General features: G+C 72.9%; 50 protein-coding genes (2 of these 50 only partly in view). 14 read left to right on the forward strand and 36 right to left on the reverse strand.

The genetic code is table 11. From position 1 onward, the window contains the following. From fliP to IT293_09415, 8 genes are all read right to left on the reverse strand, one after another. A protein-coding gene (gene fliP / locus IT293_09380) for a flagellar type III secretion system pore protein FliP (protein ID MCC6764861.1) crosses the window boundary here: on the reverse strand, positions 1 to 464 show its 5' portion. It extends 280 nt beyond the left edge of the window; the window shows 464 of its 744 coding nt (coding positions 1-464); its start codon is at positions 462 to 464; its stop codon lies beyond the left edge, outside the window. Between the two features lie 11 nt (positions 465 to 475). Beyond that, on the reverse strand, positions 476 to 799 hold the full coding sequence (locus IT293_09385) for a flagellar biosynthetic protein FliO (protein MCC6764862.1): 324 nt from the start codon (positions 797 to 799) through the stop codon (positions 476 to 478). Then, positions 796 to 1,104, reverse strand: coding sequence for a flagellar motor switch protein FliN (fliN, locus tag IT293_09390; protein MCC6764863.1), 309 nt, complete (start codon positions 1,102 to 1,104; stop codon positions 796 to 798). Before fliN ends, IT293_09385 begins: the two co-directional genes overlap by 4 nt. Before the next feature lie 30 nt (positions 1,105 to 1,134). After that, a complete protein-coding gene (gene fliM, locus IT293_09395; protein MCC6764864.1) occupies positions 1,135 to 2,100 on the reverse strand; it encodes a flagellar motor switch protein FliM in 966 nt (321 codons plus the stop codon). Between the two features lie 31 nt (positions 2,101 to 2,131). Further along, positions 2,132 to 2,683 carry a flagellar basal body-associated FliL family protein gene (locus IT293_09400; protein MCC6764865.1) on the reverse strand — a complete coding sequence of 184 codons (552 nt, stop codon included), beginning with the start codon at positions 2,681 to 2,683 and terminating at the stop codon, positions 2,132 to 2,134. A 327-nt stretch (positions 2,684 to 3,010) separates the two neighbouring features. Continuing rightward, the gene (locus tag IT293_09405; GenBank protein MCC6764866.1) at positions 3,011 to 4,309 is read right to left on the reverse strand and encodes a flagellar hook protein FlgE; all 1,299 of its coding nucleotides are present in this window, start codon (positions 4,307 to 4,309) and stop codon (positions 3,011 to 3,013) included. Between the two features lie 13 nt (positions 4,310 to 4,322). Then, positions 4,323 to 5,120 (reverse strand): hypothetical protein, encoded by a 798-nt coding sequence (locus IT293_09410; GenBank protein MCC6764867.1) that lies wholly within the window; start codon positions 5,118 to 5,120, stop codon positions 4,323 to 4,325. A gap of 4 nt (positions 5,121 to 5,124) precedes the next feature. Then, positions 5,125 to 6,606 carry a flagellar hook-length control protein FliK gene (locus tag IT293_09415; protein ID MCC6764868.1) on the reverse strand — a complete coding sequence of 494 codons (1,482 nt, stop codon included), beginning with the start codon at positions 6,604 to 6,606 and terminating at the stop codon, positions 5,125 to 5,127. A gap of 164 nt (positions 6,607 to 6,770) precedes the next feature. Here IT293_09415 and IT293_09420 point away from each other — a divergent pair, with 164 nt between their 5' ends. The 4 genes from IT293_09420 (at position 6,771) to IT293_09435 (ending at position 9,061) form a co-directional block, all read left to right on the forward strand. Continuing rightward, positions 6,771 to 7,988 (forward strand): hypothetical protein, encoded by a 1,218-nt coding sequence (locus IT293_09420; protein MCC6764869.1) that lies wholly within the window; start codon positions 6,771 to 6,773, stop codon positions 7,986 to 7,988. Between the two features lie 420 nt (positions 7,989 to 8,408). Further along, positions 8,409 to 8,627, forward strand: coding sequence for a hypothetical protein (locus IT293_09425; protein ID MCC6764870.1), 219 nt, complete (start codon positions 8,409 to 8,411; stop codon positions 8,625 to 8,627). Further along, positions 8,609 to 8,836: a DUF2283 domain-containing protein gene (locus IT293_09430; protein MCC6764871.1), complete on the forward strand. Its 228-nt coding sequence runs from the start codon at positions 8,609 to 8,611 to the stop codon at positions 8,834 to 8,836. Before IT293_09425 ends, IT293_09430 begins: the two co-directional genes overlap by 19 nt. A gap of 45 nt (positions 8,837 to 8,881) precedes the next feature. Beyond that, the gene (locus tag IT293_09435) at positions 8,882 to 9,061 is read left to right on the forward strand and encodes a hypothetical protein (protein ID MCC6764872.1); all 180 of its coding nucleotides are present in this window, start codon (positions 8,882 to 8,884) and stop codon (positions 9,059 to 9,061) included. Between the two features lie 327 nt (positions 9,062 to 9,388). Here IT293_09435 and IT293_09440 read toward each other — a convergent pair whose 3' ends face one another. The 15 genes from IT293_09440 to IT293_09510 all read right to left on the reverse strand — a co-directional run bounded on the left by IT293_09440 (position 9,389) and on the right by IT293_09510 (position 25,946). After that, the gene (locus tag IT293_09440; protein MCC6764873.1) at positions 9,389 to 9,979 is read right to left on the reverse strand and encodes a hypothetical protein; all 591 of its coding nucleotides are present in this window, start codon (positions 9,977 to 9,979) and stop codon (positions 9,389 to 9,391) included. Next, the gene (locus tag IT293_09445) at positions 9,966 to 10,430 is read right to left on the reverse strand and encodes a hypothetical protein (GenBank protein MCC6764874.1); all 465 of its coding nucleotides are present in this window, start codon (positions 10,428 to 10,430) and stop codon (positions 9,966 to 9,968) included. Before IT293_09445 ends, IT293_09440 begins: the two co-directional genes overlap by 14 nt. Positions 10,431 to 10,450: 20 nt before the next feature. Next, the gene (locus tag IT293_09450) at positions 10,451 to 11,764 is read right to left on the reverse strand and encodes a FliI/YscN family ATPase (protein ID MCC6764875.1); all 1,314 of its coding nucleotides are present in this window, start codon (positions 11,762 to 11,764) and stop codon (positions 10,451 to 10,453) included. Between the two features lie 66 nt (positions 11,765 to 11,830). Next, positions 11,831 to 12,520: a hypothetical protein gene (locus tag IT293_09455; protein MCC6764876.1), complete on the reverse strand. Its 690-nt coding sequence runs from the start codon at positions 12,518 to 12,520 to the stop codon at positions 11,831 to 11,833. Beyond that, on the reverse strand, positions 12,507 to 13,541 hold the full coding sequence (gene fliG, locus IT293_09460; GenBank protein MCC6764877.1) for a flagellar motor switch protein FliG: 1,035 nt from the start codon (positions 13,539 to 13,541) through the stop codon (positions 12,507 to 12,509). Before fliG ends, IT293_09455 begins: the two co-directional genes overlap by 14 nt. A gap of 46 nt (positions 13,542 to 13,587) precedes the next feature. Continuing rightward, positions 13,588 to 15,132, reverse strand: coding sequence for a flagellar M-ring protein FliF (gene fliF, locus IT293_09465; protein MCC6764878.1), 1,545 nt, complete (start codon positions 15,130 to 15,132; stop codon positions 13,588 to 13,590). A gap of 22 nt (positions 15,133 to 15,154) precedes the next feature. Beyond that, complete coding sequence (gene fliE, locus IT293_09470; protein ID MCC6764879.1) at positions 15,155 to 15,466, reverse strand: flagellar hook-basal body complex protein FliE; 312 nt, start codon at positions 15,464 to 15,466, stop codon at positions 15,155 to 15,157. An 18-nt stretch (positions 15,467 to 15,484) separates the two neighbouring features. After that, on the reverse strand, positions 15,485 to 15,910 hold the full coding sequence (gene flgC, locus IT293_09475) for a flagellar basal body rod protein FlgC (GenBank protein MCC6764880.1): 426 nt from the start codon (positions 15,908 to 15,910) through the stop codon (positions 15,485 to 15,487). Beyond that, positions 15,910 to 16,299 carry a flagellar basal body rod protein FlgB gene (gene flgB, locus IT293_09480; protein MCC6764881.1) on the reverse strand — a complete coding sequence of 130 codons (390 nt, stop codon included), beginning with the start codon at positions 16,297 to 16,299 and terminating at the stop codon, positions 15,910 to 15,912. The genes flgC and flgB overlap by 1 nt, the downstream gene beginning before the upstream one ends. 190 nt (positions 16,300 to 16,489) lie before the next feature. After that, a complete protein-coding gene (locus IT293_09485; GenBank protein ID MCC6764882.1) occupies positions 16,490 to 17,842 on the reverse strand; it encodes a sigma-54-dependent Fis family transcriptional regulator in 1,353 nt (450 codons plus the stop codon). Continuing rightward, positions 17,839 to 18,750: a hypothetical protein gene (locus IT293_09490; GenBank protein ID MCC6764883.1), complete on the reverse strand. Its 912-nt coding sequence runs from the start codon at positions 18,748 to 18,750 to the stop codon at positions 17,839 to 17,841. Before IT293_09490 ends, IT293_09485 begins: the two co-directional genes overlap by 4 nt. Continuing rightward, on the reverse strand, positions 18,747 to 21,341 hold the full coding sequence (locus tag IT293_09495; GenBank protein ID MCC6764884.1) for a hypothetical protein: 2,595 nt from the start codon (positions 21,339 to 21,341) through the stop codon (positions 18,747 to 18,749). Before IT293_09495 ends, IT293_09490 begins: the two co-directional genes overlap by 4 nt. 567 nt (positions 21,342 to 21,908) lie before the next feature. Beyond that, entirely contained in the window at positions 21,909 to 22,487 is a 579-nt protein-coding gene (locus IT293_09500; GenBank protein ID MCC6764885.1) for a hypothetical protein, read from the reverse strand. Further along, positions 22,468 to 24,126, reverse strand: coding sequence for a glycosyltransferase family 9 protein (locus IT293_09505; protein ID MCC6764886.1), 1,659 nt, complete (start codon positions 24,124 to 24,126; stop codon positions 22,468 to 22,470). Before IT293_09505 ends, IT293_09500 begins: the two co-directional genes overlap by 20 nt. Then, on the reverse strand, positions 24,123 to 25,946 hold the full coding sequence (locus tag IT293_09510) for a glycosyltransferase (GenBank protein MCC6764887.1): 1,824 nt from the start codon (positions 25,944 to 25,946) through the stop codon (positions 24,123 to 24,125). The genes IT293_09505 and IT293_09510 overlap by 4 nt, the downstream gene beginning before the upstream one ends. Before the next feature lie 463 nt (positions 25,947 to 26,409). On the opposite strand from IT293_09510, the gene IT293_09515 reads away from it, so the two are divergent. Together IT293_09515 and IT293_09520 are read left to right on the forward strand one after the other, a co-directional pair. Next, positions 26,410 to 27,927, forward strand: a complete 1,518-nt coding sequence (locus IT293_09515) for a methyltransferase domain-containing protein (GenBank protein ID MCC6764888.1) — start codon at positions 26,410 to 26,412, stop codon at positions 27,925 to 27,927. A gap of 15 nt (positions 27,928 to 27,942) precedes the next feature. Beyond that, the gene (locus IT293_09520; protein ID MCC6764889.1) at positions 27,943 to 32,598 is read left to right on the forward strand and encodes a glycosyltransferase; all 4,656 of its coding nucleotides are present in this window, start codon (positions 27,943 to 27,945) and stop codon (positions 32,596 to 32,598) included. Between the two features lie 72 nt (positions 32,599 to 32,670). On the opposite strand, the gene IT293_09525 is transcribed toward IT293_09520, so the two are convergent. The 5 genes from IT293_09525 to IT293_09545 all read right to left on the reverse strand — a co-directional run bounded on the left by IT293_09525 (position 32,671) and on the right by IT293_09545 (position 36,080). Further along, positions 32,671 to 33,093 carry a hypothetical protein gene (locus IT293_09525; GenBank protein ID MCC6764890.1) on the reverse strand — a complete coding sequence of 141 codons (423 nt, stop codon included), beginning with the start codon at positions 33,091 to 33,093 and terminating at the stop codon, positions 32,671 to 32,673. Further along, on the reverse strand, positions 33,083 to 33,481 hold the full coding sequence (gene fliS / locus IT293_09530; GenBank protein ID MCC6764891.1) for a flagellar export chaperone FliS: 399 nt from the start codon (positions 33,479 to 33,481) through the stop codon (positions 33,083 to 33,085). The genes IT293_09525 and fliS overlap by 11 nt, the downstream gene beginning before the upstream one ends. Next, a complete protein-coding gene (gene fliD, locus IT293_09535; protein MCC6764892.1) occupies positions 33,478 to 34,857 on the reverse strand; it encodes a flagellar filament capping protein FliD in 1,380 nt (459 codons plus the stop codon). The genes fliS and fliD overlap by 4 nt, the downstream gene beginning before the upstream one ends. Before the next feature lie 3 nt (positions 34,858 to 34,860). Further along, entirely contained in the window at positions 34,861 to 35,154 is a 294-nt protein-coding gene (locus tag IT293_09540) for a flagellar protein FlaG (GenBank protein ID MCC6764893.1), read from the reverse strand. Positions 35,155 to 35,258: 104 nt separating this feature from the next. Continuing rightward, positions 35,259 to 36,080 carry a flagellin FliC gene (locus IT293_09545; protein MCC6764894.1) on the reverse strand — a complete coding sequence of 274 codons (822 nt, stop codon included), beginning with the start codon at positions 36,078 to 36,080 and terminating at the stop codon, positions 35,259 to 35,261. A gap of 343 nt (positions 36,081 to 36,423) precedes the next feature. On the opposite strand from IT293_09545, the gene IT293_09550 reads away from it, so the two are divergent. The 4 genes from IT293_09550 (at position 36,424) to queG (ending at position 45,847) form a co-directional block, all read left to right on the forward strand. Beyond that, on the forward strand, positions 36,424 to 37,095 hold the full coding sequence (locus IT293_09550) for an acetyltransferase (protein ID MCC6764895.1): 672 nt from the start codon (positions 36,424 to 36,426) through the stop codon (positions 37,093 to 37,095). Positions 37,096 to 37,340: 245 nt separating this feature from the next. Continuing rightward, positions 37,341 to 41,108, forward strand: a complete 3,768-nt coding sequence (locus IT293_09555; GenBank protein MCC6764896.1) for a hypothetical protein — start codon at positions 37,341 to 37,343, stop codon at positions 41,106 to 41,108. Between the two features lie 83 nt (positions 41,109 to 41,191). Next, positions 41,192 to 44,608 carry a hypothetical protein gene (locus IT293_09560; protein MCC6764897.1) on the forward strand — a complete coding sequence of 1,139 codons (3,417 nt, stop codon included), beginning with the start codon at positions 41,192 to 41,194 and terminating at the stop codon, positions 44,606 to 44,608. A gap of 81 nt (positions 44,609 to 44,689) precedes the next feature. After that, entirely contained in the window at positions 44,690 to 45,847 is a 1,158-nt protein-coding gene (gene queG, locus IT293_09565; GenBank protein MCC6764898.1) for a tRNA epoxyqueuosine(34) reductase QueG, read from the forward strand. Here the strand turns inward: queG and IT293_09570 are convergent. Next, positions 45,816 to 46,829 (reverse strand): DHH family phosphoesterase, encoded by a 1,014-nt coding sequence (locus tag IT293_09570; GenBank protein MCC6764899.1) that lies wholly within the window; start codon positions 46,827 to 46,829, stop codon positions 45,816 to 45,818. The genes queG and IT293_09570 overlap by 32 nt on opposite strands. Before the next feature lie 129 nt (positions 46,830 to 46,958). Between IT293_09570 and IT293_09575 the strand changes: the two genes are divergently transcribed. From IT293_09575 to IT293_09590, 4 genes are all read left to right on the forward strand, one after another. Further along, on the forward strand, positions 46,959 to 47,822 hold the full coding sequence (locus IT293_09575) for a tetratricopeptide repeat protein (GenBank protein ID MCC6764900.1): 864 nt from the start codon (positions 46,959 to 46,961) through the stop codon (positions 47,820 to 47,822). A gap of 61 nt (positions 47,823 to 47,883) precedes the next feature. Further along, positions 47,884 to 49,326: a metalloprotease TldD gene (tldD, locus tag IT293_09580; GenBank protein MCC6764901.1), complete on the forward strand. Its 1,443-nt coding sequence runs from the start codon at positions 47,884 to 47,886 to the stop codon at positions 49,324 to 49,326. A 23-nt stretch (positions 49,327 to 49,349) separates the two neighbouring features. Further along, a complete protein-coding gene (locus IT293_09585; protein ID MCC6764902.1) occupies positions 49,350 to 50,687 on the forward strand; it encodes a TldD/PmbA family protein in 1,338 nt (445 codons plus the stop codon). 15 nt (positions 50,688 to 50,702) lie between these two features. Beyond that, entirely contained in the window at positions 50,703 to 51,851 is a 1,149-nt protein-coding gene (locus IT293_09590; GenBank protein ID MCC6764903.1) for an AI-2E family transporter, read from the forward strand. Between the two features lie 61 nt (positions 51,852 to 51,912). Here IT293_09590 and IT293_09595 read toward each other — a convergent pair whose 3' ends face one another. The 7 genes from IT293_09595 to IT293_09625 all read right to left on the reverse strand — a co-directional run. Further along, a complete protein-coding gene (locus IT293_09595; protein ID MCC6764904.1) occupies positions 51,913 to 52,536 on the reverse strand; it encodes a glutathione S-transferase family protein in 624 nt (207 codons plus the stop codon). A 154-nt stretch (positions 52,537 to 52,690) separates the two neighbouring features. Then, positions 52,691 to 53,545 (reverse strand): lipoyl synthase, encoded by an 855-nt coding sequence (gene lipA / locus IT293_09600; GenBank protein MCC6764905.1) that lies wholly within the window; start codon positions 53,543 to 53,545, stop codon positions 52,691 to 52,693. Continuing rightward, a complete protein-coding gene (lipB, locus tag IT293_09605) occupies positions 53,542 to 54,213 on the reverse strand; it encodes a lipoyl(octanoyl) transferase LipB (protein MCC6764906.1) in 672 nt (223 codons plus the stop codon). The genes lipA and lipB overlap by 4 nt, the downstream gene beginning before the upstream one ends. 131 nt (positions 54,214 to 54,344) lie before the next feature. Next, positions 54,345 to 54,971, reverse strand: coding sequence for a ribonuclease HII (locus IT293_09610; GenBank protein ID MCC6764907.1), 627 nt, complete (start codon positions 54,969 to 54,971; stop codon positions 54,345 to 54,347). Between the two features lie 110 nt (positions 54,972 to 55,081). Beyond that, on the reverse strand, positions 55,082 to 56,116 hold the full coding sequence (locus tag IT293_09615) for a HupE/UreJ family protein (GenBank protein MCC6764908.1): 1,035 nt from the start codon (positions 56,114 to 56,116) through the stop codon (positions 55,082 to 55,084). A 23-nt stretch (positions 56,117 to 56,139) separates the two neighbouring features. After that, positions 56,140 to 57,390, reverse strand: a complete 1,251-nt coding sequence (locus IT293_09620) for a HEAT repeat domain-containing protein (GenBank protein MCC6764909.1) — start codon at positions 57,388 to 57,390, stop codon at positions 56,140 to 56,142. 60 nt (positions 57,391 to 57,450) lie between these two features. After that, positions 57,451 to 57,671: the 3' end of a hypothetical protein gene (locus tag IT293_09625; protein MCC6764910.1), read on the reverse strand. The gene runs 3,583 nt beyond the window's last position; 221 of the gene's 3,804 nt are visible here — the last part of the coding sequence; its start codon lies off the right edge, out of view; it ends in the stop codon at positions 57,451 to 57,453.

Consider the following 57,671-nt stretch of genomic DNA (forward strand, 5'->3'; position numbering starts at 1 on the left):
CCGAGGAAGAGCGCCAGGTCCTTCTCGCGCGTCTGCCGCAGCATGAAGGCGCGGAGCGGCTGGAAGCCGCGCTCGAGCGTGTCCATCGCCGCCGCGTCCTCCTTCAGGTACGGCTGCACGGCGTGCTCGTTCACCTCCCGGATGGTCGGCATCATCACGAAGAAGGTGAGGAAGAGCGCGAGCGCGACGATCACCTGATTGGGAGGCATCTGTTGCGTGCCGACCGCCTGGCGCATGAAGGCGAGCACGATCACGATGCGCACGAAGGCCGTCACGCCGATCATGATCGCCGGGGCGAACGAGAGCAGCGTGAAGAGCACCAGGAGCTGCAGGCTCGTGGAGAGCCCGTCCTGCGCGTTGCCGCCCACCTCGAGTGAGAGCGCGGGCGCCGCCAGCGCCGCGGCTGGCCACAGGGCGGCGCCGACGCCCAGGGCGACCCCCGCCAGCCGCCGATACGGCCCCATCTGCGACTCCGTCACCGTCGGGCTCCGGCGGGAAGCGCGACGACCGTACCGCTCGCGGGCGCCTTCGCTTCGCCCGGCAATTGGCTCAGCAGCGAAACTGCGTCGTCCGTCAGGCCCAAGAGGAAGCGTTGCGCTTCCACCTCCACCACCGCGACCGCCTTCTTGCCGCCGAGCGAGCGCATGGCGACGACGCGGATCGGGTTCGCGGCGGTCGGCAGGAGGCCGCGGCCCTTGAGCCACCAGTGTACGAGCGTCGCCGCGGCCGTCAGCAGGAGGACGGCGGCGATCACGGGCCAGGCGATCTCGGGCGATCCCGATGGCGTGAGGGGACTCATCGCATCCGCTCGACCCGCTCGCTCTGGCTCACGATCTCGGTGAGGCGGACGCCGAACTTGTCGTTCACCATGACGGCCTCGCCGCGCGCGACCGCCCGGCCGTTGATGAGCACGTCGAGCGGCTCGCCGGCGAGCTTCGCGAGCTCGATCACCGACCCGGCCGTCAGCGACAGCAGCTGCCGCACCGGCATCCGCACGCGGCCGAGCTCGACGCTCACCCCGAGCGGCACGTCGAGGATGAGCTCGAGATTGCCGTTCTCGACCTCCCCCGCCGCCTGCGCCACCACCTGTCCTTCGTCCGCCATCGCTCCGCTCCTTCTCTCCGCTCCGCCGCCTCAGGCCGCCTTCGCGACCACGCGGACGGCGTTGTTGCCCCGACTCACCCCCGGCACGCCGGTGAGCAATCGGATGCCTTCCACCGACACCGCGAGCGGGTCGTCGGCCCGGGTCTCGATCGTGACGAGGTCCCCCACCTTGAGGCGCAGGATCTCGCGCGCGGTGAGATCGGCGATGCCGAGCTCCACGCTCATCGTGACGTCGGTCGCCTCGATCACCGTCCGCAGCGCCGCGAGCCAGGTCGCGTCCGGCCCGCGCTCCGCCGCTTCCGGCTCGCCGAGCTTCGTGCGGATCGGCTCCAGCATCGCGAACGGAATCGCGAACGTGAGCGGCGTCGGCCCGCTGCCGAGATCGCAATGGAACGGCAGCAGGAGGATCTGGTCGGTCGGCGCGCAGATCGCGACCGAGATCGGGTTGGTCTCCGAGCGCGTGAACGCGCAGGCGATCGGATGGACCGAGGCCAGCGCGTCGGCGAAGTCCGCGAGCGCCAGCGCGACGACCCGCTGCACGGTCTGCATCTCGATCGCCGAGCACTCGCGGCGCGCCCCGCTCGTCGGCACGCGCCCGAGCCCGCCGAACACCTTGTCCACCAGGCCGTAGGCGAGGTTCGACGAGACGACGACCAGCGCCTGCCCGCGCAGCGGCGCCATCGTGAAGAGGTGGAGATTGGCGGGCGTCTCCAGTCGGTTCCGGAAGGTCGCGAACTTGATGAGCTCGAGCGGCTTCGCCTCCACCTCGGGCGGCGTGCCGAGCACCCCCGCGAGCGAGGGCTTCAGGCGGCGCACCAGGCGCTCGCGCACGAGGTCGAGCGCCTGGAAGCGGCGACCGACGATGCGCTCCTCGCCGAGGAGGTCGTAGTCCCGCGTCGTGCCGGGCTCGGGAACCGCCTCTTCGGCGGGCACGTCGCCGTCGGCGAGGCCGCGGAGCAACGCGCTCACTTCGTCCTGGGAGAGGGTCTCGCTCATGCCGGTCGTGGCTCCGTCGTCGGGCGCGCGCTCACTGGACGATGAACTCGGTGAAGTAGACGGCCTTCACCAGATCGCGGTCGAGCACCTGGTTCACCCGGGCGATGATCTCCTCGCGGAGCTGCTGCTTGCCCTCGGGCGTGCGGATATCGTCGAAGGTCTTGCTGGTGAAGAGCGTCAGCAGGAGGTCGCGAGTCTGCGGCAGACGGGCCTGCATCGCCGGCGGGATCTCGGCGTTGCCGAAGTCGATCTGAAAGGTGGCCTTCAGGTAGCGCCGCCCGCCGTCGTCGGCGAGGTTGGCGATGAACGGATCGAGCGAGAGGAGGCTGCCCTTCCCCGCTCCGGCGCCGCCATGGCCCGCCGCGGCCGGCTCGCCATGGCCGTCACCCCCGTGGCCCCCCTCCTCGACGGCCGCGGTCGCCTCGGCGTGCTTCGGCGCGCCGCCCGCGAACGGACCGATCCCGAGGTACCAGAGCGCGGCGACGGCGCCCGCGAGCACCACGACCCCGCTCCCGATCATCGGGACGAGCTTCGACTTCTTCTTCTCCGCTCCTTCGGCTGGCTTCTCGGCTTCTTCCGACATGGGCGCTCCTTGCGATGTGACGGTCCGCTTGCCGCCTCCGGGACAGACCCGGAGTCGCGGACCGAAATTGCAAGGCCCATGCCCCGCCCGTGCCGCCGCGGAGAACGCGGAACAGCACGCCGCATCGAGGGTTTTCGTGGAGCGCCGGCGCCCGCGGCTCCGGCGGGGTCAGATTTCTGGCGAGCGCCGTGTCGGGGAAGCCGTCATGGGGCGCGGCCGACCGGACGCCGACTGGCGGCGCGTACCGCCCCGTGGACGGACGAAAGCGGGGCGCGCACCGCGGGAGGGCTCCGGGCGGTCCGCGCCCCGGCCGAGCGTCCGGCGGGTTTACCGGACGATGTTGATGAGGTCGTTCAGGAGGGTGTCGCTCGACGTGATGACGCGGGCGTTCGCCTGGAAGCTCCGCTGGGTCGAGATGAGGTCGATGAACTCCTGCGCGATGGCGACGTTCGAGAGCTCGACGGCGCCCGCCACGATCGCGCCGAGTCCGCCGGATCCCGGGGTGCCGATCGCGGGCGAGCCCGAGTCGACGGACTCGCGATAGAGCCCGTTGCCGAGCGGCGTGAGCGCGTCGGGCGCGGTGAAGTTGGCGAGCGCCAGCTGGAAGAGCGGACGGGTCTGGCCGTTGTCGAAGACGCCGGTCACGATGCCCGCCTCGCTGAACTCGAGCGAGAGCAGCTGACCCGCGCCGTAGCCGTTCTGCGACTGGAAGCCGACGGCGGAAGGCCCGGCGAACTGGGTGATGCCGTCGATGCCCTGGCCGGGATTGGCGACCGGGTCGGTGTTCGGCGTCCCGAAATCGAGGTCGATCGTCTGCGCCGATGCGCCCGTGAACGTCACGCTGACGGTCGCCGGCGACGGCGCAGAGTTCAGCGAGCCGTCCGGGTTGAACACGAGCTGGCCGTTGCCGAGCGCGCTCAGCTCGCCCGCAGTACCGCCCGTGTCCCCGGCGTCGACCCCGACGTTGTAGTCCCAGGTGTTCGCGCCCGTCCGGGTGAAGAACAGGTTCAGCGTGTGCTTCGCGCCGAGCGAGTCGAACACGTTGATCGACGTCGTGAAGTTCGAGGTCGCGTAGGCGGTGTCGAAGGTCGTGCCGTCGAAGCCGCTCGGAATCAGCTCGACGTCGGCGCGCAGATTCGCCTTCATCTCGATCGCGGTGGTGGGCACCGGCTGGCTGCTGGAGCCGGTCACGGTGATGTTGGTCGGCGCCCCGACGGGCGCCTCGAGGGCGTTCAGCGCAAACCCCTGCACCGGCAGTCCCTGGCTGGTGACGAGGTTGCCGTCCGAGTCGAGCCGGAAGTTGCCGGCGCGCGTGAAGAGGTTGCCGTCGCGGGTGCCGACCACGAAGAAGCCGTTGCCCTCGATGGCGAGGTCGGTCGGCCGGCCGGTGCTCTCGATGTTGCCCTGCGTGAACGAGGCGCTGATGCGCCCGATGCGGGTGCCGAGGCCGATCTTGCCCGCGCTGCCGCCGCCGCCCTGCGCCGACAGCAGATCGGCGAAGTCGGTGCGACTGCCCTTGAAACCGATGGTGTTGACGTTCGCGATGTTGTTGCCGATCACGCTGAGCGCGGCGCCCGTCGCGACGAGACCGCTGCGTGCCGTACCGAGTGCTCCGAAAATGGCCATGACTTCTCCTTCCCTACTCCGTCGCTGCTTCCTGGATTTCCGTGACGTCCGCGAGCACGAGCCTGCGCTCCCCGAGGAGGAGCGTCGGCGCGCTGCCGGTGAGGTCGACGCCGGTGACCTTGCCGGTGACGAACGTGGCGATCTGCCGCGGCGCGCCGCCGGCCGGATCGGCCTGCGACAGCACCACCGCGTAGCTGCCGTCGTCGAGGCGCGGCGCGCCGCTCACCGCCGAGAGGTCGAACGTCTGCGTGCCCGCGCCAAGCCCCTGGAGGTCGACCGCCGCGACCTGCCGGCCGCTCGCGTCCACGATCTTCGCCTGCACGGTGCCGCCGCTCTGGAGCGTGAAGTCGAGCGTCGTCGCGACGCCGTCCTGCACCGCGATGCCCGCGCTCGGCCCCGTCACCTCGCGGCCGATGAAGCCGACCGCGTCGAACTTGCCGACCCTGTCGCCACCGAGCCCGGCGAGCTTGTCGTTGATCTGCGTCAGCTGCTCGAGGCTCGAGAACTGCGCGAGCTGCGCCGAGAAGTTGGCGCTGTCGAGGGGGTTCAGCGGGTCCTGGTTCTGCAGCTGCGCGATCAGGAGCTTCATGAACTCCGCCTGGTTCACGACGTCGTTCTCGCGTCCCCTGGACGCGCTCGCGCCGGACGTGCCGCTCGCACCGCTCGCGCCGCCCGTACCGCTCGCGCCGCCCGTGCCGCTCGCGCCGCTGCTCGCCGTGCTGCCGGTGTTGGCAGTCGCCTTCGACGCGATCGACGAGATGAGGCCGTACGCCGAGGTCGCGGCCGAGATCGCCAGGGAGGGAGGGATCATCGCCTCAGACCCTCACGCTCACGCGCCCGTTCGCGAGCGACGCGGCCGTGGCGTCGGCGTCCGCCGGCGCGGTGGTGGTGACGGTCGCCGACGGCGGCCCGCCCGGCGCGCCGCCGCCCCGACCCTGGTCCTCCGAGCGGGCGAAGCTCGCCGCCCCGCCGCCCGACCCGACATCGACCGAAAAGTCGGAGAGGCGGAGATCGCTCCGCTGCAGCGCCTCGTGCAGGACCTGCTGCTGGCTCGTGAGGAGCGCGCGCGTCGACTCGTGCTCGGCCACGATCACCGCTCGCACGCCGTCGCCCTGCACGTGCAGGCGGACGTCGATGTGACCGAGGCCTTCGGGCTCGAGTTGGAGGCGGATCTCGCCGCCGCCGCGAACGGCCGACAGCCGGACCGCGTCGGCGACACGCTCGCCCCAGCGCGGCTCGATCCCACCGGGATGGTGCGCGGCGTGCTCCGCGCGCGCGACGCCGGTGTCGTGACTGGTCGCCGGCGTCGAGCCGACCGCGGTGGTCGTCACCGTCGACGCGGATCCGCCGTCGGCCGGCTGGACGGAGAGCGTCGTCGCGACCTCGGGGACGGCCGGCGCCCCCGCCGACGATGCCGCTTGCGGCGTCGCTTTCTCGTGCACGACCGTCGCGCCGTGGCGATCCGACGAGCCGAGATCGAGTCCCTGGTGCTCGGGCGCGCCGCTCGCGAAGGACGACGCCTGCGCGTGCGCGATCCCCGCCCCGGCGCCGTGCTCGGCCGGCGCGCCGGCGGTCGGCTTTCCGGCGGGCGGCGCATCCCCGGCGCGCGAAAGCCGCGGCACGCCCGCGTGCGCCCGATCGGCGATCGCCGCCGAGGCCGGCGCCGTGTCGATCGCCGTCGTCGCCGAACCGTCGCCGAGCGGCGCAGCGTCCTTGTCCGCGTCCGCCTCTGCCGCCTCGACGGCCGTGGCCGCGACGGCCTCCACCTGCGGCGCGGAGTCCGCGGACATCGAGCCTGCCGCCGCGACGGTTACGGTCGCAGACCCGGCCGTCGCGAGCGTCGCGGCGATCGCGCCGCCGCTCGCCTGCCCGCCGGACGCGAGCACTGCCGCGGCGTCGCTCACCGCACCGGTCGCGCTCACCGCCGCGCCGTTCGCCGCGCCTCCGTCCGCCATCGCGCTCGCCGTGGCCACGGTCCCCGCCGGCGTCGCGCCGAGGGAGAGCGCCGCCGCCAGCGCGAGGTCGATCGTCCCCGTCGCGCCGCCGCCCGCGTCGGTCCCCCCGCCGTCCGCGTCGCCGGCGGCGAGCGGCTCCTCCCCGAGGTCGTCGCCGGCGAGCGCCGCTTCGAGCGTCGCCGGAAACGCGGACGCGGCCGTCGCGTTCCCTCCGAGCAGGAGCGCCAGGAGATCGGCGTCTCCACCGGTCGCCGCGGCCCCCGTCGTCTGCTCCGGTCCTCCGCCCCTGACGCGTGTGAGCTCCATGTCGAGGGAGCGCTTCAGCAATGGCGGTGCCAGCAACGAAGGGCCTCGGCTTTCGCGCACCGCGCAGGTCGCCGAGGAAGAATCCGCCCCGGGTCTCGGCAGAAACTGCCGCGGGCCGCCGGGTTCGCCCCGTCGGCGGAAGTACGCTCCGCCCCCGGCGCTCCGATGCGAGCTATCGCCGTCGCCGAGGATGCAGCTAGTTGTTCGGGGTGATGGAGGCGCGACGGCGACGATCGCTCCGCTCCGGCGGCCTCGCGCTCCTCCTTTTCCTCCTTGCCACTCCCGACGCTGTCCGCGCGCGCGACCTCGTCGTCGCGGCGACCGGCGAGGCCGCCCTGCAGCAACCGATGGTCGTGCTCGGCATCGGCGACCGCCCGACCGCATCGTCCCGGCCCTCGAAGAATCCGCTCGAAGATCTCGTCGTGGATCTTCCCGCCGTCGCGATCCTCGACACCGGCGCCAGCGGTCACGTCCTGTCCCACGCCAGCGCCACCCGCTTCGGCGTCGAGGCCGAGCCCGGCTCCCGCCACTTCGAGGCCGGCGTGAACGGCGACCATGCGATGGGGGTTTCGCGCGCCCTCACCCTCACCGCGACCGACCTCGAGCCCGACGACGACGACGACGACGCGCCCCGCGGGCGGCGTTCCCGCGCGAGCACGTACCGCCTCGCGTCGCAGCGCTTCCTCTTGAACGACGCGCCCACCGACCCGGGCGCGCTCCTGCTGTCGCCCGGGGCCATGGTCGACGTCGTCGGCATGCCCCTCATCCGCGAGCGCGTCGTCGAGATCATGCCCGGCAGCGGCGACGAGGGCGCGGCGGTCGGCGTCACCGTCCGCCTCCATCCGAGCGCGGCCGGGCTCAGTGTCGACGCCTGGATCCCCCTCGCCCTCACCGACTTCAACCGCCGCGACCCGCGCAACCGCGGCCCCCTGCCCTCGCTCGCCGAGAACCCGCTCGTGGAAGGGATCCGCGTCGAGCGCGGCGCGGACGACGCGGAAGGCGACTGGCTTCTCGACACCGGCGCCGCGTGCAGCATGATCTCGACCGCGATCGGCCGCGCCCTTGGCCTGGTCGACGCCGCCGGCACCCCGACGCGTCGGCCCGAGTTCACCCTCCCCGTCGGCGGCATCGGTGGCGGCCACTCGAATCTCCCCGGCTTCCGCCTCGACCGCCTCGTGATCGTGACGGACGACGGCCGCGATCTCGTCTTCGAGCGTCCCGCCGTCGTCGTCCACGACATCAGCACCACGCTCGACGACGGCACGAAGCTCACCCTCGACGGCATCCTCGGCATGAATCTGCTCCTGCCCTCGGGCACCGGCATGACGATGCTCGGTGCGGCGCGACAGCTCCCGTCGCCGTTCGCGCGCATCGTCATCGACGCGCGCGGCGAGCGACTGGGCGTGAAGCTGCGCTGAGGGGCGGCGTCCCCGCGAGCACGAAGGGCCAGACCCGGCCCCATCGGCAACACGGCGATCTTCAACGCCTCGGGTCTGTGTCTCAACGACGGCGGGAACAGCAAGGCGGGCTACGCCACCAACGTCGTCAACGACAACAACGGCGGCAACGCCAACCCGCAGCTCTATGGGGGCGTGCAGATCGGGCCGAACGTCTGCGGCGGCGATACCGTGTGCCCGTAGACCGACGCGCGCCGGCCCGCCGAGCGTGATCGGGTCGGCACCACCGCGACCGACGCCGAGTATCCGTTGCCCGCGACCTGCCGTGCCGCATGAAATCGCGGCATGGCGAGCCTCACGCTCTCTCGCACGGGCGTGCCCATTCGCCTCGGCGACGAACGTCGGGCGCACATCGTAGCGGGGCATCCCGAGCTTTCAGGAATGCGGCTCGCCGTCCTGCGCGCCGTCTCGACGGCCGATCGGGTCGTCGCGGCCACGGACGGCGCCGCGATGGCCATCCGCTACGTGGCGCCCCGAAAGACCCTCGTGGTAGTGTACCGCGAGCTCGGGACGACGGACGGGTTCGTGATCACGGCATTCCTGACGTCGCGGTTCCCCGCGCTCGAACGACGCGTACAGCTATGGCCCCGAACGAATTGAACGCCTACCTCGATCTCGTTCCGCTGCTCGTGCGCTCGCCGCACGGTGTCTTCTCGTCCTCCTACGACGCCGAGGCGGACGTGCTCTACATCACGCTGAAAGACGGGGCCGGCGCGACGGACAGTCAGCTCACCGCGGACGACGTCGTCGTCCGTTACGAGGGCACAGAAGTCGTCGGGCTCACCGTGCTGCACGCCAGCAAACGCTGACCGCGTCTGCGCGATCGAAACGCCAGCGACGCAGGTGCCACCGGAATGCGCTCTCGTGAGCTTCGCACCGCGCGCGGGTGCCGGAACGCGCTGCGCTACGTGCTGCTGAACGCCCGCCGCCACGCCGCTCGGGCCGGCGCCGCGCTCACGGCCTCGGTCCGCCTCGATCCCGCGTCTTCCGCGCGCTGGTTCGACGGTCGGAAGCCGGAAACCCTCGTGACCTAGGAGTCTGCGCCACGGATCGCTTTCGGCTGCGAATCGCGATCCATCCGCGATCGACGGCGTCGCGCGACCCTCGGCGTATCGCACAGATACGCGGTCGGGTCGCGCTCCTTGTGCTCGCGGCGGCTCACGGTTCTCGCTCGAAACCGATCCGTGGCGCAGACTCCTAGCGCGCCCTGGACAGGCGGGCGGCCGCATCTCCGGTCGCCCGCGCGCGCACCTGGCTGCTCGCAATGGGCTGGCGCCGTTACGGTCTGCTCGACCCGAGCGACGTACCGGGCTGAGCACGCACCCCTACGCCGAAGACGATCTCGGCCGAGCGCAGCCCCCTCACCGCTCCGCCAGCGCCTGCGTCAGCGCGATCGCCCGCTCGCGGCTCATGAGGGGAAGGATCTCGCCGACCTGCTTCTCCTTCATGCGCCGGAAGATCGTGAGGACGGTCGGGGCATCGAGGCGGTCGAGGATCGGAGCGGCAGCCTCGGGCTTCATGGTGCCGTAGATCTTGGCGAGGGATTCGGCAGAGGCGTCGACGGCCTGGCTCGCGGCCTTGGCGCGCGCCGAGAGGCGCTTCTCGATCTCCTCGAGGCTCGCGACCTTGGCGACGACGTCCTTCTCGTAGCGCGCCAGGCGCTCCTCCTTGCTCGCGACCTCGCGCTCCCGGGCCTCGAGCTCGGACTGCCGCTTCTCGAGCGCTTCGAGGAGCGTGCGGACGTCGCCGCGCATGGTGAGGCTGCCGCTCGCGCCGCCGACCGCCGCGACCGCGGCGCCGCCGTCGGTCGTGGCGGTCGTCCCGCTCGCGAGCGCAGGGCCTTCGCTCTGCGCGAGGACGAGCAGCGCGAGCTTCCCGACGATCACCACGACCAACGCGGCGCGGAGCCCCCGTCCGCTCCGACCCCTTCCCTGCGCCTCAGACGGCTTCATGACCTTGCTCCTTCCGGCGGCGGTGACGGTCGACGGCGACCTCGTCGAGGGCGCGCTCCAGCGCGCGCGCCTCCTCCTCGAGGACGCGTTGGCGATGCACCGCTTCGAGCCGGACGTACTTCTCCTCCTCTTGGCGGGCGCGCAGCAGCTCGGCGCGCTTCACCTCGAGGGCCCGACCGAGCCGCGCGATCTCCTCCGCCTGGGCGGCCTCGGCCGCCGCGAGGGCCGCATCGTACGCCCGCCCGACCTGCAGTGTTTCCGGCGTGAGCAATCCGGCGCGGGCGGCCTCTGCCTCCTCCTCGCCGCGCCGCTCGCGCTCGGCGAGGATCCGCATGGCCTCCCGCCGCGCCGCCCCGAGCCGGGCCGCGAGCGCCTCCGCCTCGTGACCGCGCAGGCGCCGCATCTGCTCGCGCAGACGGAGCACGCGCGCCAGTCGGAACGACGCCCCCATTCACCCGCCCTCCGCGCGCATCAGCAGCCCGCGAGCGCGGCGAGCGCCGCCGCGCCTTCCTCGAGCGTGCTCTGCTCGGTCAGCCCCTGGCGGAGGAAGGTCTGGATCGCATCCATCTTCGCCACCGCCTCGTCGATCCGCGGATTGCTGCCGGCGGTGTAGGCGCCGATGTTGATGAGGTCCTCGGCGTCCCGATGGGTGGCGAGCCAGCCGCGCACCTTGGCGGCGCGCTTCAGGTGGGCCTCGGGAACGATGTCGTTCATGAGCCGCGAAATGCTGCGCAGCACGTCGACCGCCGGGTAGTGGCCCTGATTCGCGAGCGCGCGCGACAGCACGACGTGCCCGTCGAGCAGGCTCCGCGCCGTATCGGCGACCGGCTCGTTCATGTCGTCGCCTTCGACCAGGACCGTATACAGGCCGGTGATGGCGCCCCGGACACAGGTGCCCGCGCGCTCGAGCAACCTCGGCAGGATCGCGAACACCGACGGGGTATAGCCGCGCGCCGACGGCGGCTCGCCGATCGACAGGCCGACCTCGCGCTGCGCCATCGCGAGCCGCGTCAGCGAGTCCATCATCAGCATCACATCGAGGCCGGCGTCGCGGAAATATTCGGCGATCGCCGTAGCGAGGAACGCGCCGCGGATGCGGACGAGCGGCGGCTGGTCGGACGTCGCGACGACGACCACCGAGCGCGCGAGCCCCTCCGCCCCGAGGTCGCGCTCGATGAACTCGCGCACCTCGCGGCCGCGCTCGCCGATCAGCGCGATGACGTTCACCTGGGCGCGCGTCGAGCGCGCGATCATGCCGAGCAGCGCGCTCTTGCCAACCCCCGAGCCGGCGAAGATGCCGAGCCGCTGGCCGCGTCCGCAGGTGAGCAGCGTATTCATCGCGCGCACACCGAGGTCGAGCGGCTCGCGGATCGGCGGGCGCTCGAGCGGATTGATGTGCGGACCGTAGAGGGCGACCTCGCGCTCGACCGCGATCGGTCCGTCGCCGTCGAGCGGCGCCCCGAGGCCGTCGAGGACCCGGCCGCGGAGCCCCGGTCCGACGCCGATCATCGGTCGCTCGCGCGCCACGACGATCCGGTTCCCCGGCTCGATGCCGCTCACCTCGCCGAGCGGCATGAGAAGGACGCGGTTCTGTCGGAAGCCCACGACCTCGGCCGCAATCGCCGCGCCGCCGTCGCGGCGCTCGATCTGGCAGACGCCGCCGATCGGGAGGCCCGGTCCGGTGCCTTCGATCACGAGCCCGATGACGTCGGTCACCCGTCCGCTCACGCGCACCGGGTTCACGTGCCGCAGCTGCTCGACCGCGTGCGCGAGGTGGCGCGCGATCGCACCGCTTCGGTCGGCGACCTCGTCGAGGCCCGCCGCCGCGTCGCCGCGCTCGAGCGTCGCCACTCAGCCCGCCTGCGTCAGCGCCGCGCGGATGGCGCCGATCTGGCTGTCGACGCCGAGGTCGAGGTCGCCGAACCGGCTCTCGAGGATGCAGCCGTTCTCGGTGAGCGCGGCGTCCTCGACGAGCTCCAGCTCCTTCACGTCCTCGAGCATCGGACGCAGCGTCGGCAGCCGTTCGACGAGGAACTTGTGCAGCACCGTGCCGACGCGGATGCGGATCTTCTCGCGATCGAGCGCGTGCCGCACCGCCTCGCGGATCATCCCGAGCCAGTGCTCGGGGTTCTCGGCGAGCTCGCGCTGCACGACCTTGCGGGCGATGCCGAGGGCGAGTGCCAGGAGCTCGTTCTGGTATCGTTCGAGCAGGCTCGCACGGAAGCGCTCGAGCTCCATGACGGCGCGGGCAAAGGTCTCGCCCTCGGCGACGAGCTCGCGGGTCGCGGCTTCGCGGCCGGCCGCGAAGCCGTCGGCGTACGCAGCCTCGGCCGCCTGCTGCGCCTCGTCGACCGCCGGCTCGCCGGCGACGTCGGCCGGCGCGGTCGTGGCCGCGGCCGGCGGATCGCCCCCGCCGAAGTCGCGAAACGGACTCGTCTCCGCCAGGCGCGAGCCGAGCGTCACCTTGCCGAGCGCGCCGAGGGGCGACGATGCGCCGGTCGGCGCCGCGGCCGCGGGCTTCAGTCGCTCAAACGAGGACATCGTCCGACCCTCCGCCGGCGACCACGAGCTTGCCGTCCGCCTCGAGGTCGCGCACCGCGGCGACGATGCGTTGCTGCGCCGCCTCGACGTCCTTCAGGCGCGCCGGCCCCGACGAGCTCAGGTCCTCGCGCAGGATCTCGGCCGCGCGGCTCGAGACGTTGGCGAAGATCTTCTCCGAGAGCGCCGGGCTCGCCGTCTTGAGCGCCAGCAGCAGGTCCTCGCGCGCGACCTCCTTCAGCAGGGTCTGCATGCTGCGGTTGTCGAACTGCAGGCAGTCCTCGAACGTGAAGAGCATCGCGCGGATCGAGCCGGCGAGCTCGGGATCGCGCTGCTCGAGGTCCTCGAAGATCCGGCCTTCGGTCGCCTTGTCGGCGTGCTTCATCATGTCGGCGACGACCTTCGGCCCGCCCGCCGCCTTGCCGGCCTCGCGCGCGAGGCCCTTCACCTGGTCGCGCAGGATCGCGCCGACCTCCTGCACCACCGAGGGCGGGATCGCGGCGTCGAGGCGTGCGAGCCGCTCCACCAGCTCCGTCTGGAGCGCCTCCGGAAGCCCGCGCAGCACGAGCATCGCCTGCGACGGCGCCATGTGCGCGAGGATGAGGGTCGCGATCTGCGGGTGCTCGGTCTCAAGCAGCCGCGCCAGGCCGTCCGCCGGGACGCCGTCGAGCGCGCGCGCCAGGCCGCTCGACTCGCCGGTCGGCAACTGATCGAGCTCGGCCAGGATCTCGTCGCGGTTTCCGGCCATCGACGGTTCGCCGTTCGCGAGCGTCTGGTTCACCAGCGAGCGCGCGAAGAGCAGTCCGTCCACGCGCAGACCCCGCGAGCCGCTGACGCGTTTGCGGTAGTCCTGCTCGACCGCGCGGAGGTGCTCGGCCGGCACCGTCCGCATGCGGGCGAGCGCCTTCGTCACGGCGCGCACCTCGCCGTCCTCCAGATGACGGAAGACCTCGGCCGCCACCTCCTCGCCGAGGGAGAGCAGCAGCACGGCGGCTTTCTCGACGCCCGCGAGCTCGTCGGCCATCGCTAGCGACGCTCCCGCAGCGCGGCGTCGTCAGCGAGCGCGTCGCTCATTTCTGCGCCAGCCACTGGCGGATGACTTCCGCCGTGTGCTCGGGGTTCTGCTGCGCCATCTGCAGCATGCCGGCCGGCACCGGGAGATCGGCGCCCGCCGTGGCGACGCTCGCGCGCGCGGTCGGAGGCGGAATGTACGGCATCTCGGCAGCGACCGGGGCGCGGTTCGCCATCGCAAGCAGGAACGGCCGGACGACCGTCATCAGCACCACCAGCGCGACGACGATACCGGCGAGCCGCCACAAGACCTCGGAGAACTGCCCGACCTTCGCGAGCATCCCCGGGGCCTCCGGCGCTTCGACGGCGGCCGCCGCCTGGAACGGCGCGCTCGCAACCTCGATCTGGTCGCCGCGCTCCTCGTTGAAGCCGACGGCGCGCTTGATGAGCTCGCGATAGCGGTCGATCTCCTCCTGGGGCCGCGGCACGAACGTCCGGGCGTCGCCCTCGCCCGTCCACGTGCCGTCGACGAGCACGGCGACCGAGAGCTTCCGCACGGCGCCCATCTGCTCGATGCGCCGGCTCACGACCTTGCTGATCTCGTAGTTGAGATTGGTGTCTTCGCGCTCCGAGGTCGGCCCGCTCGTCGCGGCGGCGGGCGCGTTGGTGAGGTCGTCGGTCGCCGCGCCGCTCCCGCCCCCCTGCGCGCTCGTCTCCTTGGAACGCTTCTCGTTGCGGACGGCCACGCGGTCGGGATCGAAGCTCTCCTCGGTCTTCTCGACCTGCGCCAGGTCGAGCGCCACGGTGACGCGCGCGAGCGCGTGCCCGGGGCCGAGCACCCGCGCCAGCATGCTCTCGATGCTCTCGGTGTAGCCCTGCTCCAGCTCGCGCTGGAACGTCATCAGCCCCTTGCCCGGGCTGCGGGTGTCCTGCTCCGTCTGGTCCCGGGTCAGCACCTGGCCGTTCACGTCGACGACCGTCACGTCGTTCGGGCGCAGACCCTCGACGCTCGCCGCGACGAGGTGCACCACGCCCGCGATCTGCTCGGGCGCGAGCACCCGCCCCGAGCGCAGCTTCAGCACGACCGAGGCCGAGGGCCGCCGCTCTTCCGAAACGAAGAGCGAACGCTCCGGCATCGCGAGGTGCACGCGCGCCGACTCGACCGTGTCGAGCTCGGCGATCGAGCGCGCCAGCTCCCCCTGGAGCGCGCGCTGGTAGTTCAGGCGCTGCACGAAGTCGGTCATGCCGAGCGTCTGCTTGTCGAAGATCTCGAAGCCGACGCCGCCGCCCTGCGGGATGCCGCGGCCGGCGAGCGCCATGCGGGTCTCGTAGAGCCGCCCCGCGGCGACCTCGATGTTCCCGCCGTTGTCGCTCACCCGGTACGGGATCTTCTCGGTCTTGAGGTATTCGATGACGGCGGCCGCGTCGGAGCCGCCGAGCCCGCTGTAGAGCACCCGGTACTGCGGCTGCTGCACCCACCAGGCGAGGGCGCCCGTGCCGACCAGGATGCCGACCGTCATCCCCACGAACGTGAGCCGCCGCGCCGGCGGCAAGCCGAGGAAGAAGTTCTTGAGCTGCTCCAGCAGTCCGTTCAGCCGATCCATGCGCCCGCCTCAGCCCCTCTCGTCAGACCTGCATCCGGAGGATTTCCTGGTACGCCTCGACGATCTTGTTGCGGACCTGCATCATCATCCGGAACGAGACGTCGGCCTGCTCCATCGCGATCATCGTCTCGTGCAGGCTCACCTTCTCGCCGGTCGCGAGCGCGGTGATGGCGGCGTCGGCCTTCTGCTGCATGGCGTTCACCTCGGTGAGCGACCTCTTCAGCACGGACGCGAACGAGCCCTCGCCGTCCTTGGCCGCACCGGTCTTGCCCGTCGGCTCGGGACCGCCGAGCCCGGCGATGCCCGGAACGTTCGTGATGTCCTTGATCTCCATCGTGGTCCTCGCGCGCGATTACCGGCCGATCGAAAGCGCGGCCTCGAGCACGCGCTTGGTGGCGTTCACCGCTGCGACGTTGGCCTCGTATGCGCGCGTCGCCGTCATGAGATCGACCATCTCGGTGATCGGATTGACGTTCGGGTACGCGACGTAGCCCTTGGCGTCGGCGTCCGGGTGGCCCGGATCGAACACGACGCGCGGGGGCGCGTCGTCCGACTCGACCCGCGCGACGCGGACGGCGCCGCCCGGCTGCGCCCCGAGCACGTCGTCGAACGTGCCGCCCGGCATGGCTTCCAGCACCACGTCGCGGCGCTTGTAGGGACCGCCTTCGGGCGTGCGCGTGCTCTGGGCGTTCGCCAGGTTCGCGGCGATGACGTCCATGCGCAGGCGCTGGGCCTGGAGCGCGCTCGAGCTGATCGCGAGGGTCGCGCCGACGTCCATCACTTGCCTCCCTCGATGACGCGCTTCAGTCCCGCGTAGCGGTCGGACAGGATCTGCGTCAGCGCCTGGATCTTGAACACGTTCTCCGAGAGGCGCCCGACCTGCACGTCGAGCGCCACCGAGTTGCCGTCGGGCTTGAGCACCGCGTCGCGATCCACCGCCGGCTCGATCCGCGGCGGCTCGGGCGGCGCCTTCGCGCCCTCCGGCGTCTTGCTGCCGGGCTCGGGCGGCGCGAGCGCGGCGGCCAGCTGGTCGGCGAACTGGAGCTCGCGGGCCCGATAGCCCGGAGTCTCCGAGTTGGCGATGTTCTCGGCGAGGACCTGATGGCGAGCCTGGTAGAGATCCAGGGCAGCGCCGAGTCCTTCCGTCAACGGTCCGAAGAGCTGCATGACGATGTCTCCCTGGAGTGTGCGCGCAGCAAGCCGCGTTCCAGCGCGCTTCGCATGGCGGGCCGCTCGAATCCGCGCGCCGGCCGGCGCTTCGCGCCGCGCCGGCCCCCCGCAGGCGTCAGATCCCTGACCGGCAGAATCTGCCGCCCGCCAGATTCGTGGCCGCGCGGGCGGGATCTGGCACGGACGCTCATGCCGCGCCGAGCGCCTCGCTCCCGCCCATGCGGTACTCGGCGAGCTTGTTCCGCAGGGTCCGTACGCTGATGCCGAGCATCTCGGCGGCGCGGCTGCGGTTGTTGTTGGTGCGTTTGAGCGTCTCCATGATCAGGCGGCGCTCCACCTCGTGGACGGTCAAGCCCGCGAGCGATCCGGTCGCGCTCGGCTCCGCGATCGGCTCCTCGTCGATCTGGACGTCGGCGGCCGTGATGACGCCGCTACCGGCGAGGAGCGCGGCGCGCTCGATCACGTGCTCGAGCTCGCGCACGTTCCCGGGAAACGGCTGCCGCTTCAGATACGCGCGCGCCGCCGCGTCGACCGTGAGCCGCTTGTCCGTCGAGAAGCGCCGGCAGAAGTGGTCGATGAGGCCGTCGATGTCCTCGCGCCGACTCCGCAGCGGAGGCAAGGTCAGCGGGAGCACGTTCAGCCGGTAGTACAGATCCCGGCGAAACGCGCCCGACGCGACCAGCGCGCGCAGCGGCCGGTTGGTGGTCGCGATCACGCGCGTGTCGATGGCGACCGGACGCGTGCCGCCGACCCGGTCGACCTCGTGCTCCTGCAGCACGCGCAGCAGCTTCGCCTGCAGGAGCGGCTCCATCTCGCTCACCTCGTCGAGCAGCAGCGTCCCGCCGTGCGCGAGCTCGAACTTGCCGAGCTTCCGCGTGGTCGCTCCCGTGAAGGCGCCGCGCTCGTGCCCGAAGAGCTCGCTCTCGAGGAGCTCGCGTGGCAGCGCCGCGCAGTTCACCGCGACGAACGGGTGCTGCCGGCGCGGGCCCGCGTTGTGGACGTAGCGCGCGACGAGCTCCTTGCCGGTCCCGCTCTCGCCCTCCAACAGAATCGGCGCGCGGCTCCCGGCAACGCCGGCCGCGACCGCGAGCAGGCGCTGCAGAACCGGCGCGCAGGTCACGATGCGGCGTTCGCCGGGCCCGCGATTGCCGGATCCGCCCGCGGCGCGCTCGCCCTCGGGGTCACGCAGCACGTTCCGCACGAGGTGGACGAGATCGCCGGGCGCGAAGGGCTTGGTCAGGAAGTCGCGGGCGCCGGCCTTCATGGCGGCGACCGCGTCCTCCACGGTGCCGTACGCGGTCATCATGACCATCGGCAGGCCGGGGTGGCGCTCCTGGACGGCCGCGAGCAGCTCGGCGCCGGTCATGATCGGCATGCGCATGTCCGAGACGACGAGCGCGAAGCCGCATTCGCTGAGCGCCGCGAGCGCCGCCGCCCCCGAGTCGACCGCGGTCACCGCGAAGCCGTGGCGCTCCAGCACCTCCGTGACGCCGAGGCGCATCGCGCGCTCGTCGTCGACCACCAGGATCCGTTCCATCAGTCTTCTCCTTCGAGGGCCGCCTGCTGCGGCAACGTGAGTACGAAAACGGCGCCGGCCCCATCCGCGTCCGGCCGCGGCCGGACCGCGAGCGTCCCGCCGTGCGCGGCGATCGCCGCGCGCGCGACCGCGAGCCCGAGGCCCGTACCGCGCTCCTTCGTGGTGAAGAACGGCGCGAAGATCGTCTCCTCGCAGCCCGAAGGGATCCCGGGACCGGTGTCGGCGACGGTCACCCGCACCCAGCGGCCCGCCGGCTCGACCGTCACCGCGAGCGTCCCCTCGCCCGCCATCGCCTCACCGGCGTTGCGGAAGAGGTTCGAGAGCGTCTGCAGCACGAGGCCGCGATCGAGCGCGCAGGTCGCCCCGACGGCGCCGCGCCGCTCCACCCGAACGGCGGACCCGAGCGACGGCCCGCTCGCGAGGAGCGCGTCGTCGACCAGGCCGTCGAGCTCGACGCTCGCGCGGCGGGGCTCGGGCAGGCGCGTGTAGTCGAGGATGTTGCTGACGAGGTGGTTCAGGTCGGCGATGCAGCTCGCGATCTGCCCGGTGAGCCGCTCCGCCGCCGGGCGGTCCGCGACCTCCTCGGCCAGCATGCCGGTGAAGAGCTCCATGGCGCCCAGGGGATTGCGCACCTCGTGGGCCAGCGTCGCCGCCATCTCGCCCATCGCGGCGAGCCGGCTGTGGCGGAGCGCCTGCGACTCGAGGCAGCGCTGCCGCTCGATGGACGCCGTGAGCGCGCGCTGCTTCTCGTCGAGCTCGGCGCGCAGCGCCTCGACGTGCGCTTGCAGCGCCCGGTACTGGGTCTCCAGCATCGAGGTCGCGCCGGTGAACACCTCGAACGCCGCCTGCAGCTCGGCGAGGCGATCCGTGGTGGGCGCCGCGCCGGACCCGCGCTCCGCGGCCTCGATCATGGCTCCTCTCCCGCGCCCGCGAGCGGCTTCACGATGACCTCGTACTCGCGCGCCGCGCCGGCCACCCGGCGGGCGAGCGGGTCCTTCGCCTTGGCGGCCTCGTCGAACGCCGCGGCGTCGCCGCCGGGCAGCCGGCGCGCCGCGATGCGGGCCGCGCGATAGGCCGCGTCGGCCGCGATCGGGTCGTTGCCGTACCGCGCCGCGAGCGTCGTGAATGCGGCGAGCGCGGTGTCGTCGTCGCCGGCGTCGTCGGCGAGCCCGCCGACGAGCGCGAGTCCGGCCGCGTGACGCGCCGGCGGGAGCTCCGCCGTCGCGCCCGGCTCGAGCGCCTGCCGGGCGAGCGCCAGCGCGACCGACGGCGCCCGCTCCCGCAGGAGCTCGGCGACGTCGAGCGAGAGCGGCCGCGTGAGGTCTCCATCCTCGATGATGGCGGCGGCGACCGCCGCGTGCGCCGCGGTCCCGTCGCCGGCGAGGGCCAGCGCGCGGGCCCGGAGCGCGAGCGCACCCCCGCTCCGGCCGCGCGTCCGGATCCATTCGTCGGCGACCGCGAGCGCGCCGGCCCCGTCGCGCCGGTCGAGCGCGAGTTCGCCGCGCGCGGCGAAGAGCCCGTCCGGCGCCGCCGATCCGGCGTTCGCCTGTGCCGCGGCGAGGACGCGCTCCGCTTCGCCGTAGAGGCCGATGCCGCGATACGCCTCGGCCACCAGCAGTTGATCCCCGAGGCCGAGCGCCGCCGGGTCGACGTGCGCCTCGTGCAGCGTCGCGAGCGCCTCCCCCATCGCGCCGCGCGCGAGCGCGCTCCGCGCCGACTGCATCACGAGCGTGCGCCGCGCCGGGTCCGACGCCTCGGGGGTGAGGCGTTCGAGGCGCTTCAACCCCGCGGCGACGTCGCCGCCGACGCCGTCGAGGAGCGCGAGACGCACGGTCGCCTGTCGCGCCGCGCGCGCGCCGTGGGCGCCGCCGGCGAGCCGGTCGTAGATCCGACGCGCCCCCTTGGGGTCGTGGGCCGCCTCGGCGACGGCGCCCAGGTCGACCAACACCGCACCCTGGTCCGGGCGGCCGAGACCCTTCTCGGCCTCGCCGAGCAGCGTCTTGGCGGCGGCGACGTCTCCCTGCGCGAGCGCCAGCCGGCCGCGGACCCAGACCGTCTCGGCATCGCTGGCGATCTCGGGCGGACAGAGCGCGCCGAGCGCGGCGAGCTCCGCCGCGGCGAGAGCGGCGTTGCCGTCCGCGAGCGCCAGGCGCGCGCGCCCGCGAGCCGCGAGGCACGCGCCGAGGCCGCCCATGTCGCTCGCGCGCCGGTAGTCGTCGATCGCGATCGGCGCCTTGCCGGTGAGGAACGCGAGATCGCCCGCGAGCCCGCGAACGAGCCCGCCGGTCGGGTCGACCGCCGCCTCGCCAGCGACGGTGTGCATCTCGGTCACGAACTCCATCGCCCGGTAGGCGAGCGCGATGTTGAGGCGCACGCGCCAGGCGTCGGGGAAGTCGGGATGGGCGCGGAGCGCGCTCCGATATGCGTCGACGACGGGCAGGAGCTTCCCCTCGGGCGCACGGGTCGCGAAGAGGACGTCCGCCGCGAGGAACGCCGCGGCCGGAGTCACGATCGTCGGAGTATCCTCGGCCTCGGGGAGCTTGCCGCGCGCGAGAGCGCCGACGAGCGCCGTGATCGTGTGGTCGCCGACGTAGGCTGCGGCCTTCGGGTCCGCAACGCAGATGGCGGTGCCGGCGAAGCGGCGCCAGAGACAGCGCAGTCCGTAGGTCGACGACGGCTGCGGCGCGGACGCGGACGCCGCCGGCGCCGGCGCCGGCTCCTTCGCCGCCCCATGGTCCTCGGTCGTCGAAAGCGCGGTGAGCACGGTCGCGCGCGCCAACGCCTCCGCGCTCGGCGGCTCGTGCGCCGCCGCGGCCCGCGACGCGGGATCGCTGGCGCGCCCCTCGTGTCCGGCCGCCGCGACGGCGACCGGCTCGCGGGCGGACGCCGCGGGCGTCACGACCGGCACGGGCTTCGCGGGTCCGTGCGCCGCCGCGGTCGCGCGCGGCGGGCGCGGCGTCGCCGTCGCCGCCGGCGGCTTCGTGGCGGTCCGCTTCGCCGCCGGGCTCGCGGCCCTGGCGGACGCGGTCGGCGCGGCGCCGGGCGTGCGCGTCGGCTTCGGCGTCCGCGCGGGCGCCGCCGTCCCCGTCGGCGCCGCCGCGAGGAGCTCGATCACCAGGCGCGGCGGATCGTCGACCGAGCGCGCGTCGATCCCGTGGACGGCGCCGCTCGGCTGGATGCGGATGCTGGTGTCGCCCTTGACGCCCGCCGCGAGGACGAGGTGCTTCACGGCGTCGCCGCCGTTCCCCCAACCGTCGGCCCCGAAATCCTGCCCCTGGATGGCCGGCGCCACCTCGCTCCGCGGCACGCGGACCTCGAAGCCGTCGCCGGCGCGCGCCGCGAGCGCGCCGCTCACCGGCTCGTTCAGGAAGAGGACGATGCGCGCGCCGTCGCGATCGGCGACGACGTGCGGCGGCGACGCGAAGATCGGATCGGCCGCGGCGTCGGCCGCGACGAGCGAGCCGAGGATGGCGAGGACGACGAACGTGCGTGTCGGTTCCATGGCTGAACGCGGCAATTCTTGCCGGGTTCAGCAACGGCTGTGCCGACGGGTCCGCCGCGTCGTTGCTCGCGTTTCTCGCCGGCGCGCGGCTGGAGGACGCCCGCGGGCCAGATCGTTGGCTGCATCGGGGTCAGAGAGTTGGCGACGCCAAGCCCGGCTGCCTCGCGCGGCTACCGGCTGTCCACCAGGCGATCTCCCGTACAGCGCACGAGCGGCGGTGCCCCGGAACGGACTCCAAGCTGCCCATCGATCGCCCCGGGCGCTTTCCCTTCGGCACGGATCGTCCCGCCTCGGAACGATCGAACGTGCCCGACACCAGGGGGAGCGCATCGAGCCGCGCTACGAGCCAGGCCGCCGACTGCACCGTCCGCGCCGAAGCTCCCAGGCGCTCCCGCGCGTGTCGTCGGAGATGCCGGCGCGCTGCGCTCGGCCCGCACCGGTCGCGGCCTCACGCAACCGGCGCGAGGACGGCCGCGGCGCCGAGCGGCGGCGACGGAGCAATGGAGGAGACGGTGCTCGCGGCTTCGGAAAAAGAATCGCGGTGTTGGCGGGAATCGCCCCGCGCCGCTACGCCGCGGCGCCGAGCCGCGCGCGCGTCGCCGCGGCCCAGCGCTCGAGCACCGGCGCGAGCGATCCGTCGAGGAGCGACGCCAGCGTCTCCCAGGCCCGTTCCTCCTCCGCCGCGAGGAGCCGCGGGGCGAGCGTCGCGATGTCCTCCCGCGCCGCCGACGGCTCGTCGGCGGCGAGGAGCGCCAGCTGGTAGTCGAGGAGCAACGTCAGGCGCAGCTCCTCCATCAAGCACGCGAGGAGCCCATTCGCCGAGCGCGTCTCCGCCGCGCGCAGCAACGTCGCGACCATGCGGCTCCGCATCGCGACCGCGTCGAGCGTCTCGGCGAGATCCCGGCGCTTCTCCCTCGCGAACACGGTCGGGGACTGCGTCGAGATCTTCAGCCGCTCGATGCCCCTCGCGGCGCGGCGCGCGTACTGCTGCTCATCGCCGGCGTGAAACGCCACGCCGTCGAGCTCGATGGCGGTCACCATCTCGCTCGGGTCGACGTGCATGCGGCTCGCCTCGATGATCTCGCCGACGGTCGCGCCGGGCACGGCGCCGCTCAGGATCTCCCGCTCATTGATGAAGACGTGCATCGTCCGTGTGCTCCTTGGTTGCAGCGGCGCCGAGGAGCGCCGTCATGGTGTCCGCGCCGCGGGCCAGATCCCGATAGAGGCGCGCCGTCTCGACCGCCAGCGTCGCGACGTCGTCGCCCTCGAGGTTCTCCTTGCCGAAGACGAACATCTGCGTGAGGACGGTCGTGTCCGGGTGCATGGCGCCGTGCTCCTTGATCGCGCGGTCCAGCACCTCGAGCTCGCGGCCGAGCCGCTCGAGCTCCGCGATGCGCGGCTGCTCGGCGCGCGCGAGCTTGGCGAGCGTTCCCGCCTGGACGAGCCCGTCGCGGGCGAGCGTCGCGAGCGCGACGAACGGGCCGAGGTCGAGCGGCGCCGCCGCCGGCGGCGGCAGCGGCGCGCCCCCGAGCACGTGCGCGAAGGTCGCGCGGTACGCGTCGCGGAGCGCGTCCTCACGCCGCCGCGGCGGCGCGCCGAGCGGCGTCGCCGTGAATCGTCCCGTCGCGTCGAAACCCGTCCGATAGATCCGCGCCGGCAGCATCGTTCCGGCGATCGCTTCGAGGCCCGCCCAGTCCTCGCCGATCCGCGCCAGCGCGACCGCGGCGATCGCGTCCGGCAAGAGCTCGTCGCGGCAGAACGGCGCGAGACAGGTGACGTTGTGATCGCAGGGGGCGCACGGCGCGCCGGTGTGGACGACGACGTGGTCGGCGGCGTACGGCCCCGTATCGAATGGCGACGCCGGCCCGAAGAAGAGCCCCACCACCGGCGTCCCGACCGCGACCGCCATGTGCATGGGGCCGGTGTCGCCCGTGATCAGGGCCGCCGCGCGCCGGAGCAGCGCGCCGAGCTCGCCGACGCCCGTCCGTCCGCAGGTGTTGATCGCGGCCGCGCCGACCGCCGCGACGACGCGGTCGCCGAGGGCGCGGTCGCCGCCGCCGCCGATCACGACCACGCGGAGCCCCGCCGCGGCGAGCGCGCCGCCGAGCGTCGCGAACGAGGCTTCCGGCCATTGCCGGATGGCGCGGCTCGCGCCGAGCTGCATGGCGACGAAGCGGTCGGCGGCTCCGATGCCGTGCTCGGCGAGCAGCGCCGCCGCCTTCGCGTCGGCCGCGGGCCGCACCTCGTACCGCAGCCGGCGGGCATCCGGGAGCTCGTCGGTCATCGCACAGTAGTAGTCGACCAGGTTGAAGGGCGCGACGCGGCGGTTCAGGCACATCGTCGCGAACAGCCGCGCCCAGGGGTGGCGGATCACGCGCAGCCCGTCGGGCGTCATCGACCAGCCGCGCACGTCGGGAATGCGGAGGAGCCCCATGAAGACGGCGCTCATCCGCGAGCTCGAGTAGTTGAGCGCCAGGTCGAAGCGCTCGGCGCGGAGCTCCCCGATCACCTGCTCGACGTACCGATACGCCGCGAGGAGGTGCTCCCCGCCCTCGAGCATGAGGTTCCCGAGCCGGTCGAGCTCGACGCGGTACACCCGGTCGATCCCGGGAATGTCGTCGCAGACGTCGGCGAAGCTCTTCTCGGCCATGAGCGTGATCGCGGCCGCGGGATGCCGCCGCCGGAGCGCCGCGATCGCCGGCGACGTCTGCAGCAGATCGCCGAAGCGCGTGAGGTTGACGATCAGGATCCGCTCGACGCCGCGCCGGCGGCTCGCGGCGCTCACAGGCGCTGCTCCCGGAGGTAGAGCTCGTCGAACTGGTGCAGGAAGAGGAAGATCGCCTCCGCCTCGCTGAGCGCGCCCTCGCGCGTCGCGAGGCTCGCGGCCAGGCGGTCGATCGCGAAGGGGGTGTGCGGGTCGAAGCGTCCGAGGAACTCCGTGAGACCGCCCGCGGCGCTCGGCGCGACGTCGGCGACGGTCGCGGTGCGACGCTTGCCGAGTAGCCGCTCCTGGGCCGGGCCGATCACCGCCGCGAGGAGGTCTTCCATGCGGCGCGCGTAGGTGTGCTCGGCGAGCGCGCGCTGCCGCGCGCGGCCGGCGAGCGCGAGCCGATCGTCCTCGTGCGCGAGGTAGTGCTCGGCCGCCGCGCGGAGCCCGGCCGCGCTGTCGACGACGGCGAGCTCGCGGCCCTCCGCGAACAGCGGCGGCAGGAGCGCGCGGCGGTCGACGAGCTGGAACGCGCCGGCGCCGGCGAGCTCGAAGGTGCGCGGGTTCACGAAGTCGCCGCGTGGGTCGACCCCCTCGTGGTAGGTCGACGAGTGCAGGTTCACGTTGATCTTGCTGGCGTTGAAGATGCGCACCGCGTCCTCGGTGTCGACGCGGGCGCCGCTCCGCTGCAGGACGCGCGCGAGGTCGGCGGCGCCGTCCCAGTCGTTGCCCCAGATCTTGAAGTCGAGGTCGAGGAAGCGGCGAAACGCGAGGCGACGGTTGCGATAGCCCGCCCCGACGAACGAGACGTCGCTGCCGAGCTCGGCCTGCTCCGCCGCGTCGAGCACGAGCGGGCGGTGGACCCGCGGATCGAAGCCGCACGGCAGATAGGCGAGCCGGGCGTCGGTCACCTGCGCCATCGCGTCGAGGCACGGCTCGGTCTGGATCGTGAAGACGTAGTCGTAGTGGCGCGCGAGCTCGCGCCAGTAGGTCATCACCCGGTAGTCCTCGACGAACCAGAGCGCGCGCAGCACGCCGCGCCTGCCGATCGCCTCGAGGGCGGAGGCGTTGAGGGGCGCCTGCGCGAGCGCCAGGACGAGGTCCGGCTCGAGCGCGTCGACGGCCGCCGCGATGCCGGCGGCCATCACGTCACAGAAGCCCGCTTCGAGCACGCGCCGCTGCGCGCGTCGCGCCCCGAAGCGCGTGAGCCCCTGGAACGCGTCGTGGAACGGCGCGAGGTCGAGCAGGTGGGCGTCGTGGCCGAGCTCGCCGAGCGCGCGCGCGGCGTAGCCGGCGATCGGCCACGAGCCGCCGTAGAGCGGGGTCGCGACCAGCACCTTCAAGCGGAGCCCGCTGCGCGCCGCCCGCGCCTGCCAGGCCTGGAGCGCGCGCCGATACGCGGCGCCGGAGACGGGCGCCCCGTCCGGCACGAGCAACGCGGGCGCGTGCGCGACGACCAGCGTCCGCTCGCCTGCGGCCGCGTCGGGCCCGTCGTCGGCGGCGATCGCGAGCTCGACGCGCCCGAGGAGCGCGGCGAGGTCGCGCGTCGCGAGCGCCGTGCGCAGAACCGCGAGGTCCGGCTCGACGACGACGATGCCGCCCGCGAAGCGCGCGGCGAGCGCCTCGAGGTGGTAGCCGAGCCCGCAACCGACGACGACCACACGCGTCGCGGCGACGGCCTCGAGCCGGTCCACGACGCCGCGCGCCCAGCGCTCGCCGTCGCCGACGGGGTCGACGAGATGATGCAACGGCGCGCCGGCGACGGCGAGGGTCGGCTCTCCCTTCGGCGTCGCGGCGACCACGTGCGTCGCGGGCACCGCGGTCGTGGCAAGACGGCGCGCGAGCGCGGGCCACCGCGCCGCCACCACCGCCACGTTCTCGCTGCGGAGCTCGCTCACACACCTTCCCGTGCGACCGTCCGTTGCCGTCATGTCATGTGCGCTGGCGCGGACCGACCGCCACCCGCCCGGCCTCCCGGCCGAGCGAGCGACGGTCCGGCTCTCCCCTTCCACTCCCCCACGTCACCGCCTCCCCACCTCCACGCTCCTCACCCTCCACACGCGGCCTCCACCCCCGCGGAGACCTCGCGGCGGACAGCAAGCCCGGTGCCACCGGCCGGAGTCCCCTCGGGGCGCGCTCCGCCCTGCGCAGCGCGGGTCCGCCCCCGCGGCGGGACGGAACGACGTGGCGGAAAAATGTGCCGGAGGCGGGATCGCCGTCAGGTTCTTGACCCGCGACCGGACACCGGGTCGCCGCGCGCGCGGTCGGCGCGGCGCCGAGCGCGCGCCGCCATGGCACGCCCGTTGCAGACCATCCTCGCGGACACGAGCGTCGACCGCGGCGCTGGCGAGGGAGGGGTGCATGCTGGAGGGGGCGATCCGCTGGATTCGACGGCACGTGCTCGCGAGCGGCGGGATCGCCGTCTCGTCGCAGCAACGGGTCGCGTACCCCGAGGTGACCGGCTACTACGTGCCGACGCTGCTCGCGCTCGGCGAGCGCGACCTCGCGCGCGCCTTCTCCGACTGGCTCGTCGCGGTCCAGCGCGGCGACGGGTCCTTCGGCGGCCCGGGCATGGACGAGAGCTTCGCGTTCGACACGGGCCAGGTGGTGCGCGGCTGGGTCGCGATGCTGCCGACCCACCCCGCGCTCGAACGGCCGCTCCGCCGCGCCTGCGACTGGCTCGTCGCCTCGGGGGACGCCGCGACCGGGCGGCTCGCGGCGCCGGCGCCGGGCGCCGCGTGGAGCCTCGGACCGCGCGGCGAGGTGTCGGAAGCCATCCATCTCTACGCGCTGGCTCCGCTCGCCGCGGCCGGCGACCTCCTCGGCGAGGCGCGGTATCGCCGCTTCGCGGAGCGCGGCCGCGACTGGCACCTCCGCCACCTCGAGTGCACCCGCTTCGAGGCGCCGCACCACCTCACGCACTTCTACGCCTACGTGCAGGAGGCGCTCGTCGAGCTCGGCTGTCACGACGAGGCCCGGCGCGGCATGGCCGACGTCGCGCGCTGGCAGCAGGAGAACGGCGCGATCCCGGCCTACAGCGACGTGCCGTGGGTGTGCGCGACCGGCATCGCGCAGCTCGCGCAGGTGTGGTTCCGGCTCGGCGAGCCCGCGCGCGCGGAACGCGCCCTCGCCTTCCTCGCGGCCCTGCAGAACCCCGGCGGCGGCTTCTTCGGCTCCTACGGAGTCGGCGCCGCCTACTTCCCCGACCAGGAGCCCTCGTGGGGCGTGAAGTACGCGATCGAGGCGGAGCAATGCCGGATCGCGAGCCACTTCGACGCGACCGTCGGGGAGTATCGTCCCGACATCGCCGAGCACGACGGCCGGGTCCGCGCGGTGCTGGCCGCGTTCGGCGACCTCGGCGCCAAGCGCGTGCTCGACGCTGGCGCCGGCAAGGGACGTTACGCGGCGCTCGTGAAGCGCACGCACCCGAGCGCCGAGGTCACCGCGCTCGACGTCTCGGCCGAGATGCTGCGCCACGTGCCGCCCGGCATCGCGACCGTCCAGCACAGCCTCCTCGACATGCCCTTTCCCGACGGCCGCTTCGACGCCGTGCTCTGCGTCGAGGCGCTGGAGCACGCGGTCCGCATCCCGGAGGCCGTCCGCGAGCTCGTCCGGGTGCTCGCGCCCGGCGGCACGCTCGTCGTCATCGACAAGAACAAAGCGAAGCTCGGCGCCCTCGCGATGCCGAGCTGGGAGCGCTGGTTCGACGCCGGAGAGCTGACGACGCTCCTCAGCTCGCTCGGCCTCGACGTCGAAGCCGCGTCCGTCGGCTACGACGGCCGCGCCGCCGACGGTCTCTTTCTCTGCTGGACGGCGCGGAAGCCCCGCACCGTCCACAGCTCCACGCCCTGCGACGTCGCGGTCGGGGCCGCGCTCTAGAGAGGAGCCGCGTCCATGGAATTCAATCCCGCTGCCCTCGAGCAGAAGCGTTCGCACCTCGACGCCATCCACGCCGACCCGGCGCGCCTCGCGCGCGTCCTGCGCGCCCTCCTCTCCGACGCACCCTACGAGCTCGCGCCGCTGCCGCGCCCGTGGGAGCCCGGCGGCGGCGCCTCGCTCTTTCGGGTGACGGCCGCGGCCGCGACCTACTTCCTCAAGGTGAAGCACCTCGCCGTCACCATCGAGAGCAAGCTCGAGTGCGAGGCCGAGTTCTCACCGGAGCCCTCGCTGCGGAACGAGCAGCGCCTCCTCCAGCGCTTTGCCGGCGCTCCCTTCGTGCCCGTGGTGCACGGCTATGCCGAGGACGGCGACCACGCGTTCCTCCTGCTCGAGTGGCTGACGCCCTTCGAGACCGTCGCGCCGACGCTCGGCGCCGCCGCGCTCGCCGAGGCCTTCCGCGCCGTGACGGCGGCGGTGCGGGCGCTCTACACGGCCGGGATCGTCCACACCGACCTGCACGAGAAGAACCTGATGTTCCGCGGCGCGACGCCCGTGCTCGTCGACTTCGAGGAGGCGCGCGAGCTCGCGCAGCCCGTGTCCTTCGAGCGCTCGCTCGACGTCGTCGGTCGCACCGACCAGGGCGACGTCGGCGCCATGCCCGCCGCGCCCGGGCGGATCGGCGGGCTCACCTGCCTCGACCGGCTGCACGCGATCTTCGCGGAGCTCGTGCAGCCGAAGCTCGAGGCCCTGATCGCGTCGTGCAACTTCGACTCCTCCTGCCCCTTCCTCGCGACGCTCGACCACGGCCGCGACGAGCGCGTCTACCAGACGATCCAGGTGCCGGGCCTCACCATCGCGGGCCAGCGTCCCGCCGACGACCCGCGCGTGCCGATGATCGCGGCGGTCGGCGCGCGGCTCTTCGACCGCCCGTACACCCACCTCGACATTGGTGCCAACATCGGAATGTTCAACATCGCGATGGCGCGCCGCCCGGAGGTGGCGCGGTCGATCGGGGTCGAGGCTCACGACACGTACGTCGAGCTCGCGCGGGTGCTCGCGTTCCTCTCCAAGGTGGAGAACGCCGAGTTCCACTGCGCCGTCGGCGGCGAGGACTCGCTGGTCGAGCGCCTCGCCGGCCGGCGGGTCGATCTGGTCACGATCTACTCGGTCTACCACCACATCCGGAACAAGGAGCGCTTCCTCGCCGACCTCGCCGCGCTCGGACCGTCGTACGTGATGCTCGAGATGGCGAGCCAGCCCGAGTGCTACGAGGGCCGCACGTGGGAATCGGAGGTCGAACGCATCGCGCGCGCCCTCTTGATGCCCTACGGCGAGGTGCTCGGACAGAGCGACGACTACGCGCGCCCGATCGTCGTGCTGTCGCGCCTGCCGCTGCCGGCGAAGCTCCTCGCGGCGGCGCCGGCCGCGGCGCCGGCGCGGGTCGCCCCGCCCGCGCCCGGATCATCGTCGCCGACGCCCACCGTCACCGCGGCGGCGCCGAGCGGCGTCTCCGCGCCGAGCCGTACCGGCGCCGCACCCGGGGCGCAGCACGGCACCCCGACCCGCGTTTCCGGTACGCCGCGGGTCTCGATCGTGCTGCCGGTCTACAACCACCTCCGCTTCCTCCCCGAGGCGATCCAGAGCGTCCTCGCCCAGACCTACACGGACTTCGAGCTCGTGATCGTGAACGACGGCTCGACCGACGGCACGCGGGAATACCTCGACACCCTCGCGGATCCCCGTCTCGTGGTCGTCCACCAGGAGAACCGCCGCCTGCCCGGCGCGCTCAACACCGGCTTCGCGCGCGCGCGCGGCGAGCTCCTCACCTGGACCTCGGCCGACAACCACTGCGCGCCGCTCTTCCTGGAGGCGCTGGTCGGCGCGCTCGACCGCTTCCCCGAAGCGGGCTTCGCCTACGCGGCCTTCGCGTGGATCGACGACGAGAGCCGCATCACCGGCGTCCACCGCGACCAGGAGGTCACGGTGCGCTCGCTGCTGAAGCAGAACCCCGGGATCGCCGCGTTCCTCTACCGGCGCGCCTGCCGCGACGTGGTCGGCGACTACGACCCGGCGCTCGACGGCGCCGAGGACTGGGACATGTGGCTCCGCATCGTCGAACGCTTCCCCGCGGTCTACGTGCCCGAGATCCTCTACTACTACCGGCTGCACGGCGACAGCATGACGGTGAAGCAGCGCGAGAAGGTCGCCGCCGCGAGCCGCCAGGTGATACGAAACGCGATCGAGCGGCGCGGCCGGCTCGACATCGAGGAGCTCTTCCCGACGCTCGCGGCCTGCCGCGACCGCGGCGAGGCCGAGCTCTACGCGTGCGCCGAGTTCGGCACGTCGCTCCTCCAGTCGCCGTGGGCGCCGCCCGAGCTCGCCGCCGCCTTCCTCGGCGCCGCCTGCTCGGTCCGTCCCGAGCCCGTCGCGGTCGCGAACTACGCGATCGCCTGCGCGCGCCTCGGACGCTTCGCCGAGGCGCGGCATTGCCTCGAGCAGCTTCGCGGCGTCGCCCACACCGACGTTCGGCGGCTCGTCGTCGGCCTCGAGGCCGCGGCGAGCGCCGAGCGCACCGACCTCGCGCTGGCGCTCGCGCCCTTCGGGATCGACAAGACAGGCATCGAGCTCTTCGAACGGGAGCGCGCCGAGCGGCGCGTCTACGCGCCGACCGATCCGGAGCGCGCCGGCGCCGTCGCACCGTCCGCGCCCGCGACGCCGCTTCCGGCATCCGCCACGCCGCCGCCGGCCGCAACCGCGCGGCCGGCATCCGCCGCGCCGCCGCCGGCCGCAAGCGCGCGGCCGGCGCCCGCCGCGAACGGCGGCCGCCGTCCGACCGTCTCCGTGATCGTGCCGACCCACGACCGCCCGGACATGCTCCGTACCGCGCTCCGGAGCATCCTCGCCCAGACCTATCGCGACTTCGAGATCGTGGTCGTGAACGACTGCGGCATCGACGTGCAGCACGTGATCGAAGGGCTCGATCATCAGGGTCGCGTCAGCTACGTCCGCCACGCCGTGAACCGCGGCCTCGCCGCGGCGCGCAACAGCGGGCTCGGCGTCGCCCGCGGTCGCTTCGTCGCCTACCTCGACGACGACGACGTCTTCTATCCCGAGCACCTCGCAACGCTGGTTCCACTGCTGGAGCAGCGGCCCGAGCACCTCTTCTACAGCGACGCGTTGCGGCTGGTGCAGGTGAGGGACGAGACCGGCTACCGGATCGTCGCGCGCGACCGGCCGTACTCGAACGACTTCGATCGCGCGCGGCTTCTCGTGAGCAACCAGTTTCCCGTGCTCTGCGCGATGCACGCCCGCAGCTCCTGGGAAGCCGTCGGCGGCTTCGACGAGTCGCTGACGTCGCACGAAGATTGGGACTTCTGGCTCCGGCTCTCGGCCCGCTTCCCGTTCCAGCACGTCGCCAGCATCACGGCCGACTTCACGCACCGCCGCGACGGCTCGTCGATGACGAGCGGCATGCGCCCCGACTTCCTGCGGACCGCCGAGCTCATCTACGACCGGACGGCCGCCGACGCGGCCGGCCGCGCCGACGTCGCGCAGGCACGCGCCCGCTTCCTCGCCGAGCTCCGGGCGCAGGTCGGCGCGGCGGGCGACGCGCGTCCGACGACGGCCGGCGGCGCGACCGCCGACGCCGCCCCCGGAGCCTTCGACTGCTCGATCGTCCTGCCGGTCTTCAATCGCGCCGAGCTGACCGAGCAATGCCTCGTCGAGCTCGCCGCCGTGACGAACGGCGTCACCTTCGAGGTGATCATCGTCGACAACGCGTCGAGCGACCGGACGCCCGAGCTCTGCGCCGCGCTCGGCGGCGACGTGCAGATCATCCGCAACGCCGAGAACCTCGGCTTCGCCGCCGCGTGCAACCAGGGCGCAGGGGCGGCGCGCGGGCGCTACGTCGTCTTCCTCAACAACGACACGATCCCCCTCGACGGCTGGCTCCCGGCGCTCGTCCGCGAGCTCGACGCCGACCCGGCGGTACAGGTCGTGGGCAGCAAGCTGCTCTTCGCCGACGGCACCGTGCAGCACGCGGGCGTCGTCTTCGGGCGCGAGCTGCCGCTGCCCTACCACGCGTTCTACCACGCGCCCGGGACGCTTCCGGCCGTGAACAAACGGCGCGAGATGCAGTGCGTGACCGGGGCCTGCATGGCCGTCCGCCGCGACGCGTTCCTGGCGCTCGGCGGCTTCGACGAGAACTACCGCAACGGCTTCGAGGACGTCGACTTCTGCCTGCGCGTGCGGGCGCAGGGCGGTCGCGTCGTCTACCAGCCCGCGAGCGCGCTCTACCACCTCGAGAGCCAGACCCCGGGCCGCAAGGCCCACGACGAGGCGAACGGCAAGCGGTTCCTGGAGCGCTGGGCTTCCGAGTGGCACCACATCGGCGACGAGGACACGGTGCTCGTCCCGGAGGGTTGGTGCGTCCGCGACGTCGGCCGCGACGACACCAAGGCGCTCACCACGATCACCGACCTCGATGATCGCCGGCGCTGGGACGCGGTCGCGCGCCTACAGCAGGCGCTGCGCACCGACGATGCCGCGACGCTCCACGAGATGCTGACCGGCCGGCACGATTGGCCGGCCGACGCGGCGGTCCTCCGCTGGGTGGAGCGGCTGAAGCGGCTCCTCGGCATCGCCGACGCCGCGACGGCCGCGCACGGCTGAAGCCCGGGAAGGATCCCCGGGATCGCGATCACGGCCGGCAGCCGTCCGGCCGCCGCTCCGGTCGCGCCGCGCCTACACCCGCTTCGACGTGAGCTGCGGCGCGAGCGGGTTCAGCGGCGTGTAGCCCGACGCACGCGAACGCGCGATGCGCGTCCGGACGAGACGCGCGGCGGTGGTGTCGCGAGCGCCGACGGCCGCGCGCTCGAGCTGCTTCTGCCGGCGCGCGAGCGCCTCGATCATGCGGTCGAGCTCCTGCCAGAGCTCGGCGAGATCGGCCGGCGGCATCGGCGTCTCGGCGCGCATCGCCGCGATCGTCACGAGTAGCGGCTGCAGCTCGCGCTCGAGAGCGGCGACGTGCGACGCGACCTCGTCGAAGCCTTCCCACTTCCCGCTCCCGAGCTTGCGCTCGATCGCGTCGTAGGCGGCCGCGACCTCGTTCCAGAGCGCGACGGCGCGCTCCGTGGCGGCGAGCGCGTCGATCGGGTCAGGCGACATCGAACTCGGGCGTCCCGTTCCGCAGGACCTCGCGGTAGGCGCCGCCGATGATCCCGAACACGCGGCGGACCTGGAGCACGTGGCGGGCGCTCTTGCCGAGGTTCGCCTCCATCAGGTGATCGAGCATGAAGCGATAGAGCCGGTCGAGGTTGCGGGCGATCTCGCCGCCGCGCTTGTGGTCGAGGGTGGCCAGGAGCTCGGCGATGACGGCCTGGGCGCGGCTGAGCGCCTGCGCGAAGCCCGGGACGTCGCCGCCCTGGAGCCGCTGCTCGGCCTGCGCGAGGAAACGGTCGCCGCCGTCGAACATCATGAGGAGGAGCCGGCCCCGGTCGACGGTCTGGAACTGGGCCTGCTGGTACTGGCGGGCGGAGGTCTGCGCCGAGATCATGACTGGCTCCCGAGGGCGCCCGCGAGGAAGCTGCCCTGCGATTTGAGGCTCTGCACCAGGAGTTCGAGGCTGGTGAACTGAGCACGGAGGTTTTCCTCGAAGGCGTCGAGGTTGCGTTGGCCGGCGGCGATCCGCTCCTCCAGGGAGCGGATCTCGTCGGCGACGGCGGTGTTGTGGACGTCGATCAGGCCGCCGGACTGGCTGACCGCGGTCAGATACTCGGAGAGACGGTCCGCGACGCCGCTGCCGCCGTTCGCGCCCGCGAAGAGCTTGGCGACGTCCGACCCGCGCGACTGGAGCTGCGTCCGGAACGCCGCCTGGTCGAACGTGAGGGTGCCGTCGCGCGCGGTGGTGACGCCGACCTGCGCGAGGACCGTGTAGGCGTCGGCCCCGTCGTCACCCGTGGTGGTCGGGCCCGAGACGATGTCGCGGAGCGACTGCAGGATGCCACGCACCGTCGAGTCGAGAGCGAGCGGTCCGATACTGACCGTACGGTCGTCGCTGCTGGTGTCCTGCTCGATCGTGCTCTCGCCGGCCACGAACGTCACGATGTCGTTGAAGGCCTTCACGGCGGCGTCCACCTGGACGGCGATCGCGTCGTCGTCGCCGCTCACGCTGATCGACACCGGTCCGCCGGTGGCCCGGAGGTCGATCGCGACGCCGGGAATCACGTCGTCGAAGCTGTTGCCGGAGCGCGTCAGCGGGTCGGCGAAGCCGCTCACCGTGAATTGCGCGTCGCGCGCGCTCTGCGTGACGGCGACGCCGAGCGTCGTGTCGTCCGTCACGATGCTCACGGCCGACTCGGTGCCGGTCGCGTCGCTGCCGAGGCGCAGCCGATAGTCCGGGCTCGCCGTCGTCCCGACGTTGACGACCGAGGCGCTCGCGCCGGCATCGAGGGCGTCGATCGCGGCGGCGAGGTCGGAGAGCGTCGTCGTGGCGTCGACCGCGATCGTCTGCACGGTGCCGGTCGGCCCCACGCGGAAGGCGAAGGTGCCGCTGCCGGTCGCGACGGTGGAGGTCGCGGCGGCCTTGCCGTTGGCCGACGTCGCGACCGCCGGGCGCGCCAGCTGGTCGACCGTGATCTCGGTCGCGCCGTTGTGCGCCCCGGAGCCGGCCGTCGCGGTGAGGACGGTCTCGTTGCTCGACGCGGCCTTACGGATGAGCACGTCGTCCGGATTCTTCAGCTTGTTCACGGCGGTCAGGAACGCCGCGACCTTCGTGTTGAACGTCTGCAGCGCGATGCGACGCGTGTTGGCGTCCGTCCGCTGCGTCTGCAGCGTGCCGACGCCGCGCTGGCGCTCGAGCGCCACGAGCTGCGTCACGATGCTGTCCGTGTCGAGGCCGGTCGCGAGGCCGCCGATCGTGATCGTGGCCATCGCTCAGACCTCCTCGTCCACCAGCGCGCCGGGCGTCTTGCGCAATTGCTTCAACGCATCGATCACCGCCTCGGGCGGGATCTCGCGCAGCAGCTCTCCTGTTTCCGGATCGATCACCTTCACCACCACCCGATTCAGCTCCTTCTCGAACCGAAACGACAGCGAGAACGGCTTGAAGTTCGACGGCGCCGGCGGCGTGGACTCGGCCGGCGGCGGTTGTGCTTCGTCCTCCGCGCGCTTCTTGGTTTCCGCGGGCTTCGGGGGCTTCGGTGCGGCCTTCGCCTGCGCCGCGTCCACGGCCCGAGCTCCTTCGATTCGCGTGACCGACATCCTCGTTTCTCCCACGATGGCCGCCGGTGCTTGCGCACCGGCGGCCCTGCGCGGACCTACGTACTACCGACCTATCGGAGCAGCGACAGCGCGAGCGACGGCTGCTGATTCGCCTGCGCCAGCACCGAGACACCCGCCTGCTGGAGGATCGTGGTGCGGGTCAGATTGGCCGTTTCCTCCGCGACGTCGGCGTCGCGGATGCGCGACTCCGCGGCCGCGAAGTTCTCACGCGCGACGCGCAGGTTCGCGATCGCCGTGTTGAGCCGGCTCTCGACGGAGCCGAGCGAGCCGCGCCGGCTGGCGACCGTCGCGATCGCGGAGCCGATCGCGCCGAGCGCGGACTGCGCCGCCCCCGCGGTCGAGATGGACACGCTCGAGAGGCCGATGCCGCTCGACGAGCCGTCGACCGTGTTGAAGGAGATGCGGCTGTCGCTGGAGCCGTCCAAGCCGACCTGGAGGGACACCGTGGTGCCGGAGGAGAGCAGCGTCACGCCGTTGAACGTGGTCGTGTTCGAGATGCGGTCGATTTCCGACACGAGCGCCGTGAACTCCTCCTGCAGCGCGCTGCGCTGGGAGTCGCTGACGGTGCCCGTCGCGGACTGCGAGGAGAGCTCGGAGAGCCGGGCCAGGATCTCGCCGGTCTTGCCGAGCGCCTTCTCACCGATGCTGATGGCGCTGATGCCGTCGTTCGCGTTGCGGACGGCCTGCGAGACGATGCGGACGTCGGCGCGCAGCCGGTCGGCGATGGCGAGACCGGCGGCGTCGTCGGCCGCGCTGTTGATGCGCAGACCGGACGCGAGACGCTCGAGGGACTTGCTGAGACTGTGGCTCGAGGACTCGAGGTGTCGCTGAGCGGTCAGCGACGGGACGTTGGTGCTGATATTGAGAGCCATGGAACTCCTCCGTGGTTTGGTGGTCCCCGACGTCCGTGTCTGAGGCCTACGTTAGCGCTTCGGGAGCGACCACCGGGGGGACCCTCCCGCCCGGTTCACCGGCTCGTTCCCACTCGCGAACGTTATCGTCGGCACCCACGGGAAACTTGAGCGCCCGCGACGCTTTGCGCCCGCCCTGCGGACCCGCTTGGCGACCCGCCGCCGCAGCTCGCACGGCGCCTGACGGAGGGATCGGACACGCGCCGCGTGTCGTCGCGACGTTGCGGCGCGGGTCAGGAATCCGACACCCGTCGTCCGGCCGACCGGCGTTTCCGGCGCTTGCCGACGCGGGCGGCCTCCCGGCATGCTCGTCCTCGTGCGGTACCTGGTGGTGGGCGCGGGAGGGCACGCGCAGGAAGTGGCGTGGGCGCTCGTCGAGCACGAGCGCGGCCGTGGCGAGAGCCCGGAGCTTCTGTTCTTCGACGACGCCCTCCCGACGGGCCCCCTGCCCTCGGGCCTCGGCGCGGTCGCCGGCCCCCTCGAAGCGATCGCCGACCACGCCGATCGGCGCCGGAGCCTCCTCGTGCTCGGCGTCGGGCTCCCGAGCCTGAAGATGCGGCTCGGCGCGCGCGTCGCGTCGCTCGGCCTCGCCTGGGCGACGGTCGTCCATCCGCGCGCCGCCATCGGCCCGAACGTCGAGATCGGCCCGGGAAGCTACATCGCCGCGGGAGCGATCGTGACGGTGAACGTCCGGCTCGGCGCGTTCGTGACCGTGAACATGCACGCCCAAGTCGCGCACGACGGCATCGTCGGCGCGCATGCCACCCTCCATCCGAACGCGCACGTCGCGGGTAACGTCCGGATCGGCGCGGGCGCCGAGCTCGGCACGGGCGCGATCGTGCTGCCTGGGCTCACGGTCGGCGCCGGGGCCGTGCTCGGCGCGGGCGGGGTCGCGCTCGACGCGCTCGAGGACGGAGTCACCTACGTCGGCGTGCCGGCGCGGCCGGTGCGCCGGGCTGCGCGTCGGTCCGCCTGAGCGGAGCCGCCACGCCGACGACTCGGGGCGCGCGGCTCCTCGCGGTGCAGCCGCCGAGCGCCGAGCGCTCGCGCCAGCGGCCGCCATGGCGCGCTCCAGCGCCGATCGCAAGTCCGTGCAATCACAGCAAAGCCCCGTAGGATCCCGTCAGAAAATGGGTTGCGTGCGATCTGGCATGCCCTCTATCCTGTCAACTCATGCGGTGCTCGGCTCGGCTGCGGACGGTCCTGTGGATCGCGTCCCTCGTGTGGTCTCTCCAGGCTCGAGCCGCCGACGCCGCCGTCTGCAACCTGACCCCCGAGAACAACCCGATCCTCTTCGCCGCCTGCGGTCCGACGACCCCGGTCTGCACCATCCCCGGTGGGAGCGCACCCGCCGGCTGCGTCCTCGACTTCGGCAACCGCAAGGTCATCTTCACGGGCACCTTCGACGTGTCCCATCCGTCGCAGAAAGCGTCGACCCTGGTGGTCACCGCGGGGCAGATCGAGGTCCGCGGCGCCCTCAAGGCGCGCGCCGACAACAACAAGGGCGGCGGCACGATCGAGCTCACCGCCCTCGACAGCATCGTCGTGAGCGGCACCATCGACGTCTCCGGCAACAGCGGCGGGCTCGCCCGCTTGCGCGCCGGCGGCGCGATCGAGCTCGCGACCGGCGGGATCCTGCGCTCGAAGGGCATCGAGAGCGGCACCTCGAACGGCGCGAGCGGCGGCAGCGTCTCGATCGTCGCCGGCACGACCGTCTCCCACCGCGGGACCATCGACGTCAGCGGCGGCGTCCAGGGCGGCGGCGGCAGCCTCACGACCCAGGCCGGCACCGACACCCTCTTCACCCAGACCGTCGACGCGACCGGCGGCGTCAGCGACGGCGGCGACATCGACGTGCTCTCCGGCGACGACGTGCGCATCGAGAAGACCCTCGACGTCAGCAGCGTGAACGGCGGCGGCGGCGGCGACGTCACGGTGCGGGCGGGCGTGGACCGCCTCGGCGGCGTCAAGGTCGGCGGCACGCTCACCGTGATCGGCGACATCAAGTCGAACGGCAGCAGCGACGTCGACGGCGGTTGGGACGGGGGCGGCATCACGCTGCAGGCGTTCGGCCCGGCGATCATCTCGGGCGCGCTGCGCGCGGTCGGCGCGTCGCCCGGCGGCGGCGGCGGCGGGATCGTGGTCGACAGCAGCGACAACGTGCTGTCGCGCGTGACCGCGCTCGACGGCGACCTCACCCTCACCGGCACGATCGACGTCCACGGCGCGCAGAGCATCGTGAACGACGACAGCGGCTCCGGCGGCGACATCGACGTCTTCGTCGGCCGCGACGGCGCGATCACCGGCAGCATGGACCTCTCCGGAAGCGACGGCGGCGGCACGCTCAACGTCTACGGCGGGCGCACGGTGTCGTTCGGCGCGCTCGTGAGCGCGAAGGGCACCGCGGGCTTCGCGAGCGGCGGCTCGATCGCCATCCGTTCCGGTCTCGGCGCGCTCGGGACGCTCTCGGTGACGCGCACCCTCGACGTGACCGCCGACACCAACGCGATCGGCGGCGACGTCACGCTCGCGAGCTGCGGGCTCACCCTGGCGCCCGGCCTCACCGTGAACGCCTCCGCCTCGCTCGCGACCGCGAATCCGAGGATCACGCTTGTGTCGTCGGGCGCCATGGCGATCGGCGCGGGCGGCCTCTACCGCGCCGACCCGCCGGGACGGATCACCCTGATCCACAAGCCCGGCGTCGCGCCGGAGATCGGCGCCAACGTCACGTTCAATCCGGCGTACACCGAGGTCACGAACAACGAGGCGCCCTTCCCCGCCTGCGCCGTCTGCGGCGACGGCGTTCGACAGACGGGCGAGGTCTGCGACAACGGCGCGGCCGCCGACGGCGCGTGCTGCAACGCCGACTGCAGCGCCTTCGCGTGCCTCACGGTGACGCCGACCCCGACGCTGACGCCGACCTCGACCATCCCCACCAAGACCGCGACGCCGACGCGCACGCGCACGCCGACCCCGACCCGCACGCCGACGGCGACGCCGACGATCGTCCCGACCCCCGCTCCCACCAGTACCGCGCTCCCGCTGATCGAGCCCCGCGCCGTCCTCGAATGCGAGCGGACGCTCGGCAAGTCGAACGCGGCGGTCGTGCTCGACGGCCTCAAGACCTTCGAGGCCTGCGCGCTCGACGCCTTCAAGTGCCTGCACACGAAGATCGCGGGCGCGCCCCGCAGCGCGTGTCTCGCCGGAGCCGGCAAGCGCTGCAACGCGAAGCTCGCCAAGCTCGCCGCCAAGCACGTCCGGTTCCGCTCGCAGTTCCTCACGACCTGCGGCGGCGACCCGCCGAGCGTGCCGATCGAGATCATGCGCAGCACCGACGTCCTCGGCTTCGCACTCCTCCAGCCGCAGTGCTTCGGCCTCGAGCTGACCTCGCCGGAGGCCATCCTCGGCTGCCTGCAGATCGTGAGCCCGTGCGAGGCGCAGCACGCCCTCGGTATCGGCGCGCCGCGCATCGGCGATCTCCTCGGGCTCCTCGGCGTCGACGTCGGCGGCGAAGCCGTCTGCCTGCCGGCGCCCCTCGGCTCGAACGACGGCCTCGCGGGGCTGCCGGTGGCGTCGCAGGCCCTGCGCTGTCAGCGCGCGGTCGTGACCGGCGGACGAAAGCTCCTGTCGCGGCAGCTCTCGATCGCACGCACCTGCGTCGACTCGCTGCTGAAGTGTCGCCTCGGCGGCAAGCCGCGCGAGGCCTGCCAGAAGATCGGCGACGCCTGCGCGCGCAAGCTCGCCACCCTCGACGGCCCGTCGACCGGGGCGCGTGCCAAGATGCTGGCGGCGATCCACGGCGCCTGCGGCGCCCTTCCGCCCGACGTGCTCCGCGCGCCGGGCGGCATCGGCTACGCCGCGATCGACGAGCGCTGCGCCGACCTCGGCTCCGCGCCCGCCGACGACCCGGCGGCGATGGCCGCGTGCGTGGCGCGCGCGTACGGCTGCGCCGGCTCGGCGATCGTCCGTCAGAGCCTGCCGCTGGTCGACCGCGAGCTGGCCCGCGTCGGCGTGGCGCTCGGCGACGACGCGTTCTGCGCCCTCCCGACGCCGACCCCGACCGCGACCGCCACCCCGACGCTGACCGCGACGCCCACCGTCACGCCGACCCCGGCGCCGACGGCGACGCCGCTCGCGACCGCGACCGAAACGACCGACCCGGGCGCCACGCCGACCCCGACGCCCACCGCGACCAGCGGGACGCCGGTGCCGAGCGAGACGCCGACCGGCCCCGGCACGCCGACCGGCGTGCCGACCCCCGCCTGTCCGAACGCCGTCGTCGACCTCGGCGAACAGTGCGACCTCGGCGACGACGTCCCGGGCGACGGCTGCGGCCCCGACTGCCGCTTCGAGACCCTCATCCCGGGCGGCGGCACGCAGGTGACCGACTGCATCGCCGAGTGGGCCGTCATCAATCCCTTCAACACGCCCTTCCTCGGTACCGACGGGCTGCCGAGCTTCAAGCAACGCTGCGTCGACGGCGACCCGAGCTGCGACTTCGACCTGGCGTTCGACGACGCCTGCCATTTCCGTGTCGCGTTCTGCATGCAGAACGTCGACCCGCACCTCCAGGCGTGTACCGCGCCGCCCGGGATCACGAAGTACGTGCTGGTGAGTCCGCGCCCCGACTCGGCCGAGCAGATCGACAAGGACAACGCGAACGCCCTGCTCGGCGCCTTCGGGCGCTTGAGCGCGGTGCCGCCGTCGGGAACGAGCGGCAGCACGTTCGTGTTCGACCCGCCGCTCGTACTCGAAGCGCCCGACAACTGCACCGAGCCGGTCGACATCGTCGTCGGACGCCGGGGCCTCGCCGAGCGCAGCGAGAAGTTCCGCACCAACACGACCTCGGCGCCGCCGATCGGCGGAACGAAGGGCCTCGAGGACAGCGACACGCTCCTGCTGACCTGCCTCGACGCGCCCCTGCCGACCGCGACCCCGACGCCGACCGCGGCGCCGACCCCGACCCCGACCTCGACGCCGACGCCGTAACAGCGCCTCCCGGCGCGTGCGCGGGCACCTCGCATGCGACTTGTGGTTTGCGGCGTGACGCGCCCTCACCGTATATGCGTCGCGTGCCGTGTCTTCTCGTCCGCCGGGCGCGCCTCGCGTTCGCGCTCGCGTGTCTCGTGCCTGCGGCGACCCTCATGGAAGCAAGCGACGCCGCCGAGCTCTGCTGCAACCAGTCCAGCGCGGCGATGAACGCCAACCTGGTGTGCGCGCCGGCGGCCCACGCCTGCACCATCGGGGCACAGACCATCGACACCTCCCCGACGTGCCCGGGAGGCGAGGACGGGTGCGTCCTGAACTTCGGCGACCGTCCGGTTGCGATCGAGGGTGCCATCACGATCGGCGCCGGACGCCTCGCCATCCGCGCCCGCTCCGTCGCCGTCAACGCCAGGATCAACGCGGTCGGCGCGGCCGGCGTCGAGCTCCGGACGACCGCCACGAGCTGCGCCGAGGGCGCCGGCGATCTCGTCGTGCGCAGCACCATCGACGCGTCGTTCGCCGGCGTCGCCGGCGTCGTGCGCTTGATCTCCGCCTGCGGTCTCGCGGTCGAGTCGACCGGACAGCTGCTCGCGACCTCGGGCGGGGCATTCGGCGGCACGATCGATCTCCGCGCCGCCGCCACCCTCACGCAGGCGGGGACGATCAAGGCGCTCGGCGGAAGCGGCGACGGTGGCACGGTCTCCCTCGCGGCCGGCGGCGACCTCCGGGTCGAACGCGGCATCGACGTCCGCAGCCTCCGCGACGGCGACGGCGGAACGCTCCTTCTCCGCGCCGGCGATCGCACGCTTGCCGGCGCCGAGGGCGTCGGCGCGCTCACGGTCGTCGCGGACCTCGTCTCCGACGGCAGCACCGACAGCGACGGCTCCATCGGCAACTCCGGCGGAGACCTCGTCCTCGAAGCCTCCGGACCGGTCGTCGTCACCGCGACGAGCACGATCCGCGCGAACGGCGCGAGCCCGGACGGCGCCGGAGGCACGCTCACGATCGGGACCGAGGCGCCGCCGGCGGGCGTCCTCACCGCGCTCGACGGCGACGTATCCCTCCTCGGCCCGATCACGCTGCGCGGCGCCGCCACCGGCGACGGTGGCGAGGTCGTCGGCACGATCGGCAGGAGCCTCGCGCTCCAGGGCACGATCGACGTGAGCTCCGGCGGCGACGACGCGTTCGGGGGCGCCGTCGAGCTCGCGACGGGCGCCGACCTCCGCGTCGACGCCGCGATCGCCGCGAACGGCCGCGTGGCGAGCGCAAGCGGCGGCTCGGTCGATCTGAAGGCGGGCTTCGCCGCGCGCACGGCGACGCTGACGCTCGCGAAGAGCGTCGACGTCAGCGGCGGCAGCGGTTCGGACGGCGGCGACGCGCGGCTCGCCGCCTGCCGCCTCGACGTGCGCCCCGGCATCACCGTCGACGCCCGCGGCTCGAACGCCGACCTCGCCGATCCGACGATCGTGCTGGCGGCAGCGGAGGCGTTGACGATCGGCGCCAACGCCCGGTTCCTCGCGCAGCCCGCGAGCGGCACGCTGCTGGTGCGCGCCCCCATGACCGCCTCGTCGATCGCGAGCGGCGTGCAGTTCGACCCGAAGCTCTCGATGGCCGTCGCGACGCCGGCGCGCTCCCCCTTGCCGCCGTGCCCCCTGTGCGGCGACGGCATCCGCCAGCCCGGCGAGCCCTGCGATCCCGGCGCGGGTGCCGATGGGTCGTGCTGCCGGAGCGACTGCCTCGGCTTCTCGTGCGCGACCCGCACGCCGTCGCCGACGCCGACCACGCAGCCGACCGGTCCGACCGCGACGCCGACCCGCACCCCGACGCGCACGCCAACCCCGAGCCCGACGCCGACCGCGACCGTGACGCCGCCGCCCCCGGTGGTCGCGCCGCGCGCGCTGCTCACCTGCGAGCGCGCCCTCGCCAAGAGCTCGAGCCGGCTCGTCGCGGGCCGGCTCGCGTTCCTCGAGACCTGCGCGCTCGACGCGCTCACCTGCCTCGCGGCCGGCGAAGGCGAGGGCTCCGCGTGCATGGTGCGGGCGGCGCGCCGCTGCCGGAGCCGGTTCGCGAAGCTCGTCCGCGCACGCGAGAGGTTCGCCGCGAGCTTCGGAAAGGCCTGCGCCGGCGATCCGCCCGCGCTCCCCTTCGAAGCGCTGCGCTCACCGGGCTTCCTCGGCTTCGCGACGCTCGACGACACGTGCGCGGCCGAGGTCGGGCTCGGGCTCACGTCCGCGAGCGCCGTCCGCACGTGCGTCGAGCACGGAACCTGCGCCGCCGAGCGCGCTCTCGCGATCGCCTTGCCGAACGTCGGTACGCTCCTGCCGGCCGTGTTCGACGCCGCGCGCGCCGGGCTCTGCGTTCCGCTCGTCGAGGCGCCGACCTTGCCGCTGCCGTCGCGGCTCGCGGTGCGCTGCGAGCGCGTCATCGCGAGCGCCGGACGGAAGCTCCTCGCGAAACAGCTCACCGTGGCCCGCCGCTGCGTCGACACGCTCCTCGCCTGCCGGCTGACGGGACAGAGCCTGACCGCCTGCCGGGCGGAGGGCGGACGCTGCGCCGCGAAGCTCGCGGCGCTCGCCGACCCGGCCGGCGGCGTGCTCGCGCGCCTCACGGCGAGCGTCGTTCGCGGCTGCGCGGGCGTCCCCGCCGATCAGCTCGTCCTCCCGACCGGCCTCGGATTCGGATCGGTCGCCGCCGCATGTACGGCGCTCGGCGCGCCGCCGCCGACCGACGCGACGACGCTCGCGCCCTGCATCGGCGCCGCGTACGGCTGCGCCGCGGCCGTGCTCACGCGGCGCGCCCTGCCGCTCGCCGACGCGGAGCTGGCGCGCGTCGGCGTATCGCTCGGCGAGCCGTTCGCCTGCCCCGACGGCGTGCCGTCCCCGACGGCGACCCCGACGCCCACCCCCGGCGGCGCGACGGCGACGCGCACGGCCACCCCGACGCCCCTGCCGACGGCCGCGCCTGCGACCCTCCTCGTCCCGGGCGGCGGCGTCGGTGCGACCGACTGCGTGGTCGAGTGGACCGTCGCCGGCCGAGCCGTGACGCCGCCGCCGACCACGACCGTCGACTGCACGGACGGCGACCCGGCCTGCGATCTCGACGGCGCAGCCGACGACGCCTGTCACCTACGCGTCGGCTTCTGCCTGATCGGCTCCGATCCCAATCTCCCCGACTGTCCCGCCGCGGCCACACTCGCGTCGTTCACGCTGCAGAGCCCGCAGCCCACCTCCTCGAACCCGATCGACGCCGCCAACGCCGCGGCCCTCGTCGGAGCGATCGCGGACCTCACGGGCACCGCTCCCGGCGGCGCGAGCGGCAACGCGTTCACGTTCGCTCCGCCCCTCGCGCTGCCGCCATCCGCCAACTGCACGATGCCGGTCGAGGTCGTCGTCGAGCGCCGCGGGCTCGCCCGCCGCACGGAGCGCTTGCGGGCCCGCGGCATCGCGGACGCCGGTGCCAACGACAGCGACACGGTCTATCTCGGCTGCACCGCCCCGAGCTGACGCCGGCCGGCGACCGCGCGCCCGACCCCGGACGCGTCGCCGCCGCGTGTCGGATCTTCCCGGGCACGATAGAGTGCGCCGATGCGCCCCGAGGATCGCGTTCGCGCCGAAGCCGCCGCGCTCGGCTTCGCGGCCTGCGGCTTCGCCGCCGCCGTACCGATCGATCGCGGCGCTTTCCTCGATGGCTGGCTCGCGGCCGGCTTCGGCGCCGACATGCACTTCCTCGGACGCCATCCGGAGCGCCGGCTCACGGTGGCCGGCATCCTACCGCGCGCCCGCACCGTCATCACGCTCGCGTACCCGTACGCGCCGCCTCCGCCGCCTCCGCTCGACTGGCGCCGCACACTGCGCGGCCGCGTGGCCGCCTACGCACGCGGCACCGACTACCACGCCGCGGTCGAGGAGCGCCTGGTCGCGCTCGAAGGCACGCTCGCGCGCCTGTTCCCGGAGGCCGCCACGCGGCGCTACGTCGACACGGGGGCGGTGCTCGAACGCGAATGGGGCGTCCGCGGCGGCCTCGGTTGGTTCGGCAAGAACACCATGCTCCTCGCGACGCGGGCGGGCTCGTGGTTCTTTCTCGCCGAACTCGTGACCGAGGCGGCGCTCGGGCCGGACGCGCCGACCGGCGAGCATTGCGGCCGCTGTACGCGCTGCCTCGACGCCTGCCCGACGTCGGCGCTCGCCGGCGGGCTCGTCATGGACGCGCGGCGCTGCATCGCCTATCTCACCATCGAGCACCGCGGCGCCATCCCGCCGCACCTCCGCCCCGCGCTCGGTCCGTGGGTCTTCGGCTGCGACGTCTGCCAGGAAGTCTGTCCGTGGAACGCGCCGGCCCCGGCGACGCGCGCGCCCGACGCCGACGGACTGTTCCCGTTCCTCCCCGACCTCTTGCGGCTCGACCCGAGCGCGTTCCGGCGCCGCTTCACCGACACGTCGCTCGCCCGTACGCGCCGGCGCGGGCTGCTCCGCAACGCCGCCGTCGTGCTCGGCAACACCGGCAATCCGGCGGCCGTTCCGGCGCTGCGCTTCGCGCTCGGCGACCGCGAAGCGCTCGTGCGGCGGCACGCCGCCTGGGCGCTCGGGGCGATCGGGGGCGCGGAAGCGATCGACGCGCTCGCCGCGCGCGCCGCGACCGAGCCGGACCCGGCGGTGCGCTCGGAGATCGACGAAGCCCGGCGCGATGACGCGGGCGCGGCCGTATCCTTCTCTAGACCAGCGGACGTCCCGCCGCCGCCTTGATCGCGAGCGCCGCGAGCAGGCGGGTCCGGACCTGGTCCGCGGCGTGCGCGAGCGCTTCGGGTCCCTTGCCCGCGATGCGGGTACGGCCGCCGGCGATCATGTCGTGACCGCCCGCCCAGCGGCTTCCGAGCACCTGCTGGAGGACGTCACCCGCACTCACCTCGCGCTCGGTCGTGCGCAGCGACACGTGCAGGTGGTCCTTGTAGCGCCCGATCGCGCAGGCCCACTCGACCTCGTCGAGCCGCAGCAGGAAGTCGGCGACCTCCGCGACCATGTCCGGGTACTGCACCTCGGGGAGCACCGACACGACGACGCTGTCGTAGATCTGCGCGCGCTCGATGGCCTCGTGGAAGGCGGCGAAGTACTCGCGCGGCACGCGCGCGTTCTCGATCTTCCCGAGCCGCCGCTTGTTCGCGTACGGATAGAGGAACTGCGCGGCGGCGATGTCGGCCGGCGTCGACTCGCGACCGAGGTCCTGCGTCTCGGCCATGATGCCGTAGAAGAGCGCCGTCGCGATCTTGCTCTCGATCTCGAGCCGCGACTCGCGCACGTACTCGGTCAGGATGGTGGAGGTGGCGCCGTAGTTCTCGCGCAGATCGAGGAACGGCACGCCCTCGTAGCGGTCGTACGCGGGATGGTGGTCGATCACGACGGTCGGAATCTTCCCGACCGGCAGCGAGTTGTTGGTGCGACCCGGCTGCGTGTCGACCAACGCGACGTGGACGTCCCCCGCGAAGGACAGCGCGCTCACGGGCTCGAGGTCGATGTTCAGGTACGTGAGCATCGCCCGGTTCTCGGCGCGGCCGACGATGCCGCCCTGGGCGATCACCGTCTCCGTGCCGAGCAGCTCCTGCACCAGGAACTTGAGCGCCGCGGCGCTCGCGAGCGCGTCCGGATCGGGATTGTCGTGCGGCAGGATCACCAGCGGCGCCGGACCCTCCAGAGCCTGGAGGAGACCGGCGAGCATACTTTTCGGAGGCACACCCGCCATGCGGTGTCGTACGCGACGACGGCGGGATTATAGGGGCCGCCCCCCGGGTTGTCCAAGTCGCATTCGCCCTCGCGTCTTCCGCGTGGCGGCTCGCAAGTGCCTGTGCTAGCAGCACATTGGATGTCGGCGATCGGGGATCTGCGGGCCTGCTTCGCGCGCGCGACCGCGGCCGGCGACGAGGCCGCCATCGCGCCGGGCGCGCTCGTGATCGCGCGCATCGGCCACCCCGAGCTCGCTCCCGAGCCGAGCCTCGCGGCTCTCGACGCCCTCGCCGAAGGCATCCGGCCGCGCCTCCTCGCGGGCGACCCGCCGGAACGCCGCGCCGCCGTGCTCGCCCGGTACCTCTTCGAGGAGCAGGGATTCCGCGGCAACAGGGACGACTACTACGACCCGCGGAACAGCTTCCTGAACGACGTGCTCGAGCGGCGGACCGGCATCCCCATCACGCTCGCCGTCGTGATGATCGAGGTCGGCGCGCGCGTCGGCGTCCGGCTCGAAGGCGTGGGCTTCCCCGGCCACTTCCTCGTGCGCGTGAGCGGCTGCCACGACGACCATCTCCTCGACCCCTTCTTCGGCGGCCGACCCGTCGCCTACGACGAGCTGCGCGAGCGCCTGCGCGCGTTCTACGCCGCGAGCGGCGCGCCCTCGGACGGCAATCTGCAGCGCGCTCTTCCCCAGGCACTGCGATCGGCGGGTACCTCCGGCATCCTGAGCCGAACGCTCGCGAACCTCCTGGCCATCTACCGCGAACGTGACGCGCACGATCAAGCGCTCGCCACCGTCGAGCTCCTCCTGCTGCTCTGGCCCGACGCCCCGGAGTACGTGCGCCTGCGCGGCCTCCTCTACGAGCAGCTCGAGTGCTTCGCGTCCGCGCTCGCCGACTTCCGACGCTACCTCGCGCTCGCTCCCGACGCGCCGACCGCCGCCGCGATCCGCATCCATCTGGAGCGCCTCGAGCAGGTCACCGATACGACGCTGCACTGAAGCCTCCGCCTTTGCCCGCCCCGGGCCATCTGCTAGCGTGCCGAGATCGCAAAGGGGTGTGATGGCGGATCGGGTCGTCCCTGAGGAGTTCTTTCGCGAGCGGTACGGGGTGTCGCCGCACGCGCTCGAGCGCGTGCTCGGCTCCGCGCTCGCGCGCCGCGCCGACGACGGCGACCTCTACTTCGAGTTCCGCACCGCCGAGGCCCTGAGCCTCGAAGAAGGCCAGGTCAAGAAGGCCAACAAAGACGTGCGTCAGGGCGTCGGCGTGCGCGTCGTGGCGGGCGAGAAGACGGGCTACGCCTACACCGACGACGTCACGCTCACGACGCTCACGGAGGCGGCCCGCACCGCCGGGCACATCGCGAGCGGCAGCGGCGACGCGCACGCCGTCGCGGTCCGCTCGACCCGCTCCGAGCGCGAGCTCTACACCCTCCCCGCCTCGCCGCTCGACGCGCCCCTCACCGCCAAGGTCGAGCTGCTCGAGGCCGTCGACCGAGCCGCTCGCGCCTTCGATCCGCGCATCAAGAACGTCTTCGCGTCGCTCGCGATGGAGCAGAAGCTCGTCATGATCGCGACCGCCGACGGCCGCCTCGTGAGCGACGTACAGCCGCTCGCCCGCCTGAACGTCACCTGCATCGCCGAGGGCGCCACCGGCCGCCAGCAGGGCACCTATGGCGGCGGCGGGCGACAGACATTCGGCTTCCTCGTCGAAGGCGATCGCCATCTGCGCTTCGCGCGCGAGGCCGCGCGTCAAGCGGTGCTGAACCTCGACGCCGTCGACGCGCCGGCGGGCGAGATGACGGTCGTGCTCGGCCCCGGCTGGCCCGGCATCCTCCTCCACGAGGCGATCGGGCACGGCCTCGAGGGCGACTTCAACCGCAAGGGCACCTCGGCCTTCGCGAACCTCCTCGGAGAGCGCGTCGCCTCCGAGCTCTGCACCGTCATCGACGACGGCACGATCGCGAACCGCCGCGGCTCGCTCAACGTCGACGACGAGGGAACCCCGACGCGGCGGACCGTGCTCATCGAGCGCGGCATCCTGCGCGGCTACTTGCAGGACCGGCTGAACGCGCGCCTCATGGGGGTCGCCCCGACCGGCAACGGCCGCCGTGAGAGCTTCGCGAGCGCGCCGATGCCGCGCATGACCAACACGTTCATGCTGGCGGGCGACTCCACCCCGGACGAGATCTTGCGCTCGGTCGACCGCGGCCTCTTCGCCGTGTCCTTCGGCGGCGGCCAGGTCGACATCACGAACGGCAAGTTCGTGTTCTCGGCGAGCGAGGCGTACCTCGTCGAGGGCGGCAAGATGACGCGGCCGGTGAAAGGCGCGACCCTGATCGGCAACGGCCCGGACGTGCTGACGCGTATCGGCATGGTGGGACACGACCTCCAGCTCGACGAGGGCATCGGCACCTGCGGCAAGAACGGTCAATCGGTGCCGGTCGGGGTCGGGCTGCCGACGATCCGCATCGACGGGCTCACGGTCGGCGGGACGCGCGCGTGAGCACGCGCGCCGAGGGCCCCGAGATGGAGGGCACCCTGCGTCGCGTGCTCGAGCACGCGACGCGCGCCGGCGCGGTCGGCGCCGACGCCGTGCTGGTCGAGAGCACCGCGTTCGCGGCCGGCGTCCGCCTCGGCGAGATCGAGAAACTCACGGACGCGCGCGAGCGCCGGCTCGGCCTCCGCGTCTTCGCGGGCGCGAGCGTCGCGATCGCCGCCACCGCCGACCTCTCACCGGGCGGGCTCGCGCGCTTCGCCGCGGATGCCGTCGGGCTCGCGCGCGTGACCGCGTCCGACCCGCTCGCGGGCCTCCCCGATCCGAGCGCCCTCGCGACCGACGCGCCCGACCTCGACCTCTACGATGAAACCGCGGACGCACCGAACCCCGACCACGCCCTCGCTCAGGCCCGCACCGCCGAACGCGCCGCGCTCGCGGTCGATCCGCGGCTCGCCAACTCCGAGGGCGCCGAGTTCTCGCAGGACGCCTCGACGATCGCCTACGCGTCGACGCTCGGCTTCGCGGGCAGCTACCGTCGCTCGAGCTTCCACCTCGGCGTCGAGCCCGTCGCGAGCCACGAGGGCGGCATGCAGCGTGACTTCTGGTACGCGCGCGCCCGCCATCTTGCCCGCCTCGACGACCCCGTGGCGATCGGGGAGCGCGCCGCCGCGCGTACGCTGCGCCGCCTCGGCGCCCGGCGCGTGAAGACACAGGAGGCGCCCGTGATCTTCGAGGCGCCGGTGGCGGTCTCGCTCCTCGGGCACCTGGCCGGGGCGGTGACGGGCCAGAGCCTCTACCGCGGCACCTCGTTCCTGCTGGGGCGGCTCGGCGACACGATCGCGGCCCCCTGCATGACGGTGATCGACGACGGCCGGATGCCGCGCGGCCACGGGTCGCGGCCGTTCGACGCCGAAGGCCTGCCGACCCGCCGCACCGTGGTCGTCGAGCGCGGCGTGCTGAGGAGCTACCTGCTCGACACGTACTCGGCCAAGCGTCTCGCGCTGACGTCGACGGGCAACGCGGCGCGCGCCATCGGCGACGCTCCGAGCGCCGCCCCGACGAACTTCTACCTGGAGGCCGGGCCGCATTCGTTCGAGTCGATCGTCGCCTCGGTCGAGCGCGGGCTCCTCGTCACCGAGCTCATCGGCTTCGGCGTGAACGCCGTCACCGGCGACTACTCGCGCGGCGCCGCCGGGCTCTGGATCGAGCACGGTGAGATCGTGCACCCCGTCGAGGAGATCACGATCGCCGGCAATCTCCTCGACATGTTCCGCAATGTCGAGATGGTCGGCGCCGACCTCGAGTTCCGCGGCGCCATGGCCGCCCCCACGCTGAAGATCGGTCACATGACGATCGCCGGATCCTAGAAACCCACCGCGCGCATGTCGCCCCTGCCGCCCCCCTCGTCGCCCGCGCCGCCCCCCGAGCCGCGCCGATCGAGCTTCACCGCCAGCCTCGGACTCGCGCGCGGCCAGGTGGTGGTCTACTTCTTCTTCGCCGCGTTCCTCTTCCTCCTCTGGCAGCTCTACGCGGTATTCTCGGGCTTCCTCGTCCCGATCGTCTGGGCGGCGATCCTCGCGATGTTGTTCTTCCCATTGTTCCGCATCGTGCTGGGGTGGTGCGGCGGGCGCGAGACGGTCGCGGCGCTCGCGCTGACCCTGTCGATCACCGGGGGCGTGCTCCTGCCGACGATCTCGCTCTCGAGCGTCATCACGCACGAAGCCATCGGGTTCTACCAGCGCGCGAGCCAGTACGTCGGCTCGGGGACGCTCGCCGCCGATGTCGATCGCCTCCGGCAATCGCGGCTCGGCCGCTGGATCGACCGCCTCGAAGGTTACGAGATCGACTGGAACGCGGTCGCGCGCTCGAGCGTCGACACGGTCGGCACGCTGATCGTCGCGCAGGTAACGTCGGTGGCGAAGAACGTCGCCGTGTTCCTCTTCGACTTCACGATCATGGTGTTCACGCTCTTCTTCCTCTTCCGCGACGGCGAGCGCATGTACCGCGCGCTGCGCAACATGATCCCCATGGACCCGGCCCACAAGGACGCGATCTTCAGCGTGCTCTACCAGACGCTCTCGGCGGTCACGCAGGGCATGGTCGCGACCGCGCTCGCGCAGGGCGTGCTCACCTGGGTCGCGCTATGGGCCCTCGGCCTCCCGTACACGGCGTTCCTCGGCGTCGCCGCCGGGATCCTGTCGCTCGTCCCGTTCGTCGGGGCCGCCGGAGTATGGATCCCGTGCACGATCTACCTCGCGGCGACCGGCGACTACTTCCGCGCGCTGATCCTCCTCGTGTACGGCTCCGTGGTGATCAGCATGGTCGACAACGTCCTGCGCCCGCTCCTGATCGGCGGCCAGACCCGCCTCCCCACCCTCTTCCTCTTCTTCGGGATCCTCGGCGGGGTGCAGGTCTACGGCGTGCTCGGCCTCTTCCTCGGACCGGTGCTCCTGGCGATCGCGATCGCGTTCATCCGGATCTACCAGGAGCAGTTCGCGACGGTCGAGCACGAGCGCCGCGTGGAGGCGTGACGGGGCGCGCCTCGGAGGGGACGGGGTGACGCCTCGGGGCGAGGCGTGACGCCGTCGACGACTACTTGCGCCAGGCCTCCAGGCCGGCGAGGTCGTGGATGCTGGCGCGCTGATTGAGGCGCTGGATCCAGCCCGCGACGTTCTTCCATTCCGGATCGAGCTCGACGCCGAGCGCGCCCAGGATCACCACGCGCGGCGCGAAGGCGACGTCGGCGAGCGAGAACGTTCCCGCGAGCCACTGACGTCCGGCGAGCGATCCGTCGATGACGGCGAGCATGCGCTGCACCTGCTGGCGGGCGTTCGCCAGCTTGTCGCCGTCGCGCTCGCCCTCGGGCTTGTTGAGCTCGTTCATGATGATGCCCGTGACCGGGATGAAGGCGTTGTCGGCGTAGTCCTCGAAGGTCCGCACGCGGGCGCGCGCGGAGGAGTCCGACGGCAGGAGCGGCGGGTGGGGGTACTCGTCCTCGAGGTACTCGTTGATGATCGTCGAGTCGTACACGATCATCTCGTCGTCGATCAGCACCGGCACCTTGCCGAAGGGGTTCAGCTTGAGGAACTCCGGGCGCTTCTGCTCTCCGGCTTTGAGGTCCACCGGAACGATCTCGAAGCTCAGATCCTTCTCGGCCAGGACGATCCGGGTCTTCTGGCAGAACGGGCACTCTGGAGAGTCGTACAGTTTCAACATGCAAACACCTCGCCCCAACCGTGTTCGGACCGCCCATCCGACGGCCCTCTGAATCGCGTGACCTTATGGGAAACGGCTGGCGTCCGCAATTCTGATCGCATGATTTTTTCGCCTATTTTTCGGGATTTCCGCGCGCAGCGGCGTGGCCTTCCGCTCAGGGCAGGTGTTGCCATGCGTGATACGAGCTGCGCACGAGCGGACCCGATTCGACGTAGGCGAACCCCATGCGGCGCGCCTCGTCGCCGAGCGCGGCGAACTCCTGCGGCGCGACGTAGCGATCCACGGGAAGCTCTTCCGCGCTCGGGCGGAGATACTGACCGAGCGTCAGCACGTCGCAGCCGGTCGCGCGCACGTCGGCGAGCACCGCGAGCACCTCGTCCAGGCGCTCGCCGAGCCCGAGCATCAGCCCGGTCTTGGTACGGACGTCCGGACGCATCCCCTTCGCCGCGCGCAGGATCCCGAGCGAGCGCTCGTACGTGGCGCCGGGCCGCACCTGCTTGTAGAGCCGCGGCACCGTCTCCGTGTTGTGATTCAGGATCGCGATCGGCGCCGCGACGACCGTCGCGAGCGCCGCGTGGTCGCCCTGGAGGTCGGGGATCAGGACCTCGATGGTGCACTCGGGTACGAGCGCCTTCACCGCCGATGCCGCCGCCGCGAAGTGCGCGGCCCCACCGTCCGGGAGATCGTCCCGGTTCACGGAGGTCATGACGACGTGCCGCAAGCCGAGGCGCGCGACGGCCTCCGCGACGCGCCGGGGCTCGTCGGGATCGACCGGCAGCGGCCTGCCATGGCCAACCGCGCAGAAGCGACACGCGCGCGTGCAGGTGTCGCCGAGCAGCATGACGGTCGCCGTGTGGTGCGACCAGCACTCGCCGAGGTTCGGACACCGCGCCTCCTCGCAGACCGTGTGGAGGCCGAGCGCACGCACGGTGGCACGCGTCTCCGCGACCGCTTTTCCCGTCGGTGCGCGGCTCCTGATCCAGTCGGGGTGGCGCCGTGCGATCGTCACGGGCGCCTCTCGGCGTCGTCGACGCCCTCGAAGACCCGCAGGAACTCGTCGACGACGAGCGCCTCGACCTCCGCCATCGCCGGACGGGCTCCCATCGCCTCCTCGAGGGACGTCACCCCGACGTCGGCGAGACCGCACGGCACGATGGCCGCGAACTCGCGCCGGAGGTCGGCGACGTTGAGCGCGAAGCCGTGCATCGTGATCCAGCGCCGGATGCCGACCCCGATCGCCGCGAGCTTGGCGTTCCCCAGCCACACTCCGGTAAAACCGCGCCGCCGACGCGCCGCGAGCCCGCAACGGGCAGCCACGGCGATCACCACTGCTTCGAGCGCGCGCAAGTAGCGGTCGACGTCGCGCTCGCAGCGTCCGAGATCGATGATCGGATACCCGACGAGCTGGCCCGGACCGTGGTAGGTGACGTCGCCGCCGCGGTTCACGCGCAGGACGGGCGCGATGGGGGCAAGCACGTGGCGGGCGTCGCCGCGGCGTCCGAGCGTGATCACGGGCGGATGCTCGACGAGCAGGACCTGCTCCGGGCCGCCGGCGAGGACGCGATCGCGCGCCGCCTCCTGAACGGCGAGAGCCGCTGCGTAGTCGAGCCGGCCGAGGCGATGCACCTCGAGACGCGAGGGCTCCGACCAGCGTCCGGCCGCGACGCCGGCGCTCACGCGACCACCAACCCGATCGGGCCCTCGAGCAGGCGCTTCAGCTCCTCGAGGAACCGCCCCGCCATGACGCCGTCGATGCCCACGCGACGATTATAGGGATGGGCGACGGCCTTCGAAACCCAGGGAAGCGATCACGCGCCGGCGCGCGCCGCGGCCGCGGCGCACGGCGCGAACGACCGGCGGTGCAACGGCGTCGGTCCGTGCGCGGCGAGCGCCCGCAGGTGCTCGGGCGTCGCGTAGCCGACGTGGCGCGCGAAGCCGTACACCGGATAGAGCGCGTCGACGGCCTGCATCAGTCCGTCGCGATGCACCTTGGCGACGATCGACGCCGCCGCGACCGAGTAGACGATCGCGTCGGCTCGGACGTAGCGCGTCTGCGGCACGTCGAGATCGGGGATGTGCCGCGCGTCGACCACGAGGTGGTCGGGAGCGAACGGCAGCGCAGCCACCGCCCGGCGCATCGCCTCGAGCCCGGCGCGGTAGATGTTCAGGCGGTCGATCTCCTCCGGATCGACGACGCCGAGGCCGACGCCGAGCGCGGTCTCCCGGATGGCGGCGGCCGCCTCCTCCCGCGCCGGGGCCGACAGGAGCTTCGAGTCCGCGATGCCCCGGAGCGGGGTCGCACCGGCAGCGAAGACGACCGCCGCCGCGACGACCGGGCCCGCGAGCGGGCCCATGCCCACCTCATCGACGCCCGCGACGCGCGCGAGGCCGGCGCTCCACAGGAGCCGCTCGACGTACGGCGCCGTCTCCCGCACCGAGCGCGTCCCCGTGGTCGCGGGTCGCGTCGCGCCAGCTTTCCGAGTCCCCACCGCGTCCTCCAGAGGCTCGCAGCTCGCACGCGACCCCCGACCTGTCAAGTCGGACCTCATCCGAACGCCCGCTCACCGAACCACCAGAGCGCCATGACGAGGATCGCTCCGGAGGCGACGACGACCACCGCGCGGCGATGCCTGCTCCGCTCGATCGCCGCGATCATCGGGAACGTCACGAGCACCACCACGAGCTGTCCCGCCTCGACCCCGAGATTGAACGCCAGGAGGGACGCGATCAAGCCTTCCCGCGGCAGGTGCATCTCGCGGAGGATGGACGCGAAGCCAAACCCGTGCACGAGTCCGAACACGAACGTGACGCGCCAGCGTCCGCGCGTCCGGTCGAGGAGCAGGTTCTCGAGCGCCACCCAGGCGATCGAAAGCGCGATCGCGCTCTCCACCAGTTGCGCCGGCAGCGCCACCACGTCGAGCACGGCGAGGCTCAGCGTCACGCTATGCGCGACCGTGAACGCCGTCACCACCGCCACGAGCGATCGCAGGCCTCCGCCGACGAGCAGGAGCGCCACCAGGAACAGGATGTGGTCGTACCCCGTCGCGATGTGCTCGACGCCGAGCACGAAGAAGCGGCGGAACGCGGGCCAGAATCCCCCGCTCGTCTCGCCGAGCACGGCCTCCTGATCCGTCGGCGTGAAGACGTGCTCGATGAGCGCGCCGCCGACGCGGATCTTCGCGAGATTCTGCCCGTCCACCGCCGTGAGCGCCGGGAGCCGCACGACGACCCGCAGCGGCGACGCGTCGGGGCACGGGCCCGTCAGGCGGAAACGCACCAGCTCGTTCGGCTCCAGCGTCGAGTCGCGGAGCGTCAACGGACACGGCGTGCCCCCGGCCTCGACGACGAGCGCCGCGGCGAAGCGGCGGGCGAGACGCGGGAACCGGCTCCGCACCTCGGCGTCGCTCGTGGCGCCGTCGCCGTCGACGTCCGCCGCGAGATCGTGCACCGAGAGCACGAGGTCGAAGCGCACCTCGCCGTTCGCGATCACGACGTCCGAGTAGCCGATGCCCTGCTGGTGCGCGGCGACGGGCGTCGCGCCGAGGAGACCGACGATCAGCGCCGCGGCGCAGCGGATCACCCGAGCGGGCAGGCCGCGCGCCCTCAGTGCTCGTGCATCGACTCGCCGAGAGCGAGCTTGCAGAGGCGGCGCACCTGCGGGTCGGCGTGGCTCCGCTCGAGCGATTCGAGGATCTCCTGCGCCTCGGGCTTGCCGCTGCGCTTGAGCGCGAACGCGGCCGCGGTCTGCGCGTCGGGGCGCCCTCCTTCGAGCGTCACGCGCAACACCTCGATCGCCTCGGGCGTCGCGATCTCGGCGAGCGCGTCGGCGGCCGCGAGCACCATCGGCTTCTCCCCCGTCGCCATGGCGTCTCCGAGGACCTTCACGACGCGCGCGTCCCGCACGCCCCCGAGGGACCTCGAGAGCTCGAGCCGGAGGTTCGGAGAGCCGTCGGCGGCGAGCGTCTCGGCGACGCGCCCGAGCGCCTCCGGCGTCCCGACCTTGATCAGCCCCCGGCATGCCGCCAGGCGGAGGGCATCGTCGCCGCTCCGGCTCCATGCGAGCAGGCGATCGGTCGGCGGCAGACGGCCAAGCGTCACGAGGACGTCCAAGGCCGCCGGCTGCAGCCCGCCGGCGTCGCCGAGCTGCGCCTCGGCGAGGTCACCCATTCCCGGAGCACCGGCGCGCGCGAGCCGCACCATCACCGCCGCTCGCTCCGCGAGCGGCTGGCGCCCGTCGCCGAGCCAGGCCGCGAGAGGCGCGAGCCGCCCGGTGTCGAGCAGCGGAACGAGCGTGCGCCGCGACGTCATCGCCGCGAGCGCATGCGCACGGAGCGCCGCCTCCGGACCCACGAGGGTGGCGACGAAGAAGTCCGCGGCGGCCTCATCGTCGTCACGCGCCGCGAGGTACGCGGCGACACGCTCCGTCACCGCACGATCGGTGAGCCACGCCACGTCGTTCACGGTGTCGAGGCGTTGGGTCCAGCGCCAGTACGTACCCTCCGGCAGCACCTTCCGGAAGCTCGAGAAGTTCGGAAGCGGCACGGCCAGCACCAGCGTCTCGGCGCCGGCGACGAAGTACGGCTTGGTCGTGGCGAAGAGCATCTCCTGGGCGAGCGCCATCGTCTCGCCGGCCACCGCCTCTCCTTTCAGCACTCGTCCGATCCGGATCCGGAAGACCTGAAGCTTCGCATCCGCGGACGGGGTGCTGGACTCGACCGTGCCCCGCACGACGAGGTCCGATCCATCGATGTCCGTGAAGAGGTCGGCCGCGTCGGCGGAGCCCGCCAGCACGACAGCAGCGAAGAAGGCGGACACGGTCGCCCAGCGGCGCCGCGCCGCGGTCGTTTGCATCATGCGGAAGGTTCTACTGGGGGCGATCCCGCTTGGGAACGCCCCCAGTCGACCGGAGCCAGCTTACGGAAGCGCGACGCCCTTGTAGAGGCCGTCGCCGTCGAAGTCGATGAAGAGCGGGTTCGCGATCGCCATGGCGGTCACGCCGCACTGCCCGAGGTTGCCGTCGCTGAGCTCGGCAACGGTCTGGTTCAGTACCGTGCAGGTTCCGAAGAACGGGCAGGCGCCGGCGCCGGTAAAGCCGCAGCGCTTGCACGGATCCGTATTGCAGGCCTTGTCGAACA

Source organism: Deltaproteobacteria bacterium (assembly GCA_020848745.1).
Classification (GTDB): Bacteria; Desulfobacterota; Binatia; order UTPRO1; family UTPRO1; genus UTPRO1.

Excerpts from the sequence above, each read along its gene's own strand:
- IT293_09490 (MCC6764883.1), bottom strand. The coding sequence starts at position 18,750 with ATGATCGAGGCCGCGGAGCGCGGGTCCGGCGCGGCGCCCACCACGGAT.
- IT293_09500 (MCC6764885.1), bottom strand. The coding sequence starts at position 22,487 with ATGCACGTCTTCATCAATGAGCGGGAGATCCTGAGCGGCGCCGTGCCC.
- fliG (MCC6764877.1), bottom strand. The coding sequence starts at position 13,541 with ATGGCCGACGAGCTCGCGGGCGTCGAGAAAGCCGCCGTGCTGCTGCTC.
- IT293_09455 (MCC6764876.1), bottom strand. The coding sequence starts at position 12,520 with ATGTCCTCGTTTGAGCGACTGAAGCCCGCGGCCGCGGCGCCGACCGGC.
- flgC (MCC6764880.1), bottom strand. The coding sequence starts at position 15,910 with ATGGACGTCGGCGCGACCCTCGCGATCAGCTCGAGCGCGCTCCAGGCC.
- IT293_09545 (MCC6764894.1), bottom strand. The coding sequence starts at position 36,080 with ATGGCTCTCAATATCAGCACCAACGTCCCGTCGCTGACCGCTCAGCGA.
- flgB (MCC6764881.1), bottom strand. The coding sequence starts at position 16,299 with ATGCAGCTCTTCGGACCGTTGACGGAAGGACTCGGCGCTGCCCTGGAT.
- IT293_09515 (MCC6764888.1), top strand. The coding sequence starts at position 26,410 with ATGCTGGAGGGGGCGATCCGCTGGATTCGACGGCACGTGCTCGCGAGC.
- IT293_09520 (MCC6764889.1), top strand. The coding sequence starts at position 27,943 with ATGGAATTCAATCCCGCTGCCCTCGAGCAGAAGCGTTCGCACCTCGAC.
- IT293_09525 (MCC6764890.1), bottom strand. The coding sequence starts at position 33,093 with ATGTCGCCTGACCCGATCGACGCGCTCGCCGCCACGGAGCGCGCCGTC.
- IT293_09405 (MCC6764866.1), bottom strand. The coding sequence starts at position 4,309 with ATGGCCATTTTCGGAGCACTCGGTACGGCACGCAGCGGTCTCGTCGCG.
- IT293_09440 (MCC6764873.1), bottom strand. The coding sequence starts at position 9,979 with ATGAAGCCGTCTGAGGCGCAGGGAAGGGGTCGGAGCGGACGGGGGCTC.
- IT293_09550 (MCC6764895.1), top strand. The coding sequence starts at position 36,424 with ATGCTCGTCCTCGTGCGGTACCTGGTGGTGGGCGCGGGAGGGCACGCG.
- IT293_09495 (MCC6764884.1), bottom strand. The coding sequence starts at position 21,341 with ATGGAACCGACACGCACGTTCGTCGTCCTCGCCATCCTCGGCTCGCTC.
- fliD (MCC6764892.1), bottom strand. The coding sequence starts at position 34,857 with ATGGCCACGATCACGATCGGCGGCCTCGCGACCGGCCTCGACACGGAC.
- IT293_09575 (MCC6764900.1), top strand. The coding sequence starts at position 46,959 with ATGTCGGCGATCGGGGATCTGCGGGCCTGCTTCGCGCGCGCGACCGCG.
- fliE (MCC6764879.1), bottom strand. The coding sequence starts at position 15,466 with ATGGAGATCAAGGACATCACGAACGTTCCGGGCATCGCCGGGCTCGGC.
- fliS (MCC6764891.1), bottom strand. The coding sequence starts at position 33,481 with ATGATCTCGGCGCAGACCTCCGCCCGCCAGTACCAGCAGGCCCAGTTC.
- IT293_09410 (MCC6764867.1), bottom strand. The coding sequence starts at position 5,120 with ATGATCCCTCCCTCCCTGGCGATCTCGGCCGCGACCTCGGCGTACGGC.
- fliN (MCC6764863.1), bottom strand. The coding sequence starts at position 1,104 with ATGGCGGACGAAGGACAGGTGGTGGCGCAGGCGGCGGGGGAGGTCGAG.
- IT293_09445 (MCC6764874.1), bottom strand. The coding sequence starts at position 10,430 with ATGGGGGCGTCGTTCCGACTGGCGCGCGTGCTCCGTCTGCGCGAGCAG.
- IT293_09400 (MCC6764865.1), bottom strand. The coding sequence starts at position 2,683 with ATGTCGGAAGAAGCCGAGAAGCCAGCCGAAGGAGCGGAGAAGAAGAAG.
- IT293_09425 (MCC6764870.1), top strand. The coding sequence starts at position 8,409 with ATGCGGCTCGCCGTCCTGCGCGCCGTCTCGACGGCCGATCGGGTCGTC.
- tldD (MCC6764901.1), top strand. The coding sequence starts at position 47,884 with ATGGCGGATCGGGTCGTCCCTGAGGAGTTCTTTCGCGAGCGGTACGGG.
- IT293_09590 (MCC6764903.1), top strand. The coding sequence starts at position 50,703 with ATGTCGCCCCTGCCGCCCCCCTCGTCGCCCGCGCCGCCCCCCGAGCCG.
- fliF (MCC6764878.1), bottom strand. The coding sequence starts at position 15,132 with ATGGATCGGCTGAACGGACTGCTGGAGCAGCTCAAGAACTTCTTCCTC.
- IT293_09385 (MCC6764862.1), bottom strand. The coding sequence starts at position 799 with ATGAGTCCCCTCACGCCATCGGGATCGCCCGAGATCGCCTGGCCCGTG.
- IT293_09585 (MCC6764902.1), top strand. The coding sequence starts at position 49,350 with ATGGAGGGCACCCTGCGTCGCGTGCTCGAGCACGCGACGCGCGCCGGC.
- IT293_09620 (MCC6764909.1), bottom strand. The coding sequence starts at position 57,390 with ATGATGCAAACGACCGCGGCGCGGCGCCGCTGGGCGACCGTGTCCGCC.
- IT293_09595 (MCC6764904.1), bottom strand. The coding sequence starts at position 52,536 with ATGTTGAAACTGTACGACTCTCCAGAGTGCCCGTTCTGCCAGAAGACC.
- fliM (MCC6764864.1), bottom strand. The coding sequence starts at position 2,100 with ATGAGCGAGACCCTCTCCCAGGACGAAGTGAGCGCGTTGCTCCGCGGC.
- queG (MCC6764898.1), top strand. The coding sequence starts at position 44,690 with ATGCGCCCCGAGGATCGCGTTCGCGCCGAAGCCGCCGCGCTCGGCTTC.
- IT293_09430 (MCC6764871.1), top strand. The coding sequence starts at position 8,609 with ATGGCCCCGAACGAATTGAACGCCTACCTCGATCTCGTTCCGCTGCTC.
- IT293_09435 (MCC6764872.1), top strand. The coding sequence starts at position 8,882 with ATGCGCTCTCGTGAGCTTCGCACCGCGCGCGGGTGCCGGAACGCGCTG.